The sequence below is a fragment of the Streptomyces sp. NPDC059452 genome (assembly GCF_042750035.1).
Classification (GTDB): domain Bacteria; phylum Actinomycetota; class Actinomycetes; order Streptomycetales; family Streptomycetaceae; genus Streptomyces.
In genome coordinates this window covers 1-56,506 of the sequence record NZ_JBHYVE010000007.1, presented here as the reverse complement: position 1 = coordinate 56,506, position 56,506 = coordinate 1, and the positions used below count along the sequence as shown (strand labels likewise).

Annotated in this window: 53 protein-coding genes and 1 pseudogene (1 of these 54 cut by a window edge); 22 read left to right on the top strand and 32 right to left on the bottom strand. The window is 70.6% G+C overall.

What is annotated here, in order from left to right; translation table 11 throughout:
- The 3 genes from ACFW9Z_RS12285 to ACFW9Z_RS12275 all read left to right on the top strand — a co-directional run.
- On the top strand, positions 1-434 hold the 3' portion of the coding sequence (locus tag ACFW9Z_RS12285; protein ID WP_384638405.1) for an AAA domain-containing protein. 3,334 nt of this gene lie to the left of the window's left edge; the window shows 434 of its 3,768 coding nt (coding positions 3,335-3,768); the start codon falls outside the window, past its left edge; it ends in the stop codon at positions 432-434.
- A gap of 45 nt (positions 435-479) precedes the next feature.
- Positions 480-632, top strand: coding sequence for an SEC-C metal-binding domain-containing protein (locus ACFW9Z_RS12280; RefSeq protein WP_079277050.1), 153 nt, complete (start codon positions 480-482; stop codon positions 630-632).
- 474 nt (positions 633-1,106) lie between these two features.
- A complete protein-coding gene (locus tag ACFW9Z_RS12275) occupies positions 1,107-2,516 on the top strand; it encodes a DNA-binding protein (protein WP_384638401.1) in 1,410 nt (469 codons plus the stop codon).
- Positions 2,517-2,559: 43 nt separating this feature from the next.
- Here ACFW9Z_RS12275 and metG read toward each other — a convergent pair whose 3' ends face one another.
- The 7 genes from metG to ACFW9Z_RS12240 form a co-directional block, all read right to left on the bottom strand.
- Positions 2,560-4,284, bottom strand: a complete 1,725-nt coding sequence (gene metG, locus ACFW9Z_RS12270) for a methionine--tRNA ligase (protein ID WP_384638399.1) — start codon at positions 4,282-4,284, stop codon at positions 2,560-2,562.
- 243 nt (positions 4,285-4,527) lie between these two features.
- Positions 4,528-5,271, bottom strand: coding sequence for a type I-E CRISPR-associated protein Cas6/Cse3/CasE (gene cas6e / locus ACFW9Z_RS12265; protein ID WP_384638397.1), 744 nt, complete (start codon positions 5,269-5,271; stop codon positions 4,528-4,530).
- Complete coding sequence (gene cas5e / locus ACFW9Z_RS12260) at positions 5,268-6,251, bottom strand: type I-E CRISPR-associated protein Cas5/CasD (protein WP_384638394.1); 984 nt, start codon at positions 6,249-6,251, stop codon at positions 5,268-5,270. Before cas5e ends, cas6e begins: the two co-directional genes overlap by 4 nt.
- Complete coding sequence (locus tag ACFW9Z_RS12255; protein ID WP_384638391.1) at positions 6,248-7,606, bottom strand: type I-E CRISPR-associated protein Cas7/Cse4/CasC; 1,359 nt, start codon at positions 7,604-7,606, stop codon at positions 6,248-6,250. Before ACFW9Z_RS12255 ends, cas5e begins: the two co-directional genes overlap by 4 nt.
- Positions 7,603-8,187: a type I-E CRISPR-associated protein Cse2/CasB gene (casB, locus tag ACFW9Z_RS12250; RefSeq protein ID WP_384638388.1), complete on the bottom strand. Its 585-nt coding sequence runs from the start codon at positions 8,185-8,187 to the stop codon at positions 7,603-7,605. The genes ACFW9Z_RS12255 and casB overlap by 4 nt, the downstream gene beginning before the upstream one ends.
- A 46-nt stretch (positions 8,188-8,233) precedes the next feature.
- Positions 8,234-9,838: a type I-E CRISPR-associated protein Cse1/CasA gene (locus ACFW9Z_RS12245; RefSeq protein ID WP_384638385.1), complete on the bottom strand. Its 1,605-nt coding sequence runs from the start codon at positions 9,836-9,838 to the stop codon at positions 8,234-8,236.
- 413 nt (positions 9,839-10,251) lie between these two features.
- The gene (locus ACFW9Z_RS12240; protein WP_384638382.1) at positions 10,252-10,698 is read right to left on the bottom strand and encodes an anthrone oxygenase family protein; all 447 of its coding nucleotides are present in this window, start codon (positions 10,696-10,698) and stop codon (positions 10,252-10,254) included.
- Between the two features lie 90 nt (positions 10,699-10,788).
- Here ACFW9Z_RS12240 and ACFW9Z_RS12235 point away from each other — a divergent pair, with 90 nt between their 5' ends.
- Complete coding sequence (locus tag ACFW9Z_RS12235) at positions 10,789-11,367, top strand: TetR/AcrR family transcriptional regulator (protein ID WP_384638379.1); 579 nt, start codon at positions 10,789-10,791, stop codon at positions 11,365-11,367.
- Positions 11,368-11,979: 612 nt separating this feature from the next.
- Here ACFW9Z_RS12235 and ACFW9Z_RS12230 read toward each other — a convergent pair.
- A complete protein-coding gene (locus ACFW9Z_RS12230; RefSeq protein ID WP_384638376.1) occupies positions 11,980-12,159 on the bottom strand; it encodes a hypothetical protein in 180 nt (59 codons plus the stop codon).
- Between the two features lie 192 nt (positions 12,160-12,351).
- On the opposite strand from ACFW9Z_RS12230, the gene ACFW9Z_RS12225 reads away from it, so the two are divergent.
- Together ACFW9Z_RS12225 and ACFW9Z_RS12220 are read left to right on the top strand one after the other, a co-directional pair.
- Entirely contained in the window at positions 12,352-16,419 is a 4,068-nt protein-coding gene (locus tag ACFW9Z_RS12225) for a hypothetical protein (protein WP_384638373.1), read from the top strand.
- Positions 16,420-16,762: 343 nt separating this feature from the next.
- The gene (locus tag ACFW9Z_RS12220) at positions 16,763-17,575 is read left to right on the top strand and encodes an SGNH/GDSL hydrolase family protein (RefSeq protein WP_384638370.1); all 813 of its coding nucleotides are present in this window, start codon (positions 16,763-16,765) and stop codon (positions 17,573-17,575) included.
- A 120-nt stretch (positions 17,576-17,695) separates the two neighbouring features.
- Here ACFW9Z_RS12220 and ACFW9Z_RS12215 read toward each other — a convergent pair whose 3' ends face one another.
- The 5 genes from ACFW9Z_RS12215 to ACFW9Z_RS12195 form a co-directional block, all read right to left on the bottom strand.
- Positions 17,696-18,106, bottom strand: a complete 411-nt coding sequence (locus ACFW9Z_RS12215) for a nuclear transport factor 2 family protein (protein WP_384638367.1) — start codon at positions 18,104-18,106, stop codon at positions 17,696-17,698.
- 85 nt (positions 18,107-18,191) lie between these two features.
- Positions 18,192-19,028, bottom strand: a complete 837-nt coding sequence (locus tag ACFW9Z_RS12210) for a class I SAM-dependent methyltransferase (RefSeq protein WP_384638364.1) — start codon at positions 19,026-19,028, stop codon at positions 18,192-18,194.
- A gap of 132 nt (positions 19,029-19,160) precedes the next feature.
- Positions 19,161-20,018, bottom strand: coding sequence for an ATP-binding cassette domain-containing protein (locus ACFW9Z_RS12205; protein WP_384638362.1), 858 nt, complete (start codon positions 20,016-20,018; stop codon positions 19,161-19,163).
- Positions 20,015-20,668, bottom strand: a complete 654-nt coding sequence (locus ACFW9Z_RS12200) for a hypothetical protein (RefSeq protein ID WP_384638359.1) — start codon at positions 20,666-20,668, stop codon at positions 20,015-20,017. The genes ACFW9Z_RS12205 and ACFW9Z_RS12200 overlap by 4 nt, the downstream gene beginning before the upstream one ends.
- 2 nt (positions 20,669-20,670) lie before the next feature.
- Entirely contained in the window at positions 20,671-21,954 is a 1,284-nt protein-coding gene (locus tag ACFW9Z_RS12195) for a magnesium transporter (RefSeq protein ID WP_384638356.1), read from the bottom strand.
- A gap of 375 nt (positions 21,955-22,329) precedes the next feature.
- Between ACFW9Z_RS12195 and ACFW9Z_RS12190 the strand changes: the two genes are divergently transcribed.
- Positions 22,330-24,147, top strand: a complete 1,818-nt coding sequence (locus ACFW9Z_RS12190; RefSeq protein WP_384638353.1) for a S9 family peptidase — start codon at positions 22,330-22,332, stop codon at positions 24,145-24,147.
- Positions 24,148-24,229: 82 nt separating this feature from the next.
- Entirely contained in the window at positions 24,230-25,288 is a 1,059-nt protein-coding gene (locus tag ACFW9Z_RS12185) for an SURF1 family protein (protein ID WP_384638350.1), read from the top strand.
- 262 nt (positions 25,289-25,550) lie between these two features.
- Here ACFW9Z_RS12185 and ACFW9Z_RS12180 read toward each other — a convergent pair whose 3' ends face one another.
- The 5 genes from ACFW9Z_RS12180 to ACFW9Z_RS12160 form a co-directional block, all read right to left on the bottom strand.
- On the bottom strand, positions 25,551-26,882 hold the full coding sequence (locus ACFW9Z_RS12180; RefSeq protein WP_384638838.1) for a hypothetical protein: 1,332 nt from the start codon (positions 26,880-26,882) through the stop codon (positions 25,551-25,553).
- Positions 26,883-26,941: 59 nt separating this feature from the next.
- Positions 26,942-27,517 carry a SigE family RNA polymerase sigma factor gene (locus ACFW9Z_RS12175; RefSeq protein ID WP_164614678.1) on the bottom strand — a complete coding sequence of 192 codons (576 nt, stop codon included), beginning with the start codon at positions 27,515-27,517 and terminating at the stop codon, positions 26,942-26,944.
- Positions 27,518-28,061: 544 nt separating this feature from the next.
- Positions 28,062-29,147: an aspartate-semialdehyde dehydrogenase gene (locus tag ACFW9Z_RS12170; RefSeq protein WP_384638347.1), complete on the bottom strand. Its 1,086-nt coding sequence runs from the start codon at positions 29,145-29,147 to the stop codon at positions 28,062-28,064.
- A complete protein-coding gene (locus tag ACFW9Z_RS12165) occupies positions 29,144-30,415 on the bottom strand; it encodes an aspartate kinase (protein ID WP_384638343.1) in 1,272 nt (423 codons plus the stop codon). Before ACFW9Z_RS12165 ends, ACFW9Z_RS12170 begins: the two co-directional genes overlap by 4 nt.
- A 272-nt stretch (positions 30,416-30,687) precedes the next feature.
- The gene (locus ACFW9Z_RS12160) at positions 30,688-31,224 is read right to left on the bottom strand and encodes an SgcJ/EcaC family oxidoreductase (protein ID WP_384638340.1); all 537 of its coding nucleotides are present in this window, start codon (positions 31,222-31,224) and stop codon (positions 30,688-30,690) included.
- Positions 31,225-31,408: 184 nt separating this feature from the next.
- Here ACFW9Z_RS12160 and ACFW9Z_RS12155 point away from each other — a divergent pair, with 184 nt between their 5' ends.
- Entirely contained in the window at positions 31,409-32,251 is an 843-nt protein-coding gene (locus ACFW9Z_RS12155; RefSeq protein ID WP_384638337.1) for an NAD(P)H-binding protein, read from the top strand.
- A 125-nt stretch (positions 32,252-32,376) separates the two neighbouring features.
- Here ACFW9Z_RS12155 and ACFW9Z_RS12150 read toward each other — a convergent pair whose 3' ends face one another.
- From ACFW9Z_RS12150 to ACFW9Z_RS12140, 3 genes are all read right to left on the bottom strand, one after another.
- Entirely contained in the window at positions 32,377-33,036 is a 660-nt protein-coding gene (locus ACFW9Z_RS12150) for a DUF5063 domain-containing protein (RefSeq protein ID WP_384638334.1), read from the bottom strand.
- 83 nt (positions 33,037-33,119) lie between these two features.
- Complete coding sequence (gene recR / locus ACFW9Z_RS12145; RefSeq protein WP_384638331.1) at positions 33,120-33,719, bottom strand: recombination mediator RecR; 600 nt, start codon at positions 33,717-33,719, stop codon at positions 33,120-33,122.
- 93 nt (positions 33,720-33,812) lie between these two features.
- Positions 33,813-34,154: a YbaB/EbfC family nucleoid-associated protein gene (locus ACFW9Z_RS12140; protein WP_084747249.1), complete on the bottom strand. Its 342-nt coding sequence runs from the start codon at positions 34,152-34,154 to the stop codon at positions 33,813-33,815.
- Positions 34,155-34,548: 394 nt separating this feature from the next.
- On the opposite strand from ACFW9Z_RS12140, the gene ACFW9Z_RS12135 reads away from it, so the two are divergent.
- On the top strand, positions 34,549-35,400 hold the full coding sequence (locus ACFW9Z_RS12135) for an SLATT domain-containing protein (protein WP_384638328.1): 852 nt from the start codon (positions 34,549-34,551) through the stop codon (positions 35,398-35,400).
- Positions 35,401-36,328: 928 nt separating this feature from the next.
- The gene (locus ACFW9Z_RS12130; protein ID WP_384638325.1) at positions 36,329-37,279 is read left to right on the top strand and encodes a hypothetical protein; all 951 of its coding nucleotides are present in this window, start codon (positions 36,329-36,331) and stop codon (positions 37,277-37,279) included.
- A 60-nt stretch (positions 37,280-37,339) separates the two neighbouring features.
- On the opposite strand, the gene ACFW9Z_RS12125 is transcribed toward ACFW9Z_RS12130, so the two are convergent.
- The 3 genes from ACFW9Z_RS12125 to ACFW9Z_RS12115 all read right to left on the bottom strand — a co-directional run bounded on the left by ACFW9Z_RS12125 (position 37,340) and on the right by ACFW9Z_RS12115 (position 40,453).
- The gene (locus ACFW9Z_RS12125; RefSeq protein ID WP_384638323.1) at positions 37,340-37,990 is read right to left on the bottom strand and encodes a hypothetical protein; all 651 of its coding nucleotides are present in this window, start codon (positions 37,988-37,990) and stop codon (positions 37,340-37,342) included.
- 189 nt (positions 37,991-38,179) lie between these two features.
- Positions 38,180-38,872, bottom strand: a complete 693-nt coding sequence (locus tag ACFW9Z_RS12120; protein ID WP_384638320.1) for a GntR family transcriptional regulator — start codon at positions 38,870-38,872, stop codon at positions 38,180-38,182.
- Between the two features lie 207 nt (positions 38,873-39,079).
- The gene (locus ACFW9Z_RS12115) at positions 39,080-40,453 is read right to left on the bottom strand and encodes an aspartate aminotransferase family protein (protein WP_384638317.1); all 1,374 of its coding nucleotides are present in this window, start codon (positions 40,451-40,453) and stop codon (positions 39,080-39,082) included.
- A 164-nt stretch (positions 40,454-40,617) separates the two neighbouring features.
- On the opposite strand from ACFW9Z_RS12115, the gene ACFW9Z_RS12110 reads away from it, so the two are divergent.
- The 3 genes from ACFW9Z_RS12110 to ACFW9Z_RS12100 all read left to right on the top strand — a co-directional run bounded on the left by ACFW9Z_RS12110 (position 40,618) and on the right by ACFW9Z_RS12100 (position 44,024).
- Positions 40,618-41,247 carry a type 1 glutamine amidotransferase family protein gene (locus tag ACFW9Z_RS12110; RefSeq protein WP_384638314.1) on the top strand — a complete coding sequence of 210 codons (630 nt, stop codon included), beginning with the start codon at positions 40,618-40,620 and terminating at the stop codon, positions 41,245-41,247.
- Positions 41,244-41,771 carry a MarR family winged helix-turn-helix transcriptional regulator gene (locus tag ACFW9Z_RS12105; RefSeq protein ID WP_384638311.1) on the top strand — a complete coding sequence of 176 codons (528 nt, stop codon included), beginning with the start codon at positions 41,244-41,246 and terminating at the stop codon, positions 41,769-41,771. The genes ACFW9Z_RS12110 and ACFW9Z_RS12105 overlap by 4 nt, the downstream gene beginning before the upstream one ends.
- A gap of 273 nt (positions 41,772-42,044) precedes the next feature.
- Positions 42,045-44,024, top strand: coding sequence for a serine/threonine-protein kinase (locus ACFW9Z_RS12100; RefSeq protein ID WP_384638308.1), 1,980 nt, complete (start codon positions 42,045-42,047; stop codon positions 44,022-44,024).
- Here the strand turns inward: ACFW9Z_RS12100 and ACFW9Z_RS12095 are convergent.
- A complete protein-coding gene (locus tag ACFW9Z_RS12095) occupies positions 44,006-45,367 on the bottom strand; it encodes an MFS transporter (protein ID WP_384638306.1) in 1,362 nt (453 codons plus the stop codon). The two genes, ACFW9Z_RS12100 and ACFW9Z_RS12095, sit on opposite strands and share 19 nt — an antisense overlap.
- A gap of 113 nt (positions 45,368-45,480) precedes the next feature.
- On the opposite strand from ACFW9Z_RS12095, the gene ACFW9Z_RS12090 reads away from it, so the two are divergent.
- On the top strand, positions 45,481-46,074 hold the full coding sequence (locus ACFW9Z_RS12090) for a CGNR zinc finger domain-containing protein (protein ID WP_384638303.1): 594 nt from the start codon (positions 45,481-45,483) through the stop codon (positions 46,072-46,074).
- 82 nt (positions 46,075-46,156) lie between these two features.
- Here ACFW9Z_RS12090 and ACFW9Z_RS12085 read toward each other — a convergent pair whose 3' ends face one another.
- The 5 genes from ACFW9Z_RS12085 to ACFW9Z_RS12065 form a co-directional block, all read right to left on the bottom strand.
- A complete protein-coding gene (locus ACFW9Z_RS12085) occupies positions 46,157-47,146 on the bottom strand; it encodes a hypothetical protein (RefSeq protein ID WP_384638300.1) in 990 nt (329 codons plus the stop codon).
- Positions 47,143-47,652 carry an NUDIX domain-containing protein gene (locus ACFW9Z_RS12080; protein ID WP_384638298.1) on the bottom strand — a complete coding sequence of 170 codons (510 nt, stop codon included), beginning with the start codon at positions 47,650-47,652 and terminating at the stop codon, positions 47,143-47,145. The genes ACFW9Z_RS12085 and ACFW9Z_RS12080 overlap by 4 nt, the downstream gene beginning before the upstream one ends.
- A gap of 131 nt (positions 47,653-47,783) precedes the next feature.
- Entirely contained in the window at positions 47,784-48,626 is an 843-nt protein-coding gene (locus ACFW9Z_RS12075; protein ID WP_384638295.1) for a Scr1 family TA system antitoxin-like transcriptional regulator, read from the bottom strand.
- On the bottom strand, positions 48,616-49,140 hold the full coding sequence (locus ACFW9Z_RS12070) for a DUF6879 family protein (protein ID WP_384638292.1): 525 nt from the start codon (positions 49,138-49,140) through the stop codon (positions 48,616-48,618). Before ACFW9Z_RS12070 ends, ACFW9Z_RS12075 begins: the two co-directional genes overlap by 11 nt.
- Entirely contained in the window at positions 49,124-49,357 is a 234-nt protein-coding gene (locus ACFW9Z_RS12065) for a hypothetical protein (protein WP_384638289.1), read from the bottom strand. Before ACFW9Z_RS12065 ends, ACFW9Z_RS12070 begins: the two co-directional genes overlap by 17 nt.
- 59 nt (positions 49,358-49,416) lie before the next feature.
- Between ACFW9Z_RS12065 and ACFW9Z_RS12060 the strand changes: the two are divergent.
- The 3 genes and pseudogenes from ACFW9Z_RS12060 to ACFW9Z_RS12050 all read left to right on the top strand — a co-directional run.
- Positions 49,417-49,599 (top strand): annotated as a pseudogene (locus ACFW9Z_RS12060) (hypothetical protein); the annotation flags it as partial.
- An 86-nt stretch (positions 49,600-49,685) separates the two neighbouring features.
- Positions 49,686-50,177 (top strand): hypothetical protein, encoded by a 492-nt coding sequence (locus ACFW9Z_RS12055; RefSeq protein WP_384638286.1) that lies wholly within the window; start codon positions 49,686-49,688, stop codon positions 50,175-50,177.
- A complete protein-coding gene (locus ACFW9Z_RS12050; RefSeq protein ID WP_384638283.1) occupies positions 50,174-50,521 on the top strand; it encodes a transcriptional regulator in 348 nt (115 codons plus the stop codon). Before ACFW9Z_RS12055 ends, ACFW9Z_RS12050 begins: the two co-directional genes overlap by 4 nt.
- A 48-nt stretch (positions 50,522-50,569) precedes the next feature.
- On the opposite strand, the gene ACFW9Z_RS12045 is transcribed toward ACFW9Z_RS12050, so the two are convergent.
- Positions 50,570-51,040, bottom strand: coding sequence for a hemerythrin domain-containing protein (locus ACFW9Z_RS12045; RefSeq protein ID WP_384638280.1), 471 nt, complete (start codon positions 51,038-51,040; stop codon positions 50,570-50,572).
- Between the two features lie 350 nt (positions 51,041-51,390).
- Here ACFW9Z_RS12045 and ACFW9Z_RS12040 point away from each other — a divergent pair, with 350 nt between their 5' ends.
- Positions 51,391-52,539 carry a methyltransferase domain-containing protein gene (locus tag ACFW9Z_RS12040; RefSeq protein WP_384638277.1) on the top strand — a complete coding sequence of 383 codons (1,149 nt, stop codon included), beginning with the start codon at positions 51,391-51,393 and terminating at the stop codon, positions 52,537-52,539.
- A 46-nt stretch (positions 52,540-52,585) separates the two neighbouring features.
- Here ACFW9Z_RS12040 and ACFW9Z_RS12035 read toward each other — a convergent pair whose 3' ends face one another.
- Positions 52,586-52,921, bottom strand: a complete 336-nt coding sequence (locus ACFW9Z_RS12035; protein WP_384638834.1) for a hypothetical protein — start codon at positions 52,919-52,921, stop codon at positions 52,586-52,588.
- 228 nt (positions 52,922-53,149) lie between these two features.
- On the opposite strand from ACFW9Z_RS12035, the gene ACFW9Z_RS12030 reads away from it, so the two are divergent.
- From ACFW9Z_RS12030 to ACFW9Z_RS12020, 3 genes are all read left to right on the top strand, one after another.
- Positions 53,150-53,986: a DUF5753 domain-containing protein gene (locus ACFW9Z_RS12030; protein WP_384638274.1), complete on the top strand. Its 837-nt coding sequence runs from the start codon at positions 53,150-53,152 to the stop codon at positions 53,984-53,986.
- Positions 53,983-54,219 (top strand): DUF397 domain-containing protein, encoded by a 237-nt coding sequence (locus tag ACFW9Z_RS12025; RefSeq protein ID WP_384638271.1) that lies wholly within the window; start codon positions 53,983-53,985, stop codon positions 54,217-54,219. Before ACFW9Z_RS12030 ends, ACFW9Z_RS12025 begins: the two co-directional genes overlap by 4 nt.
- A gap of 180 nt (positions 54,220-54,399) precedes the next feature.
- Positions 54,400-56,409 carry a YncE family protein gene (locus tag ACFW9Z_RS12020; protein ID WP_384638268.1) on the top strand — a complete coding sequence of 670 codons (2,010 nt, stop codon included), beginning with the start codon at positions 54,400-54,402 and terminating at the stop codon, positions 56,407-56,409.
- The last annotated feature ends 97 nt before the right edge of the window (positions 56,410-56,506 follow it).

Below are 56,506 nucleotides of genomic sequence, written 5' to 3'. Positions count from 1 at the left end.
TGTGGAACGTCGCCATCACCCGGGCCCGCAGTCACCTGGTCGTGGTCGGGGACAAGAAGCTCTGGCGGAAGCGGGGAGGCGTGGGCGGCGCGCTGCTTGAGGCTGTGGAGCGGGACGGCCTACCCCTGGGAGGCGAAGGCGAGGACGTACTGCTCAAACGCTTGTACCAGACCCTCTCCCTCGCGGAAGGAGCCACTGTCACGCTCGGCGAGACCATTCACGGGTATCCCACGGATGCCGTCGTGCGCGACATCGGCGGAGCTGCCCCCCAACCCGTGCTTCTCGATCGAGGAGTGGAAGAGGACGGCGACGCGGCACGCCACCTCCGGCTCATGCTGCACCGCCGAAATCTGCTGGGCGATGGTGACGGTGAAGCCGAAGCGGCGCGGTGGCCGGCCTGGCGGCTGTACGACACCGACGAGCAGCGGGGGTGACCTTCGGGCGTTCCAACCAGTCGACGAAGTGCCGCGTCTGACGTCGTGCCCCGCCAGGAGCCGCAGGTGTCCGGGCGCACGATTCCCAAGCAAAGGCCCGTCGGGCCGGGCCGCAGCGTTGGGAACACGCCCTGCCCATGCGGGTCAGGACGCAAAGCCCGTCGGTGCCACCCTGCAGGAGTACCCGGGCCCCTCTAAGCAGCGTGCAAACTCGCCTATGTGAAGCGGTCGACAAGGGCAGCACGCCTTCACGAGGCGGTCACAACATCAGGACTTGGGAGAATTCTGGGAGATGATCTTCCTCCGGAGCCCGACCGAGCCCCCGCCGCACCAACCCAAAACTTGGCCCTGACCTGCACCGTTAGCAAGGCGACCAGGTGCCGATCTTGCCCGACCCTCATTCGGGACGAAGAGGTCGTGGGTTCAAATCCCGCCACCCCGACAGCTGAAACACCAGGTCAGGGGCCTGATCCGCAAAAGCGGATCAGGCCCCTGACTCGTTCCTGGGGTCATCTTGGGTGCCGTTTGGGTGCCGAGGGCGGGAGGCGACTCCCAGGGCGGCCCCCATCAGCGCCGGGGCGGTTCGATGATCCGACGAGATGGCTCTCGTACGGATACCCCACGTACGCTCTGGTCGTCCGACGCACCCTGCCGGACGCACGAGAGGGCACCGTGGATCATCTCTTCACCGTAGACGGCCGGACGGCCACACCGATATCGCGCACCCGGCTCGCCGCCGAGGGCCTGCTGGAGCGGGAACACCTCCAGGAGTGGGTGATCGCCCATCCCCAGGTGCTCGGGGAGTCGGTACTCGTGATCACCGCGGAGTACGACCGGTGGGCCGACATGGACGGGGTGCCGGCGCGCGACCGGCTGGATGTTCTGGGGCTGGACGCGACCGGGCGTCTCGTCGTGGTCGAGCTGAAGCGAAAGACGGCCGACCGGGACGTGCACCTCCAGGCGATCACCTATGCCGCCCTGGTGTCCCGCTTCGACCTCGACACCCTCGCCCAGGCACACAGTGACTTCCTGTCGCGCCGAGGGCAGGCCCTCGGCATCGACACGTGCAAGCAGCGGCTGCTCGACCACGTGGACGGGGAGTGGAGTCCGGAACTGCTCCAGCGGCCCCGGCAGGTGATCATCGCCGCCGATTTCCCCAAGCAGGTCACCCACTCCGTCGTCTGGCTGTCGGAGATGGGCCTCGACATCGACCTCGTCCAGGTCGGCCTGTGGCGGGTGGGAGAACACCTCGTCGCCGGGTTCACCAAGGTCTATCCGACCCCGGAGGTCGAGGAGTTCACGCTCGCACCGGCCCGGGTCGAAGGCGAGGCGGCGGCCGAAAAGCTGCGGGAGCGCTCGCAATCAAGGAGGGCCGTCCACACACTCGTCGGTGCGGGCCTGCTGCCCGACGGGACCAGGCTGCTGCTGACACCGCGCCACCGCGTGCCGGAGGCCATCCGCGCCGCGATCCGGTCCTGGGCGGCGCAGAACACCGCCCGGGCGGCTGCCACCTGGAACAACGATGCGGAGAGTCCTCTGACTTGGGATGCGGACGGAGCCTCTTACACCCCCACCGGGCTGGCCAAACACATCTTCATGAACGTGACTGGCCGTTCCCTGGACTCCGTCCAGGGAACGACGTGGTGGGATGTGGACACCACCCACGTGCCTGTCGGCGTCGACCCCGAAGCCTGGGCCACACTGGCAGGGACAGGCCTCACCGGACTGGTCGGGCAGCTCAACGGAACCCGCAAGGACTGGGCCGGGCTGCACACCCTGCTGAGTGCCGTCCCAGCCGGACGGTGGGCCTCCTACAGCGACCTGGCGGCAGTGCTCGGGAGCCATGTCGTCCTCACCAGCCAGCACCTCGTCACCTGCGGCCAATGCCCCAACGCCTGGCGGGTTCTCACAGCCACCGGGAAGGTCAGCACCAGTTTCACGTGGCCCGACCCCTCGCGCACGGACACTGCCAGAGACGTCCTGATCGGCGAAAGCATCCGTTTCAGGGGAGACAGGGGAGATACAGCCGACCCGGACCAGCGCCTGCGCGAGAACGAGCTCCGGCACCTTCTCGACGGCTGAGAGCCCCTTCGAGGCCCTCAGCCCATCGTGATCTGCCCCTGGCTCAGACGGCCGCGCCGCCGAAGCGTTCGCGGTAGGACTCCAGGTCGTCTTCCGTGATCTTCGCGAAGAGGACCGGCGGGACGGTGAACGGGGTTCCGGCCGGGACTGCGTCCAGGGACGTGGCATGCTCGGCGGTCACCCAGGTCGCGGTGTCGGCGGTCGGCAGGGCGAAGGACCTGCGCATCGCGGCGGCCGAGGACGGGATGAAGGGTTCGGAGACGATCGCGTACAGGTGGATGAGGTTCATCGCCGTACGCAGGGTCAGGGCCGCGCCCTCCGGGTCGGTCTTGATCTCCAGCCAGGGGGCCTTCTCCTCCAGGTAGGAGTTGCCCGCCGACCACAGGGCCCGCAGTGCCGCGCCCGCCTTGCGGTACTGGAGGGTGTCCATGTGCTCTTCGTACTCGGCCAGGAGGCGGGCGATCTCCTCGCCGAGTCGCGTCTCCGCCTCGCCTGCCGCCGCGCCCGCGGGGACCTCGTCGCCGAAGCGCTTGCGGGAGAAGGAGAGCACGCGGTTGACGAAGTTGCCGAGGGTGTCGGCCAGGTCCTTGTTGACCGTGGCCGCGAAGTGCTCCCAGGTGAAGGAGGAGTCGTCGGACTCGGGGGCGTTGGCGATCAGGAAGTAGCGCCAGTAGTCGGCGGGGAGCGTCTCCAGGGCGGCGTCGGTGAAGATGCCGCGCTTCTGGGAGGTGGAGAACTTTCCGCCGTAGTACGTCAGCCAGTTGAAGCCCTTGACGACGTCGACCTTCTTCCACGGCTCGCGGACACCGAGCTCCGTGGCCGGGAACATCACCGTGTGGAACGGGACGTTGTCCTTGGCCATGAACTGCGTGTAGCGGACGGTGTCGTCGGCCTCGTACCACCACGACTTCCAGTCCCGCACCTCACCGTCCGGGGCGGCGTCCGACCACTCCTTCGTCGCGCCGATGTACTCGATCGGGGCGTCGAACCAGACGTAGAAGACCTTCCCCTCGGCCGCCAACTCCGGCCAGGTGTCCGCCGGAACCGGCACACCCCAGTCCAGGTCGCGGGTGATCGCCCGGTCGTGGAGGCCCTCGGTCAGCCACTTGCGGGCGATGGAGGACGACAGTTGCGGCCAGTCGGCCTCGTGCCGGGCCACCCACTCCTCGACCTCGTGCTGCAACTTCGACTGGAGGAGGAACAGGTGCTTGGTCTCGCGGACCTCCAGCTCCGTGGAGCCGCTGATCGCCGAACGCGGCTCCAGCAGGTCGGTGGGGTCCAGGACGCGGGTGCAGTTCTCGCACTGGTCGCCGCGCGCCTTGTCGTAACCGCAGTGCGGGCAGGTCCCCTCGACGTAACGGTCGGGGAGGAAACGGCCGTCGACCGGCGAGTAGACCTGCCGGATCGCCCGCTCCTCAATGAAGCCGTTCTCCTTGAGCCTGCGCGCGAAGTGCTGGGTGATCTCGACGTTCTGCTGCGAGGAGCTGCGCCCGAAGTAGTCGAAGGCCAGCTCGAAACCGTCGTACACGGCCTTCTGGTCGTCGTGCGCCTGCGCACAGAACTCCGCCACCGACACCCCGGCCGCCTTGGCAGCCAGCTCGGCGGGCGTGCCGTGTTCGTCGGTCGCGCAGATGTACAGGACGTCGTGACCGCGCTGGCGGAGGTACCGGGAGTACACATCCGCCGGAAGCATCGACCCGACCATGTTGCCCAGGTGCTTGATCCCGTTGATGTAGGGAAGCGCGCTGGTTACCAGGTGTCGAGCCATCCTTGGATGCTCCATTTCGTACGTACGGCGCCGGTGGCCGTGCCACGGCGGGCCCAGGCAGGGAGGAAAAGCGCAGCGGGTGGCGACCGCGTGAGAGCGGGCAGCTGCGAACCGCCGCAATCGTATGGCAACCGGGGGCCTGCCCGGCGAGGCGTTTATCCCTCGGACGCCCGGCCGGTTCCGTACAGCCCAGGCCGTCCGTCCCGTATCGCTCCCGGCCGGTTCGCCCCGGTTCCGTAGCCCTCACCGCACCAGGATCAGTCCGCAGCTGTACGCGCGGGCGTGGCCGATGCCCTGCGTCAGGGCGGCGACGAACACCTGCGGGTCCGTGACGGTGAGGGTGCCCTTGATCTCCGCGCGGGCGATCCGGAGCCCCTTGTGAGGGGCCGGGCTGGAGACCTTCGGGAGCATGCGGAGGGCCAGCCGGTCGGTGTCGGCGTCCGCTCCGATACGGGTCACGCCGTCGGGGGCCACGGCGGGCTCGCCGGTGGGCTGGAGGCGGCGGGCGAACCAGGTCTTCACATGCTCGGGGCGGGTGTGCGCGACCCGGGTGCCCCGGGTCTTCTCGGGGGAGCCCGGCGCGGGCGGACGGCTGTACACCGGGTTGACGACCGTACGGAAATCGACCCGGTCACCCACACGGAAGGTGCGGTCGACGGTGAGGGAGTGGGGTTCCTCCGCGAGCGCGGCCCGGGGGACGCGGCCCCAGTCACCGGGGACGGAGGACTGCACCACCAGGGAGAGCAGGGCCTGCCGGAGGTCGATCGTCCAGGTCGACAGGATGCCCATCTGGGAGCGGGCGTCGCGGCTGCCGTCGTCCACCCACCCCTGGAAGCCGCTCATGACGGTGCGGTGCATGTCCTGGGCGTCGATCAGGGACTTGGCGGCGTAGGGGTGCCGGGCGTCCAGGGCGAGCAGGGTGTGCGTGGAGACGAACCTGGCCGTGGTGTGCGGGGTGCTGGGGACCGTGGTGGGTGTGGTGTTCACGGGATGATGTCCCATTCGCTGGCGTGCGGGGCGATGGTGATGCGGTGGCGGGTCTCCCACCGGGGGCCGTGGACCGGGCCGTCCGCGTCGAACCGTACGGGCTGGTCGTGGACGGGGCCGGCGCTCGGGAGGGGGTTCTTGCTCTTGCCCTCGTTCTTGCCCTCGCCCTCACTCTTGCTCTTGCTCTCGCTCCAGACGTACTCGATCCAGGCGTGGGGCCGGTTGTCCACCGCCTGGGCCGTCGCTCGCGCCACCTCTCGTACGTTGGCGGGCAGCAGCGCCTTCGTCTCGAACACCTCCAGCAGCGTGCCCGGCTCGATGCCCAGGGCCAACTGCCCCGACGGCGGGCAGGACTTGCGGCCGAGCCAGAGGAGACGCTTCGGGTGTTCCAGGGCGTGAGCGACCCGTTCCAGGAGTACGGGGTCGGGGTGCTGGAGGCCGACGAGGAAGGCTGCGTCGGCGAGGTACCAGCGTTCGGTGAGCATGGCGTTGCGGCGGACCTCGCCCGAGACGAGGGCGCCGGAGACCGGGTCCGCGGCGATCCGCTTCGGCGCCCCGTACCAGGCGTTCAGGGTGGGGCGGCCGAACGGTCCGGGGGCCTCGTCCCCCGTGCGCGCGCTCGCGGAAGCGTAGACGGAAGCACTCGGGTCCGCCGCCTCCGCCGCTGCCGCCCGGCGGTGGTCCGTGGCCAGGTCGCGGGGGCGGAGCGGGTAGGAGCCTCCCCCCACGGTGTGGAAATCGCGCAGCGGGGCGCCGGGGTGGTCCGCGCGGACGCCGAAGCGGACCTCGGCGAGCTCGCCGAGAGGCTGCTCCCGGTCGAGGCCGAGGGCCGCGGCGCACAGCCCGATCACCCCGGACTTGGTGGGCCGGGGGTGGGTGTCGCGGTGCGCGAACCGGCTCGCCACCCCCCAGGACTGCAAGGGCCCGGCCAGCCGGATGAGCAGCACGTGCTCCTGGGGCATCACGTGCTCCCGGGTCATGGCGTGAGGTCCTCGATCCTCTCCACGACCGTCGCGGACGCCACCAGGCCCGGCTCTCCCAGGAGTTCGTCGATCCCGGGGTCGTAGGTGAGGACCCTCGCCGACCGCAGGTCCTCGCGGCGCCGGCTCACGAAGGTGTGGTGGCGCAGCAGCCTGCGCACCGCCGCGGGGCCCGCCGGACCGTCGCCCCCCGCGCTCTCGGGGGACTCGTCGACGGGGAGCTGGAAGGCGGCGGCGTAGTTGTACGGGCGTTCGCCCTCGAACGCCAGGACCAGGGCGGGCAGCGAACCGGTGGAGGCGGTGGAGTTCTTCTTGGCCTCCGGGAACGCCTCCACGAACGCCTTCACGAACTCCCGCTCGGCGTCGGCGGCGGCCTCTTCCGCCTCGTCCTCCGTCATCCCCGCCACCCTCAGGTTGGTACGGAGCTGGATCCGGTCGAGGACGGTGTGCCGGTAGAAGGTGCCGGAGATCAGGGACTGGTAGCCGGTCATGCCCGCGCCCGCGTCGTCCGCCGCGTCGAGGAAGCTGAGGGCGTTCCGCTTGCGGTCGAGTTTCGCGTCGTCGGCTGCCGCGTAGAAGTCGTCGATCTGTTCCGCTTCGTGCACGGTGAAGGCGTGGCTGCTCTGCACGGCGCCGTCGACGTTCGGTGAGTCCGCGATCTCGGCGAGGAAACGCCCGTAGAGCGCGATGTCCACGGCGTCGCGCGGGGCGATGGCCAGCAGGACGGCGTCCCGGGTGGCCTTGGCGAGGGGCGGGAGCTTCGGGGCGGCGGCGGGCTCCGCGGCGCTCTCCTCCTCCGGGACCGGCGGTGACGCCTCGGACTTCTTCCTGGCCCCCCGGCGGGACTTCTTCGCCGCCTCCGTCCGTTCCTGCGCCGCGAGGTAGCTGTCGCGCCACTCCCTGACCTCGTCGGCGTGCTCGGCGATGTGGGCGGCGATTCTCGCCCCGGCGTCGGCGGGCGCGAAGATCAGGACCTTCGTCAGGTTGGCCACGGTCTTCTTGGCCGGGTCGCCGAACTTCAGACCGCTCGCCTCGATGACCGCACGTGCCGTGACGACGCCCTCCTCCCGCTCCCAGCCGTACGCGGACTCCAGCTCCCGCGCCGCCAGCAGCGCCCACTCGCGGGTACGGATCCCCATGCTGCGGCCCTTGAGGGCGCCGAGGCCCGCGTTGGCGCGGTTGCGGGCGTAGACGCGCTCGGCACGCCTGCGGGCCTGGCTGGTGATCATGTGCCGCTCGGCCCCTCCGTAGACGAGGCTCTTGGGCTGGCCGTTCTCGTCCCGTACGGGAAGGACCGCGACAAGGGTCTCCAGGAGGTGCAGGGAGAGGAACTGGCTCTGCGGGGCCTCGGTCACGTGGTCGCGTCCTTCCGCGTCGTCTGCTTGTCCGGTGCCGGACGGCTCCGCGCCGGCGGGGTGTGGAAATCGACGGACCACCCGTAGGAGATGCGCGCCGTACGGTCGTTCCACCGGATCAGGTCCTCGGTGAGCTGCGCCCAGGAGGGCGGGGCCTGGTCGCAGGACCGGAGCCGGGTGACCGTGTGCTGGAGGTGACGCCACGGGATGCGGCGGCTGGCGACGATCCGGTCCAGGAGGCGTTGCGCGCCCGGGTTCTCGGGGCCGACCGCCTTGCCGCTGCCGATCCGGCGGGCGGCGGTGCCGAGGCTGCCATGGCCGTACGAGGGCACCGGCCGGCCCCGGTGGTAGACCGCGAAGAGGAACGCCACCTGCTCGAACAGCTCCCGGTGGTCGTCGCCCCCGTACCAGCCGGCCCGGATGTGGGCGTTGGTCGGGGTCCGGGCGCGGCGCAGGCTGGCGAGGGTGCCGTACTCGCGGTTGCGGACGAGGGAGGTGAGCCAGTTGGTGAGGCCCGCGCTGTCGTGCGGGTAGCTCTGGCCGGTGGAGGTGAGGGCGTCGGGGCGGCCGTGCTCAGGCACGCGCGGTCCGTCTTCGGCTTCGATCCTACGGGGTCCGTCCAGGGCCTCAGTCATGCGCGATCTCTCCTCGGATTTCGGCCGGGGCCTTGGCGCTCTCCATGTCGTCCTCGAAGCGCTGCTGGGCGCGGGCCCGGGCGCGGTGGCCCCGGTCGTTGGGCGGGAGGGAGTCGAGACGGTGGGTGAGGTGGGTGCGGGCCGCGGTGACCAGCGTCCGGGCGTAGCCGACCAGGGGGGCCGACACCGGGTCGTCGTCATCCTCCTCCCCCTCCTCGATCACCTTGTCGAGCAGGTTGCTGAAGGGCTGGGCGGCCACGGGCCAGAATTTCCACCGCCCGTCGAAGCGCGCCACGGTGGCGGCGGTATCGGCGGCGTACGCGGCCGGATAGGCGGTCTCCGAGGCCACGACGGCCGCCCGCTTCAGGCTATCCGCCAGGTACTCGGCGATCTTCGAGCCACGGTAGGAGGCGTGGTGCAGATGCCTGGCCATGCCTGGGGCGTACGGGTAGGAGCCCTGGGTCCAGGCGACCGGCAGAGCCTTGTTGGCGAGCAGGCCCACGGCCCAGAGGTGGTAGGGAGCGCCCGGCCCTTTCTTCTCGTACGTGAGGGAACGGAGCCGTTCGTAGAGGCCGGGCTGCGCGTCCTTCACCGCCCCGTACAGCGCGTGGGCATCCAGCCAGAGCGCCCGGGTGGGCGACGGCCACAAGGGCTTGTCCAAGCCGTTCATGGTGGTGCGGAGCACCGCGTCCTGGAGATGGCGCTCCAGGTCCAGTTCGAGGACTTCACCCGCGCCGATCAGGACCCGGTCGACCATCGCCTGCCCACGCGGGCCGCGGTGCGGGCGCAGGAGGATGGAGCGCCCCAGGGCGCTGTGAAGATCGGCGGAACTCCTCGGAGCCCTGGGCCTGGCTTTCGCGTCGAACTCCCGGCGCTTGATGGTGCCGCTCGTCCAGGAGGTGTTGAGGGGCTGGCCGGGGCCTTCGGGCGGGTAGAGGTTGAGACGCAGTGTCTCGCCGAGCGTGCGCCCGAGGGCGATGATCCGGATACGCCCGGTGAGCCGGCCGGCGGCCAGATTGGTGACGGCGGGCCCGAGCCCCTCGCCGGACATGCGGGCGCGGCCGTACGGGGCGTACACGTGCTGGGTGAGCATGGCCCGGAACGCTTCGGCGGCAGGCAGGGGGTCGTCGCGCTCCAGGTGGTGGTGGTCGAAGTGCTGGTTGTAGTCCCCGGTGTGCTCGATGACGAGCTGTGCCGTCCCCGTACCGCTCTTCCGCATGCAGGGCTCAAGCATCGAGTTCTGGCCGAGCGGCACTTCGGGGTCGAACAGGTCCCAGGACGCGTCCGGTTGGGCCGCCAGCCACGTGGCCGCCCGGCGGAGGTCGTGCCCCTCGGTGATCCAGGTGCGCCACTCCTCGGGGGAGGTGGGGCAGGTGCCCGAGGCGAAGCAGATCGCCAGGAGGTACTCGATGACGGCAACGGTCTCGCCCGGGGTCGCGCAGTGGACGGTACTCAGCCGGTCGGCCTCGGCGAGGACGGCCCGCAGGGAGTGGTGAGCGGTGGCGCCGTCGAGCGTCACGGTGGGGATGCAGGGCTGAGTCCTGGGGTCCCAGCTGAGACGCGGCTCGGCCGAACCGGGAGGGCGCGCTTCGGGCAATGCCTGGCTACCGCTTTCTGGATCATGTCGGGCGGGCGGGAGATGGCGGCGAAGTCGACGTAACGGGCGGGCATTTCGACGAAAAGAACGCTAACAGCTGTTGATCGGTGGGGTGGTGGGGTTCGGTGGATCCGCCCGCTGCCCGCCGCCCGCCGCCCTCGGGCGGGAGGGCGGCGGGCGGAAAGAATCCCCGCTCGCGCGGGGGAAGCCCCAGCACGGCATCCGCACCTGTCGACGGACCATTCCCGCTGAGTACGGGAGTAACGCTTGCCTGCCACCGGGATACCAGTATCCCGGTATCCCGGGAAGCCATCCAGCACACCCTCTTCACCCCAGGCGCGGGCCTATCGGGCGCGGGCTCATCGGGCGCGGACCCATCGGGCTCAGGCCCATCGGGCGCGGGCCCATCGGGCTCAGGCGAGGGCGGCGACCAGCAGGGTGAAGGCGGCGATGACGACGGCGACGCGGACGTAGTGGAAGCGGTCCCAGCGGTTCATCTGCTCCTTCCAGTCCTCGGGCCGGTTCTCGGGGGTCCACGTCTTCCCGCGGTTGTTGATCGGGACGAGCAGCAGGAGCGACATGATCACGCTCAGGATCAGCAGCGCGGCGGCGGTGACGACGAGGCCGGCGCCGTCGTGATGCCACCCGGCGATGGCCCAGGCCCCGCTGAGGACGAGCGAACCGATGTACCAGAACGGCATCACGGCACCGAGCATCCGGCCCCCGTGGGCGCGGCCGCGCAGGCCGCTGTCGCCGGGGAGTGCGTTGAGGATCGGGTTGATGACGAAGGCGACGGAGAACTCCACCCCCACCATCAGGCCGACGACCACGGTGGTGAAGACCTCAAGTGCGGTGAGCATGCTGACCCTCTCGGAATCTAGTGTTGCTAGATGATGGATCAACGCTAGATCTGCCAACGCTCGATTGTCTAGCAATGCTAGAGTCGGGTCATGCCGGTACAGGAACGCAAGCAGCGCGAGCGGGCGGACCGCGAACGCCTCATCGTGGCAACGGCCCGCGAACTCGCCGAGCAGCAGGGCTGGGACGCGGTCACCACCCGCCGCCTCGCCGAGCGCATCGAGTACAGCCAGCCCGTCCTCTACAGCCATTTCCGCGGCAAGCGCGAGATCATCGGCGCCGTCGCCCTTGAGGGCGCCGCCGAGATGGCCGCGGCGCTGCGGGCCGCGACCTCCGCCACGGACGGCCCCCGCCCCCGGGTCACCGCCCTCGCCCGCACCTACCTCGACTTCGCGGAGCGCAATCCGGCGGTCTACGACGCCATGTTCCAGCTCGACGGCGGCCTGGCCTTCGCGAAGGAGGACACACCAGAACCCCTCAAGGACGCCTTCGCCGCCCTGCTGGAAAGCCTCGGCGAGGTCGCCGGGGACGGTGTCCACCCGGCGCTGTTCACAGAGGTGTTCTGGGCGTCCCTGCACGGGCTGGCCACCCTGACCCGGGCCGGACGGCTGCCACCGGAGGACACCGGACGCAGGGTGGAGCTGCTGGTGGACCGGCTCGCCGCCCTCTGACGAACCGTCCGCCGGGCGCACACAGCCGGGCCCTCGACCCTCGACCCTCGGGCCTCGACCTTCGGGCCCCACGCCTCGGACAGGGACACCCGGCCAGCAGGTGAGGGCTTCCGGAGCCGGCCGCCGAAGAGGCCGCATACACTGGGAGATTGCCGATTCAGTCGGCATCTCGGCGGGCTGCGCCCTGATGGACAGCCTCTGTCCCGGGTCCCGCCCCGCATACGCGGAGCGAGACCCGACAGCAACGGCCGAGGCGGCCGTTCTCGGCGCGTTACGGGCGTCGAGAACGGCCGTTCCTCACAGGAAGAGGTGGCTCACCCCGGCGGCCGCCAGCGCGGATGCGACTGCCGCGATACAGATGAGCAACAGATCGCTTCTGTGACGCCGCAGCCAACTCGCCACTGAGTTCTCCGACATGAAGATCCTTTCGTTCCGGTAACCCCCTCCTCGGCCGCAGGTGCCGAAGAGGACGATGCCGGAGCGGAAGGGCGGCGAGCTCCGCACACCCACATTCTGCCTGAACTCCTGGGAAAAAGTTGCACAGTTGGAAACAGAGAGGCCATCGGGAGCTGTAGTGCCCTAGCAGTGCATCGGCACCTGTCGAGTTGACCATCACCCCGACCGCCGTCGCCTGACGAGGATCGTGAGCGTCGAGCGGGCGTCGCGGCGGCGCTCCGGGGTGCGGGCCAGGACCGAGGTGAGGGCGACAACGGCCAGGACGCCGCCGTAGAGCAGGCCGGCGGCGGCTGTCAGGGTTGCGGTGTCCCGGAGCAGTTCGGGCAGCATGGACATGGAGGAACCCTTCGGTCGGAAGGCCGGTGACGACCTTTCGGTTGATGGCTCCAGCCTCTGGCAATGGGCAGACGGGCCGCCAGCAGCCGTTTCGACCTGTACCCGGGCAGGGCGATTTCCGCAGGCCAGCCCACCTTTTATTTACGTGCGCGCAAGGTCTTCCCTGTCGGAGGATCGGGAGAGGGGACAGCGATGCCGGACCGGACTGGGGAGTCGGCCCGCGCACACCTCGGCTCGATGTTGAGGGACCTGAAGCAGGCGTCGGGTCTCGGCCCGAACCAGATCGTCAAGGCCTGCGCGGAGCACAGCCTGAGCAGGTCGACCCTCCGGAACTGGCTCAGTGGCACCTCGGCCCCTGCCGCCACCCCGGAGAAAGAGGACGTCTTCTGGTGCTTGGTCAGGGAGTTGCAGGCGGCCGCCGGGCTCCCGCGTCTCCGCAGCGACGACGAGTGGAAGTCGGCCCTGCATGCCGCCCAACGCGAGGGGGCCCGGAACGGGGGCCGGAACGCCTTCCCACAGCACCAGAAACCGGGGCTCCGCCCCTTTGTCCGGGCCCACCTCCCTGAGTTGCGCGCCCAGGAAGGCCTGGTCGGCCGACGCGGTGAACGGACCGCGATGCACGCCTTCGTGCGCGCCTCCGGCCCGAAGGCGCCCTCATACCTGTGCTGGCGTGCGGAGTCGGCCGTCGGCAAGACGGCCCTGCTCGCCGACTATGTGAAGCGGCCTCCGCCGAACACCGATGTCCTCAGCTTCTTCGTCTCCGAGGCGCACGGAACTCATACCCGTGCCGCCTTCACCGTGGAGATGGGCGAGCAGATCCGCGCCTTCCTGGGCCCGAACAAGCCCGCCGGGTCGGCCCCTGGTACCCCGCAGGGGTGGGCGAAGCTCTTCGGCAAGGCCGCCGCGAAGAGTGCCGGGCACGGGCGGAAGCTCCTCCTCGTCGTCGACGGCATCGACGAGGACATGGTCTGGGCGGGCCCAGGACCACGCGCCGCCGGCCGGAGCGAGGAGGGCAGGGCGCACGGCACCGGCCGGGGCGGGAGCATCGCGGCACTGCTCCCCTCCCGTCCTGGTCTCCATGTGCGGGTCATCGTCTCCACCCGGCACGACCGCGTTCCCGACGATGTTCCCGCCGGGCACCCACTGCGTCTACGGACGTGCTTCCGCGAGCTGAAGCCCCTCACGCAGTCGACCGAGGATGGGCAGGCTCCCCGGACGGGGGCTGATCGACTACGCGCGAGCGACCCGGGCAGAACCGTTGTGGACCTGCTCGCAGTGACGGGCGAGAGCCTGCGCGCGGTGGACCTGGCCGAGCTGGCCCAGGTGCACGTCGAGCAGATCGACCACCTCGTCCACAGCAAGGACGCACGAGGCGTCCTCGTGGACGACCCGGTGACCAGGACGTACGCGCTGGGCTCCGCCGACCTCGTACGGTCGGTACGGCAGGGGCTCGGCCCGGCAGGAGTCGCCCACCGCGCCGCCCTGCTGCACGCCTGGGCCGACACCTGGCGTGCCGCCGGCTGGCCCGAGGGAACGCCTCCCTACCTGTTGACGGGCTACCTCCAGCTGCTGGAAATCCCCATGCACCGTGAGGAGTACGTCCTCGACGCCCGGCGGCAGGCGAGGCTCGCGGCCATGGCCGGCCACGATGTGGCTCTGGCTCAGTTGGATGCGTACGAGGTCGAACTCGGCACGGGTGGGGTGAGCCCGGAACGTCTCGGGGCAGTCGTAGTGAGCCCTGGGCGTTCCGGGACCGCCGTCACGAACCCGGCGCCCCTCGGGGCCGCCGTCGCGAGCCCCGCGAGCCTCGGAGTCGCCGTGCGGCTCGCTGCCTCGCGTGCCCTTCTGGTGGGTCGCGCGCGCCGGGTGCCGCCCGGAGCGTCGGTGCTCTTCGCCCGGCTCGGTGACGTGGCGCGCGCCCGTGCGCTGGCCCGCTTGGCACCGGGCCCGCTGCTCAGAGCCGTAGCACTGGCACAGGTCGCGGTGGAGGTGGGCCGCGCGGGGCTGGAGGGGGCGGAGGGGGCGGACCCGATCGCGGAGGAGGCGGCGGGGTGGGCCTCCCGCGTCGACCGGGTCTTCCCCCGTCCGGCGCAGGACACCGACGCGTACGCGCAGATCGCCGAGGCCGCCCACGGACTCCGCGCCCTGGGCAGGACCGGCCCCGCACGCGCTCTGCTCCGGGTCGTGGTCCTCAGCGGAGCGGCCGACCTCAAGACGGTCGTCGGGGCGGCGGCGGCCGTCCTGGCCGAGGACGCCGACCCGCGATGGGTGGAGGCCGTGGAGGCGCGGGCGGACGACCTGAGCGCGGGCGGCCCCCGCGCGCAGGCCGCAGCCGTGGAGACCTGGGGATCGGTTGCCCACCGGCTGCCTTCCCGGCACGCCGCCATGAGGGAACGCATCCTCGCCCTCTGCGAGGAGCTGGACCCCTCGGACGGCCTGGCGACCGTGGATGTCCTCGCCCTCGCCGCCTCCGCACTGGCGGAACGCACGAAGGTGGCACCGAAGCTGGCGCGAACCGCGCTGAAACGGCTGTCCGCCGCCCTCGACGACCACGACAGCCTCTCCCCCGCCGACCAGGCCCACCTGCAGCGTGAGGTCTCCAGCACGCTGCCCCGGCTGAGCAGGGCCGTGGACATCTCACCCTTCCGCGACGACCTCGTCGAGCTCAAGGAGTTGGTGACAGCCCATCGCGACCGGCTGCGTATCGGCGTGCTCGGCGACGACCTCGCGGAGCGCGGCCAGGCGGAGATCGCCGCAGGCGAGGAGCGCAGGGATGCGGAGGATGCCGCGAACAGGGAGAAGGAGGAGCAGCGACGGAAGGCGGCGAGGAGGGAGAAGGACGCGGAGAACCGGGCGAGGGCAGCGGAGAACGAGAGAGTGCGGCGGACGTTCCGTGGGCTGCCCGCCGCGCCCTCGAAGCCCATCGCCAAACGGAAGCCTTCGCGGGGCCGGACGCGGACGGCGGATCGCCCGGACGTTCGCGGCGATCAGCCCGAGTACGAGGACCGGCTACCGGAACACGTCACTCTTCTCCGGCAAGCTGAGAGGTGGTTCGGAGGCGGGAACACTCAACTCGCCCGTGAGCTGCTGGAGGAGGCCCTCCGCTGCTCGCCGCTCCCTCCGGAGGAACCGGCCGGACTCGGCGCCGACTGGACTCCGTCACTGGCCCAAGCACTCGGCGAAGTAGGGAAGTTCGAGCAGGCCGAGCGGCTGGCCGGTGCTGTCCTGGATCCGGAAGGCAGGGTCCGGCACCTGGCCGACCTCGCGCTCGGGTGTTCCCAGGGTGGGTACGGCGTCGAGGCGCGCCGGTATGCGGGCGAGGCGGCCCGGCTGGGCGGCAACGCCCACGACCCCGTGGTGCGGGGCCTCGTCGCGCAGGCGCTCGCCCATGCCGGGGAGGCCGCCGATGCCGTGGAGACGGCCGAGCGGCGGAGGCCCCAAGGCGAGGAGTCCGAGGGTGAGGAGTCCGTGGTCCCCGCCGCCCGTACACAGATCCGCCAGGCAGTGACCGCCGTCGCCGCCGGGCTGGCCCGCCGGGACCCCGGGGCCGCCGCCCGGCTCGTCGAGCCCGAGGTCGCGAAGCTGAGGCAGCGCATCGGCAACGGGAGTCCGCTCAATCCGCTCCCCCAACTGGCCGGGCTCCTGCTCGCCTTCCCCGATGTACGGCGGCCGAGCCCCCACCTCCGGGAGGCGATCCGGCTCGCCTCCGCCTTCGTGGACGAACCCCGTCAGCAATGGCGCCCGCAGCCCGTGGTGGTCCGCGCTCTGCTGGAGGTGCTCGGCTGCTGCCCGGGACCGGAGCCGTACCGCCTCATCGGGGCAATCGACGCGTGGCAGCGCGCGCTCCCGCCGGATCAGGTCCCCCACGCCGAACTGGCCCTCCTCAAGGCCGTGCAGGGTGATGTCGCCGCAGCTCGGCGCGTCGCCGAGGAGGCGCCGACGGCCGGTGGCCGGGCCGTCGCCCTGGCCGCCGTCGCCCGCCACCTCGCAGGCGTCCCGGCCGTCCTCTCCGTCGACCGTGCGGCGGAGGACTCCACGCTCCGCCTCTGCCGGACGCTCGCCCACGCCGCAGGCGACGGCACCGCACCCGACAAGGCGGCGGCCCGGCTGCTCGTACACGAGATGCTGGCGAGCGAGGAGGCCTGGACACACGCGATCCCGCTGCTTCCCCGGCTGGCCCCCGAGGCCCTCGTACCCCTCGCCGAGTTGGCGCGGGCCCACGGCCCGGAGAGCGCGGGCGGCGGGCGCCGGTCGGCCTGAGCCGTTCAACCAGCCTGAGCCGTTCAACCGGGCTGAGCCGTTCGGCCGGGCTGAGCCGTTCGGTTGAACCTGGCTCCGGGGCGGGGGCTCCCGTCGGCCTTCGCGGGGGCGGAATCACCGCCGGATCAAGGACGCCCGGACGCACAACATTTCCTTGAACTTGCCTGTTCCGCCACGGAGTTGGGTGTCTATCTACGCGCGGAGCTTCCGCCTCCGAGCGATCATCCGGGCATATCAGACGACTTCTTACGCGGGCATTACCGGCGGGTACCACGAGCTGCTAGACACTGCATCGCTCCCTTCACCCCCCACCCACCCCCCACACTTCGAAGGATCGGCAACCATGTCCGTACGTAGAATCTGGGCATCCCTCTCCACCCTCGCCCTCGCCGCCGTGGCCGCTCTCGGTGTCGCCGGGACCGCCGTCGCGGCGGACTCCTCCTCGGCCTCGGCGGGCGGCTATGTCGCGCTCGGCGACTCCTACTCCTCCGGTGTCGGCGCCGGGAACTACCTCCCCGACAGCGGCGACTGCCGACGCAGCGCCAACGCCTATCCGCAGCTGTGGGCGGCGGCGAACTCCCCCACCTCGTTCGCCTTCGTCGCCTGCTCGGGCGCCACCACCTCCTCCGTCGCCCGTGGCCAGCTCGGGGCGCTGAACGCCGCCACCTCGCTGGTCAGCGTTACGGCCGGAGGCAACGATGTCGGGTTCGCCGCCGTCATGCAGGACTGCGTACTGGGCAGCGAGGCCACCTGCCTCAACAGCGTGAACGCCGCGATCGCCAAGATGAACAACTCCCTTCCCGGCAGCCTCGATTCGCTGTACGGGAGCATCCGTGCCGGGGCCCCCGCCGCCCAGGTCGTCGTCCTCGGCTACCCCCGCTTCTACCAGCTCTCGGGAAGCTGCGTCGCGGGGCTGACGGAGACCGAGCGGGCCGCGATCAACGACGCGTCGGACGTGCTGAACGGGGTCCTCGCCAAGCGGGCCGCCGATGCCGGGTTCACCTTCTCCAGCGTCGTCGACGAGTTCACCGGACATGAGCTGTGCTCCGGCGCCCCCTGGCTCCACAGCGTGACCGTGCCGGTCCAGAACTCCTACCACCCCACGGCCGCCGGGCAGTCGGGCGGCTATCTGCCCGCCTTCCGGTCGGCGGTGTAGCCGGGACCGCTCGTACGCATCGCATACAGGGCGGCTCATCGAGGGATCGGTGGGCCGCCCTCACACGTCCCCCCGCGCGTCCCGGGGGGGGGCGGCCGGGATCGGTACCGCCAGTACCTCTCAGTACCGTTCCACCAAGTGCTCACGGCCCGCCGGGGGTTCGTACGACTCCGGCCAGAAGTCCGTGACCCCGGTGATCAGGCCCCGGTCGTCGAAGGTGAAGAAGTGGATCGCGTGCATCTCCTCCGGGCCGACCGTGAACTCGGTCCGTGCGGCGGCCTGCCGGCCCTCCGCGTCGGCGACGATCCGCTCGATCCGGACGTGCCAGTCGCCCGGGTACTCCTGGTTGAACCGGAGGTAGCGCTCCTTGCCGTGGATCCGCTCCCGGGTCTGCGGCAGCTCGTACACCACGTCGTCGGCGAGGGTCGCCGCGAAGGCGTCCCAGTCCCGGATGTCGGCCGTCGCCCAGTACGCCTCCACCGCCGCGCGCAGTGCACGCGTGCCGATGGTCCTGCCCGTCGTCTCGGTCATGGGAACAAGTCTGGTGCCCACCACTGACAATCGCCCGTTCAGACCGGTGCAACCCGCTCTGGCCCGCTCCGACCTGCTGCGATGCCTAACGTGCCGTCGGGCGGGACGCCTTGACCGAGTACATCAGCGGGATGCGCGGGCGGTCCGCCGGGAAGCGGTAGTGGCCGTCCGCATGGCGCTCCAGCGTGCCGAAGCGCGGGAAGAGCGACGTGTCGTGCTCGTGCAGGAACTCGATCCGCAGACCGGCCGCCGCGAGCGCCGTCACCACCTCGCCCACCGGGTGCTGCCACTCGACGCTGCGGTTGTGCACGGTCGGGGCGTCGAAGTCGGCGTACGTCCCCGGCGTCTCGTCCACCCAGGCCTCGCGGCTGAAGTAGTCGTGGGTGACGACCGAGCCGGTCGCGTCGTCCAGCGTGTCGGTCAGGGGGTGGAACTCCGCCAGATAGAGGAAGCCGCCGGGCGCGACCAGCGAAGCCGCCGTCTCGGCCCAGCGCTCCACGTCGGGCAGCCAGTTCAGCGCGCCGACGCCCGTGTAGACGATGTCGTACGCGGAGTCGGGCACGGCCGTCGGGGCGTCGTACACATCGGCCGTCACGAACGCCGCGCGCTCCGGGCCCAGGCCCAGCGATTCGGCGAGGCCGCGGGCGGTCTCCACGGCGGGATCGGAGAAGTCCAGGCCCACGACCTGTGCGGCCCCGTGCCGCGCCCAGGACAGGGTGTCGAGGCCGATGTGGCACTGGAGGTGGAGCAGGGTCTTCCCCGTGACATCGCCGACCTCCGCGAGCTCGAAGGCCCGCAGCGCGTCCTGGCCCGCCCGGAACGCCTCCAGGTCGTAGAAGTCGCTCGCCACGTGGATCGGGACGCGCTCGTCCCAGCGTGCGCGGTTGGCGTCCTGCCAGTCGTCCGGGGTCGGCGAGTACATATCCGAGAAGCTACCCACAGGGTGGGAGGGGCGCGAGTGGATATCCACAGGCGGCCCCGGACCTGGACCTAGACCTGGACCTGGACCTGGACCCGGACCTGGACCCGGAGGAGGTACCGCCGGACGGGCCGGTCAGCCCGTGCCGTCGTCGCGACCCATGGCCCCGTCGTCGAGGCCCATGAGGACGGCGTACGCGGACTCCGCCTGCCGGCCCGGAGCGGCATCGGGTTTCGCGTGGTCCAGGAAGCTCCCGGTTCCGCCGTGGTGGAGGATCCGGCCACGGTCCATGAGGGAGACGGTCTTCGCCTCGTCGGCCAGGTCGGCTATGTCGTGGGTGGACATCAGCACCGGAACCCGGGCCGCGACCTTCCGCAGCACATCCCGGAAGACCGTGCGCTGGTACGGGTCGAGCCCGGCCGTGGGCTCGTCGAGGAGGATCACCCGCGCGTCGTGGGCCAGGGCGCAGGCGATACCGACCCGGCGGAGCTGGCCCCCGGAGAGCCTGGCCGTCTTCTGGCCGCTCCGGTCGGCGAGGCCCACCTGGTCGAGGGCCGCTCCGGCGCGTTCCCACGCCGTGGAACGGTCCTCGCCCTTCAGCCAGGCCACGTACGCCACGTACTCGCGCGCGGTCAGCTGCCGTGACGTCGGCACCTTCTGGGGCAGCCAGGCCACATGGCGACGGTACTCACGGGCGGCGGAGGTCAGGACGGAGTCGGCGGAGGTCGGGGCGGAGTCCGGCGAGGTCAGGGCGAGGCCTGCGGAAGTCGGGGCGGAGTCGGCCGAGGTCGGGGCGGAGTGCCTGAGCAGGACTCTGCCTGCCAGCGGTTCCACCGTGCCGGCCAGGAGGGACATCGTGGTCGACTTCCCCGCTCCGTTGGGGCCGAGCAGGATCGTCAGGCCCTCGGCGGGGACTTCGTAACTGAGGCCGGAGAGGACGGGGCGCTCCCAGCGGCGGTAGCGGAAGGTGACGCGGTCGAGCAGCACAGTCATCGGTCGGTCCTTGGTACGAAGCAGGTTACGCAGCAGGTGAGGGAGAGGACCCCGGCCAGGAAGACGGCGGCGGCGCCCACGGCGGCATGGGTGACGTGGGCCGCCTCGGTGACGAGCACCCAGGGGTAGGGATCGCCGGGGCTCCGGCCGCCGAGAAACATGGACTGGATCATCCAGAAGACGGGGACCAGCGTCGCCCGGTGGCCGATCAGTGGCCAGACACCCAGGGCGAGTCCGCAGAAGAACAGGCTGTTCCGCGCGGCGACCAGCATGGCCTCCGACCCCGACCCCGATCCCAGCCCCGATCCCCATCCCCATCCCGGTCCCGGTCCCGGTCCCAGGAGGGACATTCCCGCGGCCACGGCTGTCGCGAGGAGCGCGAAGCCGGAAACGAGGACGACGTCTCGCGCGTCGAGCCGGCGGACCGCGGAGCGTTCCACCAGAGGCATCCGCCTCTCCAGGCAGGCGATCAGCGCGACGCCGGGAAGGATGGCGACGAAGTTGCTGAGCTCCGTCGCCATCGCGTAGTGCCCCAGGAACGAGGGGAAGACGACCGACGCACCGCTCGTCACACCGACACCCAGGACGAAAGCGAGCAGTGCACCGGGCAGCAGCCCGAGAGCGCCCCTCTGGCGCAGCCACCAGATCATGGTCAGCGACCGTCCCGGCAGGCGGCTCGGAGCTGCTGGGAATACCAGGCCTTCTGCTGCCGCAGGGGCAGCTCGGCCACCCTGGCCGTCTCGGAGAGAAGGCGTTCCTCGGTCCGGCCTTGGCTGAACTCCTCGTCCTCCCGTGAAAGCCAGGCCAGGTAATGCTGCTCGACCCCTATGGTCCGGGCCGTCCAGAGGGTGGGGCCATGCAGCACGTTCCAGTCCGGTTCCTCGCAGGGCATGCCGACCACGGAGATGGCGATGTTCTCCTGGAGGGCTTGGCGTGCCGTGCCCGGTGTGAGGTCGATGGTCCAGTCTTCTCCGTCGGTATCGGTCCGTCGGACGTCGGCCACGGAGATATCCGTAATACGCCGGGGTTTCCGGTCGATGATTCCCTGCGCCTCCAACTGTCCCGTCATCTGCCGAAGTCCTATCTGGATTTCAACGATGTGATCGGCCCCGGCTTCCGGCAGGCAGACCTCGGGCGCACTCCCCTCGCAGACGACCGGAGCCAGCCCCTTCGACGTGGGAGGAACCGCACGCCAGTCCACAGTGATGCCGTACGCGCCGATCAGGCCGCCGACCGCGACGACGAGGGACAGCGCGGCCATGCGGATGGGGTCGCGGCGCAGGGCTGTCAGCGCGACGCAGGCAAGTGCCAGACAGACGGTGGGCAGTATCGCGGCCGCTGTCATGGCCGGTGAGTAGGCCTCACCGAACCCCACCCAATGGATCGACCCGGTGACATGGTGTGCCCAGAAGTGGTCCGTGCCCAGCGGAAAGCTGATGCCGACGAAGACCGCCACCGATACGAGCGGTGCGGAGTACAGCGCATGAAGCCGGCGGCCGACGACGAACCCGATGACGGCATGGGCGGCGATCAGCACCACCACGATGCCCATGAGGTGCAGTACGTACAGATCGGGAAGGACTCCGACCACCCACAGGCCACCCGCCATGACTCCGGCGGTCAGCGTCGAGAGGCACACCACGGTGACCAGGACGGGTCGCAGCGCGATGCGCCACGCGGGCTGCGCGGCGCCCAACTGCCAGGCGCCCAGAGCCTTGAGCCGGGTCGCCTCCATGGCGGTCAGCCCCGCGGCGGCCGCGGCGGCCATCGGGACGGGGGCGTGCAACGCGTAGGACGCCGCCTGCGCCGCCCAGGGCAGGTCGACGAGCTGCTCGATGGCCCGGGTGCTCGTCAGGAAGATATGAACGAAGAAAGCGCCGATGAAAGGCGTGGCCAGTACGGCAGGATGCGTACGGAAAGAAGTCGAGAATCGCATGAGGCCCCGTAAGGGAGCCCGAATCCGGGCCTCCCTCGACTCTCCGATCGCCGAGGCCCCCGCTCGAACTGAAAACCGCAAAGTCGGGCGACTTTAGCACTGAATCATCGGGCGGAGGAACCCGGAGCGGCGGACGAGTGCCCGGATTATCCATTCTTGACCCGATCGATCACCACCTGCATACACTATTCCCTCCCCCAGCTTGCGGGACAGGAGACCGGCGACAGGGAATTCCAGGGCGAAGCTTTTCCCGCTGAAAGGGGTTGTCGGGAAACCTGTTTACGGAAAAGGGCTCGCGCCCACCACTCTCGAATCCCGTTACGGGCAGGCCGCGCGATCAGGTTGGATGGGGACATGACGACTGATGCTGGGGACATGACGACTGACGCTGCTGCAGCAGACCTGCCCGACTGGGAGATGCGGTTCCGTGCCCCTCGCGTCTCGCTGCCCGGCTGGGCCGAAGACGCCCCCGACCGTGCGCTGTTCGTGTCGAACGCGACCGGTACGTACGAGCTGTACGCCTGGGACCGGGAGACCGGACACCAGCGCCAGGTGACCGACCGGCCCAACGGGACCACCGACGGCGTGCTGACGCCCGACGGGGAGGCCGTCTGGTGGTTCAGCGACACCGACGGCGACGAGTTCGGCGTGTGGATGCGCCAGCCCTTCGGCGGCGGGGAGGACGAGCCCGCCGCCCCGGGGCTCGCGCCCTCCTACCCGGCCGGGCTCGCCATCGGGCGGGACGGTTCGGCGGTGATCGGCCGTTCCACCGACGAGGACGGGACGACCATCCACCTGGTGCGCCCCTCGGACAGCGGCGAATCCGTGGAGATCTACCGGCACCGGGAGTCCGCGGGCGTCGGGGACCTCTCCCACGACGGGACCCTGATCGCGCTGGAGCACACCGAGCACGGCGACGCCATGCACTCGGCGTTGCGCGTGGTGCGCCGGGACGGCTCCACGGTGGCCGAGCTGGACGACACCGAGGGCGGCACCAAGGAGCTGGGACTCGCCGTGCTGGGCTTCGCGCCGGTGGCCGGTGACACCCGGCTGCTCGTCGGGCACCAGCGCCGGGGCCGCTGGGAGCCGATGATCTGGGACCCGGTCGCGGGTACGGAGACCGCGCTCCCCGTCGACCTGCCCGGTGACGTGGGCGCCGAGTGGTATCCGGACGGCTCCGCGCTGCTCATCGAGCACAGCTTCGAGGCCCGCAGCGAGCTGTGGCGGTACGAGCCGGGGGCCGCGGCCCCCGTCCGCGTCGAGACCCCCGCCGGTACGGTCTCCGGTGCCACGGCCCGCCCGGACGGCACCGTGGAGTACCTCTGGTCCTCGGCCGCCCACCCGCCCGTCGTACGTTCCACGAGCGGCGCGGTGGTCCTGGACCCGCCCGGCGCCAAGGCCCCGCCGTCGGTGGCCGTGGAGGACGTGTGGGTGGAAGGGCCCGGCGGCCGTATCCACGCCCTCGTACAGAAGCCGGCCACCGGGGACGGGCCCTTCCCCACCGTCTTCGACATCCACGGCGGCCCGACCTGGCACGACAGCGACGCCTTCGCCTCCGGTCCGGCGGCCTGGGTGGACCACGGTTTCGCCGTCGTACGGGTCAACTACCGCGGCTCCACCGGTTACGGCCGTGCCTGGACGGACGCGCTCAAGCACCGGGTCGGCCTGATCGAGCTGGAGGACATCGCGGCCGTACGGGAGTGGTCGGTGGCCTCCGGGCTCGCGGACCCGGAGCGCCTGGTCCTGGCCGGGGGCTCCTGGGGCGGCTACCTGACCCTGCTCGGCCTCGGCACCCAGCCCGAGGCCTGGGCGCTGGGGCTGGCCGCCGTGCCCGTCGCGGACTACGTCACGGCGTACCACGACGAGATGGAGGCCCTGAAGTCGATGGACCGCACGCTGCTGGGCGGCACGCCGGAGGAGGTGCCGGAGCGGTTCGAGGCCTCGTCCCCGCTGACGTACGTCGACGCGGTGCGCGCGCCCGTCTACATCTCGGCGGGCGTCAACGATCCGCGCTGCCCCATCCGTCAGGTGGAGAACTACGTGGACCGGCTGGCGGCGCGCGGCGCGGTGCACGAGGTCTACCGCTACGACGCCGGGCACGGCTCGCTCGTGGTGGAGGAGCGCATCAAGCAGGTACGGCTGGAGCTGGAGTTCGCCCTGAAGCACCTGGGGGGCGACGACCTGGGGGCGTGAGCGCCCCCTCGGGGGCGTAAGAGGCGGATAAAGGGTCGACCCCGCTCCGGAGGGCCGGAGCGGGGAACCGTACCTTGGAGGGGTGTACCGGTTCCTGCTGACCCCGCGATGGTGGGGGATCAACCTCTTCGTCGTGCTGGCCATCCCGTTCTGCGTGTTCATGGGCACCTGGCAGCTCGGCCGCTTCGAGGACCGTGTGCAGTCGCACGAACAGGCGGCGAAGCAGCCCGATCCGAGCACCCGGACCGCCGAACCGCTGGACGAGCTGCTGCCCGTCGACAAGGTCACCTCCGGCCGCCCGGCCATCGCGACCGGGACGTACGCCGACCAGTTCCTGGTCCCCGGCCGTGAACTGGACGACCGCGCGGGCTTCTACGTCCTGAACCTGCTGCGGACCGATGGCGGCAAGGCCCTGCCGGTCGTACGCGGGTGGCTCCCCGGCACCGCGGGCAGCGTCCCGGTCCCGGCCGCGCCGGAGGGCGAGGTCACGGTGACCGGGGACCTCCAGGCCTCCGAGAACGTGAACAGCAAGGGCGTCAACTCCCGGGGCGGGCTCCCCGAGGGCCAGCTCGGCATGATCAGCGCCGCGACCCTCGTGAACCTGGTCGACTACGACGTGTACGACGCCTGGGTGACGCTTCCCGGGACGGAGGCGGGCGGCGCGAGCAGTGCGGCGGGCGACGCAGCGGGCGACGCGATGAAGCCGGTGCCCGCCGCCGCGCCGCAGGGCAGCGGCCTGGACCTCAAGGCCTTCCAGAACCTGGGGTACACGGGCGAGTGGTTCGTCTTCGCGGGCTTCGTGCTCTTCATGTGGTTCCGCCTGGTCCGCCGCGAGGCCGAGGCCGTTCGCGATGTGGCCCTCGGGCTGGTCCCGGAGGGCGGGGACGCGGCGGCGGGCGGGGGCCCGTCGGAGGGCGGAGGCCCGTCGGAGGGCGGAGGCCCGTCGGAGGGCGGAGGCCCGTCGGAGGGCGGAGGCCCGTCGGAGGGCCGGGAAGCCTCGGCGGGCGCGGAGGTGTCGGCGGGCGCGGAGGCATCGGAAGCCTCGGAGGGCCCGACGGCCCCGGCGGATACCTCGAAGCCGGTGGAGACCGTCCCGGCCGCCTCGGTGCCGAAGGCCCCGGAGACCGAGAAAGGCCCGTAGCCGGGGAGCCAGGGGCCCGGAACACGGTTGGCCGAGGGGCCCCGGGGGGGGGCCGGAACGCGATTGGCCGAAGGGGCCGGGGGCCGGAACGCGATTGGCCGAGGAGCCCCGGGGGCCGGGGGCCGGAACGCGGTTGACCGAAAAGCCCAGGAACGCAGGCAGCCGGAACCTGTCGTGGTCTCGGCAGCCTGTCGGTGGTCTCCGGGCCCCGGCCTCCCCTCCCCCTAGCCGGGCTACCGCCGCCTCCCCTCCCCCTACCGGGCTACGAGGTGGCGAGGAGGCCCGTCCGGTAGATCGTGCCCGAGCAGGCGTTGCTGATCTTCGCCTCGGCGGTGGGCGCGCCCGTCTCCGGCGTGTGGGTCACCGCGATACTGCCGTCCGCCGTGCCCCCGCCGTCCTGTTGCAGCGACTGCGTGTCGGTGCCGGACTGGCCGGAGCCCTCGCCCGTCGTCCCCCCGGTGCCGTCCGGCGACGGGGTCGGGCTGGGTGAGGGGGCCACGGTCGGACAGGTGTCGGCCGGCACCCAGGCGAACTGCACCTCGTACGCCATCGACGGCTTCAGCAGCACCGTGCCCGGCTCCTCCGAGGGGTCGGGCAGGCCGGGGGCGGCGTCGCCCGCCGTGTGCTGCACCACGGTGATCTTGAGCGGGTCGGCCGCGCCGAGGGCGGTGAAGCCGACGGTGCCGTTGCTGCTGACCGTGCACTCCGTACCGGACACGTTGGCGATCTTGAAGCTGCCGTACACCGTGCCGTCGGCGCCCGGTGTGCCCGCCCCCGCGGAGGCGACGCCGAGCTGGCCCGGGTCGCAGACCGGCAGGGCGGCGAGCTCCTCGGGCGGGGGCGTGGAGGCCCCGCCGCCCGTCGTGGCACCCTCCGGGTCCTTGTCGGTGCTCGACGACGGGCTCCGGGAGGGGTCCGGTGCGCCGGAGCCGCCCCGGGTCTCCCGGTCGGTGGGCTTCACGGGCCGGTCGCCGGGCGCTTCGGGGCTGGACTCGTCGCCGTTGCCGCCCTGGGCCTGCTCGCCGTGTCCGGCGATGGCGGGGGCCGCGGCGGAGGAGCCGTCCGAGTTCGCCACGTGGACGAAGGCCGGGACCGCGGTGCCCATCAGGAGGGCCGCGGCCGCCGCGCCGACGGCGGCCTGCCGTCGTCGGGCGCGCCGGGCGGGCACGGCGCGTTGCAGATGTTCGAGGGTCCTGTCCGAGGGTTCGAGGTCCCCCACGGCCCCGTGCAGCATCCGGCGCAGGACGACCTCGTCCAGCTCCCCGCCGCTGTCACCGCCGAAGCCGGGCCGGTCGCCCAAGCCGCCGGAACCGCCACCGGAGCCCTCACCGGGACCACGGCCCCCCGCGAAGAGGTCCGTCAGCGTCCCGGTGAGATCGTCACGGCCCTCGCCACCATGAGCACCACCGCCACCACGGCCGCCACGGCCGCCACCGCCATCAGCACGGCCGTCACCACCACCGCCGCCATCCGCACGCGCAGGTGACGGCCCGGGTTCCGGGCTCTCGCCCTGCTCGGGTTGTGCGCTGTCGTCGTGCGGACCGTCCGGTCGGTCCGGATCGGTGTGCGGAGTCTTCTCCGGCCCGTGGTTCACAATTCCGTTTCCCGTCGGGTCGTTCTCGTGCCTGTGCTCGTGGCGGTGCTCGGACCCGCTCATGCCTGGGCCTCCATCACGACGCGGAGCGCCGCGATACCGCGCGAACCGTACGCCTTCACCGAGCCCAGCGAAATTCCCAGCGTCTCCGCGACCTGGGCCTCCGTCATGTCCGCGAAGTAGCGCAGCACCAGCACCTCGCGCTGGCGCCGCTGGAGCCCCTTCATGGCCTTGATCAGCGCGTCCCGCTCCAGTTGGTCGTACGCGCCCTCCTCCGCGCTCGCCATGTCCGGCATCGGCTTGGAGAGCAGCTTCAGCCCGAGGATGCGGCGGCGGAGCGCCGAGCGCGAGAGGTTGACGACGGTCTGGCGGAGGTACGCGAGGGTCTTCTCGGGCTCACGGACGCGGTTGCGCGCGGAGTGCACGCGGATGAACGCCTCCTGCACCACGTCCTCGCAGGACGCGGTGTCGTCCAGCAGCAGGGCCGCGAGGCCGAGCAGCGAACGGTAGTGGGCGCGATAGGTCTCGGTGAGGTGGTCGACCGTGGTTCCTGCTGCCACCGTCTCTTCAGCACCCCCGCGTTGCGAGGGCAGCTGAGCCGGGCGCGCAGCGGGCATGGGCGCGATCACCGGCATGCCGCCGGGCGCGCGGGGCCGCCGGAGCGGACGCACGGTCGCGCCTCGCAACGGGCCCACCACTGTGATGTCGAGAACCTCTGCCACGCCTGTTGGACACGCTGCCCCCCGTCAGGGTTGTACGCGTACGGCGCCACGTTCGACGCTGTGCGACATGCCCTCATACGTACCTGCTCTTCCCCAAATGCCCCGTAAACGCGTCCCGTCACGCAAGAAGTCACGGCGTAGACGCTGCCCGGCCGACGTGCGGTTGCAGAAGGCCGGGAGATCATCGTCGGATATGACAACGCCCCAGCTCAAGAGGTTCAGACCAGGTAATTGCTCATAGGGCGTTCACAGATCCTACAAAACAGGTTCGATCAATCCGAAGGCGATCGAACCTGATCGGGAGCCGATCGGGAGCTGATCGGGGGCCGATCCCGACGAGAACAGGCCGGACTCAGGCACAGGCTCAGGCGCGGGCTCGGGCACAGGATCAGGCACGGGATCAGGCACGGGATCAGGCACAGGCTCGGACCGAGGTCGGACCGAGATCAGCCCGAGATCACGCCGGGGTAATTTCCGCAGCCACGGATTCAGCGATCTGCGCCACGTTCAAAGCCGCCCCTTTGCGAAGATTATCCCCGCAAATGAACATTTCCAGGGCGCGCGGATCGTCCATCGAACGCCGGACCCGGCCGACCCAGGTGGGATCGGTGCCCACGACATCGGACGGTGTCGGGAAATCGCCGGACGCCGGACTGTCGAAGAGGACGACGCCGGGTGCGGTGGCCAGGATCTCGTGGGCCCGGTCGACGGCGACCTCGTTCTCGAAGCGCGCGTGGACGGACATGGAGTGGGCCGCGATGACGGGAACGTACACACAGGTCGCGGTGGCCCGCAGCTCCGGCAGCCCCAGCACCTTGCGGCACTCCTCGCGGATCGCGATCTCCTCGGACGACCAGCCGTCCCCGGCATCGGCCCCGGCCCACGGCACGACGTTCAGGGCGACGGGAGCGGCGAACGGGCTGCTGCCGCTGCCTCCCGCCGGACCGGCTCCGTCACCCAGGGCCCGGCGTACGTCACCGGGGTGGGTGCCCAGCTCCGTACCGGCCACCAGCGACAGCTGTTCGCGCAGGGCCGTGACGCCGTCGCGGCCCGCGGCGCTGACCGCCTGGTAGGAGGAGACGATCAGCTCACGCAGCCCGAACTCCGCGTGCAGCGCGCCGACCGCGACGATCAGCGACAGCGTGGTGCAGTTCGGGGAGGCGACGATGGAGCGCGGTCTGAGCCGGGCGGCGTGCGGGTTGATCTCCGGGACGACCAGCGGTACGTCGTCGTCGAGCCGGAAGGCCGCCGAGTCGTCGATGACGACCGCGCCCTTGGCGGCGGCGATCGGGGCCCAGTGGGCGGACACGTCGTCCGGGACCAGGAAGAGGGCCACGTCGACGCCGTCGAACACGTCCTCGGCGAGCGCGAGCACCTCGCTCTCCTCACCGCGCACGACCAGCTTGCGGCCGGCCGAGCGCGGTGAGGCGATGAGTCTGACCTCGCCCCAGACGTCCGCGTGCTGCGAGAGGATCCGGAGCATGACGCCGCCGATCGCACCGGTCGCACCGACGACCGCGAGCGAAGGGCGGCGGGCGGTCATCGGCCGGTGCCCCCGTAGACGACGGCCTCGTCGGAGTCGCTGTCGAGTCCGAAGGCGGTGTGCACGGCGCGCACGGCCTCGGTGACGTCGTCGGCACGGGTGACCACCGAGATGCGGATCTCGGATGTCGAGATCAGCTCGATGTTCACGCCCGCGTCGGAGAGCGCCTCGAAGAAACCGGCGGTGACGCCCGGGTTGGTCTTCATGCCCGCGCCGACCAGGGAGATCTTGGCGATCTGGTCGTCGTAGCGGAGCGACTCGAAGCCGATGGAGCCCTTGGTCCGCTCCAGGGCGTCGATGGCCTTGCGGCCCTCGGCCTTGGGGAGGGTGAAGGAGATGTCCGTCAGGCCGGTCGAAGCGGCGGAGACGTTCTGCACCACCATGTCGATGTTGACCTCGGCGTCCGCGATGGCGCGGAAGATCGCGGCCGCCTCGCCCGGCTTGTCCGGAACGCCGACGACGGTGACCTTGGCCTCCGAGACGTCGTGGGCGACTCCGGAGATGATCGCGTGCTCCACCTTCTGGTCCCCTTGCGGCTCGTTGCTGACCCAGGTTCCGCGCAGTCCGGAGAAGGACGAGCGGACGTGGATCGGGATGTTGTAACGGCGTGCGTACTCGACGCAGCGGTGCAGCAGCACCTTGGAGCCGGACGCGGCCAGCTCCAGCATGTCCTCGAAGGAGATCCAGTCGATCTTCTTCGCCTTCTTCACGACCCGGGGGTCCGCGGTGAAGACGCCGTCGACGTCGGTGTAGATCTCACAGACCTCGGCGTCCAGCGCGGCGGCCAGCGCGACGGCGGTCGTGTCCGACCCGCCGCGGCCGAGGGTGGTGATGTTCTTGCCCTCCTGGCTCACGCCCTGGAACCCGGCGACGATGGCGATGTTGCCCTCGTCGATCGAGGTCCGGATGCGGCCGGGCGTGACGTCGATGATGCGCGCTTTGTTGTGGACCGAGTCGGTGATGACACCGGCCTGGCTGCCCGTGAACGACTGGGCCTCGTGGCCCAGGTTTTTGATCGCCATCGCCAGCAGGGCCATGGAGATCCGCTCACCGGCGGTCAGCAGCATGTCGAATTCACGGCCGGCAGGGATCGGCGAAACCTGCTCGGCGAGGTCTATCAACTCGTCCGTCGTGTCGCCCATCGCGGACACCACGACAACCACCTGGTTGCCGTTCCTCTTGGCGTCGACGACTCGCTTGGCAACCCGCTTGATGCCCTCGGCATCGGCTACGGAGGAGCCTCCGTACTTCTGCACGACAAGGCCCACGTGCGCTCCTCGCTCAGTCATTACTGCGGTCGGCTCAGTTTAACGAGCAGCCCGGAATCGACCCGTCCTTACCAGATGGTGAGATGTCCCGCCCACTACCCGGTACGGCGTGTCGACCCGAACTGCTCGTACGAGGTTGCTGCCCATCCAGGAGGAGCGCACTCCCGTTTGTGTCCCAGCCCACACCTTCGGGCCGGAATGCGCGAGCCGGGGGCGTCCGTCCGCGTACCCTTCACACCCCGCGCCCGCCGGCCCGCGTGAACCGGGGCCGGTCAGATCGCCGCCAGCGACTCCGCGTCGACGACCGGGGTGTTCTGCGCGGCCGCGACACGCCACACCCCGTCGTCCTTCGCCAGGACGTAGGTCGGGGTGCCGGGGACCGCCTCCGGGTGGGCGGCGATGAGCTCGGAGGGGTCCTCCCGGCCCCGGAAGATCTCGTCCAGGAACTTCCCGTCGAGGTCGACCGGGCGCTGACGGATCTTGACCGCGGCCACGTCGGGGCGGACGAAGAGGATGAGGTCGACGGTGTACGTGGCCTTCACCGGGGAGTCCGCCTGCGGAGGGAGCACCTTGCGGGTGAAGGCGCCGATCTCCGGCAGGCCGGTGAGCCGCTTGCCGTGGGCCGTCGTCCAGATGGCGTCCTCGCGGAAGCCGCTGAGGAACGCCTCGGGCAGCGCCTTCCGCTGGGCGTCCTGCACGGCCGCCACGAACGCGAGGATGGCGTCGACCTCCTCCTGCGGGGCGGGTACGCCGAGAACGGTGGGGGCGGGAGCGGCGGGGGCGGCGGGGCCAGGGGCACTGGTGCTCATACGGATCTCCTTGTGCCGAGCGTGGCCGGTCGGTCCGGCCAGACCGACCCTCACCCCTCAACCGCGGTTGAGGTCAAGAGCGCCTTCCCCGGATCGACCGGCTCACCCAACCGCCTTGATCTCAAGCCTGGTTGAGGTTCTAGCGTCATCTTCATCAAGTGACGAGCAAGAGGAGTGCGCGACGATGATCCTGGTGACCGGTGCGACCGGAAACATCGGCAGGGAGCTGGTCCGGCGACTCCACGCGGACGGCCGTGGCCCCGGCGTACGGGCACTGACCCGCGACGCGGCGCGGTCCGCAGGCGTGGTGCCCGACGGGGTCGAGGTGGCGGAAGGCGATCTGGGTCGCGCCAAGACGCTGAAGCCCGCGCTGGACGGGGTGCGTTCGCTGTTCCTGATCGCGGGGGTCGGCGCTGACGCCGGTGTTCTGGAGGCCGCCCGGGACGCGGGGGTGGAGCACGTGGTGCTGGTCTCCTCCATCACCGTCGCGACCCACCCCCACCTGGGCCCGGCGCAGGCCAATCTCGCCGTCGAGCGCCGGCTGCGGGAGAGCGGGATGGGGTGGACGGTGCTGCGGCCGACGCAGTTCGCCTCCAACACCCTGTGGTGGGCGGAGTCCGTACGGGACGAGTCCGCGGTGCACGTGCCGTACGCGGACACCGGGCTGCCCACGGTCCACCCGGCCGACATCGCCTCGGTGGCCCGCGCCGCGCTGACGGAACCGGGGCACCGGGGGCGTACGTACCCCCTCACCGGCCCGGAGCGCATCACCCCGCGGCAGCAGGTCGCCGAGCTGGGGCGGGTGCTGGGCCGGGAGGTGGCGTGCGTCGGGATCGGGCGGGAGGAGGCGTACGGGCCGATGGCCGCGGCGATGGGGGCCGAGACCGCGGACAGCGTCCTCGACCTGATGGGCGGCGATGTCAACGACGAACTGCTGACCGTGCACGACACCGTCCACCGCGTCACCGGTTCACCGGCCCGCCCGTACCGCCACTGGGCCAAGGAAAACGCCAACGCCTTCCGATGAGGCCGCCGCCTCGGGTGAGCCAACGTCCTCCGGTGAGGCCGCCGCCTCCGGTGAGCCGGTGCCTTCGGTGAGGCCGACGCCGAGCCGTTACGGGGCCGGAGCCATGGGCCCCGTCCCCGTACCCCCTACTTCACCGGCCGCAGCCCCAGCGGCCCCGCGATCTCCTCCAGCATCACGCGCCCCGCCTCCTCCGCCAGGTTGTCCTCGCCCGGGTCCTGGTCGGTGTCGAGGCCGTCCAGCTCCTCCAGGGGCTGGCCGAGGCGGATGTGGGCGATCAGGGACTGGAGGGCGCGCAGGGTGGCGGAGGCGGTGGAGCCCCAGTTGGAGAAGTACGAGAACTGCCACCACCACAGCGCCTCGGCCGTGCGGTCCGCCTCGTAGTGGGCGAGGCCGTGGCCCAGGTCGGTGACCAGGTCGGCCAGGTCGTCGGAGATGCGGTGCGGGACCGGGGCCTTGCGGGGCTCGTACGGGTCGAAGACCTCGGAGTAGACGTCGATCGGCTCCAGCAGGGCCGCGAACCGCTCGCGCAGCCCGTCCGCGTCCGGCTCGGCGCCGAGGTCCGGCTCGTACCGCTCGTCGGGGAGGACGTCCTCGTACGCGCCGAGGCGGCCGCCCGCGAGCAGGAGCTGCGATACCTGGAGGAGCAGGACCGGAACGGCCTCTTCCGGCTCGTCGACCTTGGACACCTCGGTGACCGCGACGATGAACGTCTTGATCTGGTCCGCGATCTGGACGGCGAAGTCGCCCGGGTCCTGCGTGACGGAGTTCAGCGTGGCGTCAGACATCGAGGGGACCTCCCGTGGGCGCGGTCACAGACGGTGAAGCGGACGGCAGTACGTGAGAGGGCCGGGGGTGCGCGGCCGTGGCGTCAGACATCCAGCAGGCGCCTCCCCTCGAACGCGCGGCCCAGGGTGACCTCGTCGGCGTACTCCAGGTCGCCGCCGACCGGCAGGCCGCTGGCCAGCCGGGTCACCCTGAGGCCCATCGGCTTGACCATCCGCGCCAGGTACGTCGCGGTGGCCTCGCCCTCCAGATTGGGATCGGTCGCCAGGATCAGCTCCGTGATGGAGCCGTCCGCGAGCCGGGCCAGCAGCTCGCGGATGCGCAGATCGTCCGGGCCGACGCCCTCGATGGGGCTGATCGCCCCGCCCAGGACGTGGTAACGGCCCCGGAACTCGCGCGTCCGCTCGATCGCCACGACATCCTTGGGCTCCTCGACCACACAGATGACGCTCTGGTCGCGGCGCGGATCACGGCAGATCCCGCACTGCTCCTGCTGGGCGACATTGCCGCACACCGCGCAGAACCGGACCTTGTCCTTGACCTCCAGGAGGGCATGGGCGAGACGGCGTACGTCGGTGGGCTCGGCCTGCAGGACGTGGAAGGCGATCCGCTGCGCGCTCTTGGGACCGACGCCGGGCAGCCTGCCCAGTTCGTCGATGAGGTCCTGAACAACGCCTTCGTACAACGGAACGCCTTTCTTTGCTTCCTGCTCCGTACCGTAGTGGGTACGGGTCGGTACCAGTAGGCCCCCGGCGTCAGCTTCCGGCGGCCCGCCGGATCAGAACGGCAGGCCCGGGATCGAGCCGCCGCCCAGGCCCTGCGCCAGCGGGCCGAGCTTCTCCTGCTGGAGCGTCTGCGCGTTCTCGTTGGCCGCCTGGACGGCCGCCACCACGAGGTCGGCGAGCGTCTCGGTGTCCTCCGGGTCCACGGCCTTCGGGTCGATCACAAGGCCCCGCAGCTCGCCGGAGCCGGTGACGGTGGCCTTCACGAGGCCTCCGCCCGCCTGCCCGTCGACCTCGGTCCTCGCCAGCTCCTCCTGGGCCGCGGCGAGGTCCTGCTGCATCTTCTGAGCCTGCTGGAGCAACTGCTGCATATTGGGCTGGCCACCACCGGGAATCACGGTCACTCCTGGCATTTCGACGACAAATGTTTCGGTAAGCCGAGCCTACGTGCTCCCCGGTCACCGCGCTCCACCCACCGGGGAGCAACTCTTTCGGGTGAGATTCGGAAACCGTCGTGAGGGCTCCTATACCTGACCAGCGGCCCCGTCCAGGCGGGAATCCCGCGATTTCGACTCCGCGGCCCACCATTCGGCGGTAGGAAGAGCGTGCACAGCGATACGCATGCGCGCATGCATGGTGACGCAGAGTAACGTGTGGGGTCGTCGTCGGTCGCGCGGACCGGCCGTTCCGCCCCGCACCGAGGCCACCGAGGCCGTCCCCGGGCGAGAGAGCGGCTCCGGGAGAAGCCCTGCGCCGTCCGTCCCGTCCGTCAGAGTGCAGAGGAGTGCCCCGGTGAGTCAGCCGGAGATGCAGCCCGAGGGGCCGCCCCGCAAGGAGTCCGACGCGGGTTCCGGTGAGAGCGGAGTGGACAGTTCCGCTTCTGGCTCCCGGCCCGGTGCGGCGGCCGGTTTCTTTGGGGGGGCCGGAGGGTTCGGGGGCTCCGGGGGCGCCGGGACCGGCGGGCGCGATCTGACCGGGCGGCCCTTCCCCCTCGGCGACTGGGGCGACCCCGCCGAACGGCTCGACGAGCTGTACCGCTGGGTCGAGTCCGGCGCCCTCGCCACCGCGGACTGGTATCTCAACGACCGCTCGTGGAAGCGCCGGGGGGCCAGGGCCCTGCGGCTGGGCACCGCCGCCGGGGTCGTCGCCGGGGCCGCACTGCCACTGCTCGACCTGACCGGCACGCTGAGCGGGTCGGCGGGCTGGGGCTATCTGTCGCTGCTGCTGGGTGCCGCCTGCATGGCCTGCGACCGGTACTTCGGGCTCACCTCCGGCTGGATAAGGAACCTCGCCACGGCCCAGGCCGTGCAGCGGCGGCTCCAGGTGCTCCAGTTCGACTGGGCCTCGGAGTGCGTACGGGAGACGCTCGGGCCGGCCGAGGGCACGGCGAGCGAGGCGGCCGAGCGGTGCCTGGGGGTGCTGCGGCGGTTCTCGGAGGACGTCACGGAGCTGGTGCGGTCGGAGACGGCGGACTGGATGGTGGAGTTCCGGGCGGGGCCCGCGCCGATGGGGACGCAGGCGCTGGTCTCCGGGAGCGCGGGCGGACGGGCCGAGCCGGGGGCGCTGCCGGGGCGGTTCGCGATGCCGTCGGTGGCCACCCGGCCGAACATGCCCCGGCAGCGGCCGCCGGAGGCGCCGAGGTAGTCGCCGCAGTGGAAAGGGGGAGGGCGCGGGTCGGTCGCGCCGCGCCCTCCCGGAACCGGTCGGCCGGTGGGCGGGTCGGCCTGCAAAAGTGGGTCGGCCTGCGAGTGGGGCGGTCGATGGGTAGGTCGGCCTGCAAGTGGGACAGTCAGCGAGTGGGGCGGTCAGCTAGTGGGGCGGTCAGCCGGTCAGCTGCGGACCCAGCAGGCCGTTCAGCACGTGTCAACTGGCCTCAAATACAGTAGACATGTCGAACGCACATGCCATTTACTGTGCCTCGCCCCCACGTTGATCACCTTTCCTTCACCTAGGGAGACTTTGTCATGCCCAGATCCACTTTCTCCTTCTCCCCGCGCCGCCTGGCCACCATCGCCGTGGCCGTCACGGCCGCCGCCGGTCTGACGCTGGCCGCAGCCGGTACCGCGACGGCGGCCGGCAAGAACGGCAAGCTGGAATCCGGCGAGTTCGGCCTCTACTACAACTCGGGCCAGGGGGCTGTGTCTTCGACCTCTACAACTACGACGCCAACTTCACCAACGACAAGTTCAAGGCGTTCAGCGGCACGTGCAGCGGCCAGGGGTCCACGACCAACGACAACACGGCCTCGTACAACAACCGGGACATCCTGGAGTGGTTCGTCTACACGGACAAGGAAGCCGGCGGGATCCGGGGCTCGCTGCCGTCGGGCTACAAGGGCGACGCGTCCTCCAACTTCAAGAACAAGATCTCCTCGGCCTACCCCTTCGAGGTCTGATTCCCTTCGAGGTCCGGCCACTCCAAGATCCGGCCCCTTCGATGTCCGGCCCCTTCAAGGCCTGATCACTTCGAGATCCGGCCTCCCCACGTTCCGCCCTCGGCCGCCGCCCCCCGGACCCACACCCGGTGGGGCGGCGCCCGGCCCTCACCCCAGCGAACGGACCGTACGCCCGCCATGCGCCCATCCCCCGGAGCCCGCCGCCTCGTCCCGGCGCTCATCACGCTGCTGGCCGCCTGCCAGCTCACCGCCTGTGCGGCAGATCCGGACCCCGGGGACACCGAGGCGTCGGAGCCCGTGGTGGCCTCGACCCCGAGGATGCTGGAGACCGCCGGTCTGACGCTCCCCCTCGACGTCTACGAGACCACGGCCGAACAGCGGGCCACCCTCACCCGGGCCCAGGACGTCCTCATCGGCAGGTGCATGGCCCGGTACGGATTCACCTTCAACCCGCCCGACCGCCGCGCCGCCTCCAAGGCCCGCCCGAACAGCCGCGTCTTCGGCCTGGTCTCCGCGACCGACGCCGCCCGCTACGGCTACCGCAATCCCGCGGCGGCGGACCGGGCCCCCGCCGGGGCCGCCACGGCTCCGCTGACCAAGGCGGAGGAGATCGCACTCCACGGCGACCCCGATCTGGACCCGGCCACGATGCCGATGAGCCAGGAGGAGGCCGAGAAGAAGGGAGCTGGGGGCCAGGACGTGCCGGTCGGGGGATGCGTCCGGGAGTCGTTCCTGAAGCTGTACGCGCCCCGCCCCGACAGCGTCGACCAGCTCTTCGTCTTCAACCTGCGGGGCGAGGCGGAGTCCAGGGCCCGCGCGGACTCCCGTATCAAGGCCGTCGACGAGCGGTGGTCGCAGTGCATGGCGAAGGCCGGCTTCCGCGCCACCGACCCGATGGACGCGGCGGACCAACTGGGCTTCACCGGGGAGACCAACGCCTCACCGGCGGCCATCACCGCCGCCAAGGCGGATGTCGGCTGCAAGAAGGACGTCAACCTCGTCGGCGTCCACTTCGCCGTCACCTCCGCCTACCACCAGCGGCTGATCGACAAGAAGGCGGAGACGCTGGCGCTGGTGGAACGGCAGTCGGCCGAAAGACTGCGACTGGCCGCGTCCCTGACCTCTTGACCTCCCAGTCTCCTGACCTCTCAGCCCCCTGGCCTCCCAGCCTCCTGGCGGACGGCCGCCTCAGCTAAAAATGATCATCGACCCTTGAGCCAGGCTCCTGGTCGCCGCCGCGTGCAGGCCCAGCCAGACGTGGCGTTCCCGGGCGAACGGACTGTCGTCGTACGGGATCGGGGTCGCCGGTTCCTCCAGGGCCGTGGGGCCCGGGGGCGGCTGGGGCGCGGCCGGAGGGTTGGCCGGGTCGATGCCGATGGACGGGGCCACGTACTCCAGCTCCCGCAGCAGCCCGTGTGCGGAGCCCAGCGGGCCGCCGCCCGCCAGCAGCGCCTCGTTCGAGAGCGGGGCCGGGAAGTCGACCGGGACGTACGCACCGGCGTGGTCGTAGTGCCAGACCAGGTGCGACTGCTGCGCGGTCTGCTCGAACATCTCCAGCAACTGCTCGTAGTCGCCGCCGAGGCCCTCGACCGGGGTGACGGCGAGGCCGCTCAGCTGGAGCAGATAGGCGCGGCGCAGGAAGTGCAGCGCGTCGTAGTCGAAACCCGCCACCGGGGCCACGTCTCCGTTGAGGCCCGGCATGTAGGCGAAGACGGGGACGGGCGGCAGCCCCGCGTCGTTCAGCGCACTGTCGTAGACGGCGATCTCTTCGGCGAACGGATTGTCGGGGCTGTGGCACAGCACATCGACGAGGGGGACCAGCCACAGGTCACAGGCCACGAAGTCTCGCTCTCCAACGGGTTCGGCGATCGTCGGAACAGCGTAATGCGAGGCGAACGCCACGGACAGTGCCCCGGCACCGCGAAGGCCCCGGCCCCGGTCAGACCTCCCGGTCCCCTGGGCCCCCTACGCGCCCTGGGCCCCCTACGCGCCCTGTGTCCCCTGTGTCCCCTGTGTCCCCTGGGCTCCCTACGCTCCCTGCGCCCCCCGGACCTCCTGTGCCTCCAGGTGGTCCGCCCAGGCGAGGGCGTGGGCGTAGTACGCCTGCATCACCGCGAGCACCTGGCCCCGGTCGCCGGCCGCGATCGCCTCGACCAGCTCCTCGTGCCCGAACCACAGCACATGCTCGTCGGCGTGCTCGCCGCGCAGCCGGTGCACGGTGAACACCCAGGCCTGGACGCGGAGTTTGGCGAGGAAGGCGGTGATGTACGGGTTGAGGACGAAGGCCCCGAGCTCCCGCCAGAAGCGGAGGTCGTACCCGATCAGTACGTCGAGATCGCCGCCCTTCGCCGCCCGGACCGCCTCCGCGGCACGGCGCCGGATCGGGACGAGCGCCTCGGGCCGGACGGCCACCTGGTCGGCCGGGCTGCGGAAGATCCCCTCGACGACGAGGGAGCGGGCCTCGACCATCGCCCGGTAGTCCGCGATCGTGAATTCGTGGACCTGGAAGCCGCGGTGCTGGTCGGAGGAGAGCAGCCCCTGCGCGGAGAGGTCGAAGAGCGCCTCGCGGACGGGCGTCGCGGAGACGCCGTACTGTTCCGCGATCTGCTTGACGGTGAACTCCCGGCCCGGGCGAAGACGCCCGGCCAGCACTTCGTCGCGCAGCGCGTCGGCGATCTGCTGGCGCAGCGTACTGCGGGTCACACCTCCGCTCGCACCCATGGGCGGCCCTTCCCGTTCGTCTGCCGTATTTCGGCTCGGGTCACCATAAGCCAGGGCCCCACCGTGCCCGATTTCGGGCAGGATGGGGCCCTGGAATGTGCGGGAGAGTACCCGGACGCTCACAACGCGTGCTCGTGGGCGACTGTTACGCGACGGCGACTGTTACGCGACTACGCCACGCGCTCATGGGCGACGACCGCTACGCCACTACACCGTGTGCTCGTCCGCGACTGCGAGCGCGATGTCCAGCGCTGCCAGCCCTTCCTTGGCCTCGGCCTCGGTGACGTTGCACGCGGGGACGGCGTGGGTGCGGTTCATGTTGATGAACGGCCACAGCCCCTGCTTCTTCGCCGCCGCCCCGAAGGCCGCCATCGGCGCGTTCGCCTCGCCCGAGGCGTTGTACGGGACGAGCGGTTCGCGGGTCTCGCGGTTACGGACCAGCTCCAGCGCCCAGAACGTGCCGAGGCCGCGCACCTCGCCCACCGACGGGTGGCGTTCGGCGAGTTCGCGCAGGCCGGGGCCGAGAACGGTCTCGCCGATCCGGGCCGCGTTCTCGACGACCTTCTCGTCCTCCATGACGCCGATGGTGGCGACGGCGGCCGCGCAGGCGAGCGGGTGGCCGGAGTAGGTGAGGCCGCCGGGGTAGGGGCGGGTCTCGAAGGTCGCGGCGATCTCGGCGCTGATGGCGACGCCGCCGAGGGGCACGTAACCGGAGTTGACGCCCTTCGCGAAGGTCAGCAGGTCCGGCACGACGTCGAAGTGGTCGGCGGCGAACCAGGCGCCGGTACGCCCGAACCCCGCCATCACCTCGTCGAGCACGAAGACGATCCCGTACCGGTCGCAGATCTCGCGCACGCCCGCGAGGTAGCCGGGCGGCGGGGTCATGATCCCGGCCGTGCCCGGGATGGTCTCCAGGATGATCGCGGCGACGGTGGCCGGGCCCTCGAAGGCGAGGGTGTCCTCCAGGTGCTGGAGCGCGCGGGCGCACTCCTCGGCCTCGGTCTCGGCGTAGAACGGCGAGCGGTAGAGGAACGGCGCCCAGAAACGTACGACACCGGCCGAACCGTTGTCGGAGGGCCAGCGGCGCGGGTCGCCGGTGAGGTTGATCGCGGTGGAGGTGGCGCCGTGGTACGAGCGGTAGGCGGAGAGCACCTTCGTACGGCCGGTGTGCAGCCGGGCCATCCGGATGGCGTTCTCGACGGCCTCGGCCCCGCCGTTGGTGAAGAAGATCTTGTCCAGGTCGCCCGGGGTGCGCTCGGCGATGAGGCGTGCGGCCTCGGAGCGGGCCTCGACGGCGAACGCGGGCGCGAACGTGGCGAGTTTGCCCGCCTGCTCCTGGATCGCGGCGACCACGGTGGGGTGCTGGTAGCCGATGTTCGTGTAGACGAGGCCGCTGGTGAAGTCGAGGTAGCGGTTGCCTTCGTAGTCCCAGAAGTAGGACCCCTCGGCGCCGGCCACGGCGAGCGGGTCGATGAGGCCCTGGGCGGACCAGGAGTGGAACACGTGCGCGCGGTCCGCGGCCTTCACGGCCGCACCGGCCGCGGGGTCGGCGTACGGGGCATGCGGGGCATGAGGGGTCATGCGGCGAGCGTAGGCGCTGGTGGGGGGCCGTCTCCATGGCCATGTTGTACGGCGTGGAGCGCGGGGTTCGGCAGGGTGTCGGGTCCCGGGCGAGGGCCCGGCCACATTGACAGCAGGCTGTCGTTATGACAGTATTCTGTCATCTACTTCAGGAGGAGGCCGCCATGACCGGCACCGGGACCCGAACCGTCGTTCATCTCGCCGTGTACGACACGCTCGCCGACTGGGAGACCGGGTACACCACGGCCTTCCTCGCCCAGAACGGCTACACCGTGCGGACCGTGGGACCGGGGAAGGAGCCGGTCACCACCATGGGCGGACTGCGCATCGAGCCCGATCTGGCGCTGAAGGAGCTGCGGCCCGAGGAGAGCGCGCTGCTCGTCCTGCCGGGTGCGGGGCTCTGGGACGCGGGGGACGACCTGGCCCCGTTCGCCCGGACCGCGCGCACCTTCCTCGACGCGGAGGTGCCGGTCGCGGCGATCTGCGGGGCGACGGCCGGACTGGCCCGCGAGGGGCTCCTCGACGACCGGGCGCACACGAGCGCGGTCTCCTTCTACCTGGCTGCCACGGGGTACGAGGGTGGCGAGCGGTACGTGGAGGCCGACGCGGTGACGGACGGCGGGCTGATCACGGCCGGGCCGACGGAGCCGGTGGCGCTGGCGCGGGAGGTCTTCGGACTGCTGGGGGTGTACGGGCCGGAGAAGCTGGGGGCGTGGTACCGGCTGTTCCACGACTCGGACGCGAGTGCGTACGAGGTGCTGGAGGGTACGGAGGAGGGGGAGGGGAAGGCATGAGCGCCGGGGCCGGACATCCCTCGGAGCAGGAGCTGTTCAGCCGGGCCGCGCTGACGGTGTTCCGGCTGAACGGGCAGTTCCTGGGCGTCGCCGACGAGCTGGCCAGGCCGGGCGGGCTGACGGCCGCGTGGTGGCAGGTGCTGGGGGCGGTGCTGCCCGAACCGTTGCCGGTGGCGGGGGTCGCGCGGTCGATGGGGATCACCCGGCAGAGCGTGCAGCGGATCGCGGACCTGCTGGTCGGGAAGGGGCTCGCGGAGTACGTCGAGAACCCGGCCCACCGCCGGGCGAAGCTGTTGCGGGTGACGGCTGCGGGGCGGGACGCGGTGTCACGGATAGACCCACCGCACGCGGAGTTCGCGGCGCGGCTGGCGGGGGAGCTGGGGGGCGAGGAGTTCGTGGAGACGGTACGGGTGCTGGAGCGGTTGGCGGGGGCGCTGGAGGCGGTGGAGGAGGGGGCCTCTTCCGGCGGGGCCGGGGTCCACTCCGGCGTGGGCGGCGCCCATTCCAGCCTGCCCGGCGTTTGAGGGCGGAACCTTGGCGGTGGTGGGGCCGCGCCTCAATTCCTGGCTCCTCCGGAGCACCGCCCACTCCTGTGCGCCGCCCCCGCGCTCCCGGGTTCCGTCCTCAAACGCCGGACGGGCTGGGTGGGGCCTCCCGGGCCGAAAGCTGAGCCCGCCCGGCGTTTGAGGGCGGAACCGGAGCCCCGGGGGGCCGTGTCGTAGACGGGGAGCCCGCACCGCCGCACCCGCTCCACCCGGCGGCGCTATCCTCGTGCGGGCCGCAGGGGGAGGAAACACATGGACGAGCTCGGGCCCGACGACCCGCACCGCATCGGCGCGTACCGCCTCCTCGGCCGCCTGGGCGAAGGCGGCATGGGCCAGGTCTTCCTCGCCCGCTCCGAAAGAGGCCGCACCGTCGCCCTCAAGCTCGTCCGCCCCGAGCTCGCCGAGCAGCCCGAGTTCCGCGCCCGCTTCCGCCAGGAAGTCCGCGCCGCGCACCGGGTCGGCGGCGCCTGGACCGCCCCGGTCCTGGACTCCGACACCGAGGCCCCGATCCCCTGGGTCGCCACCGGCTACGTCGCCGGGCCCTCCCTCCACCGCATCGTCTCCGGCCGCCCCGGCGCCCCGGTCGCGGAATCGGGGGCGTACGGGCCACTGCCGATACGTTCCGTCCAGCTCCTCGGCTCCGGCCTCGCCCACGCCCTCCAGCACATCCACGGCGCCGGGCTCATCCACCGGGACCTGAAGCCGTCCAACGTCCTGCTCACCATCGACGGCCCCCGGGTCATCGACTTCGGCATCGCCCGCGCCCTGGAGCCTCTGCCCGACGGCGACCTGACCCGCACCGGCTCGATGATCGGCTCGCCCGGGTTCATGGCCCCGGAGCAGGTGCGCGGCGAGCGCGTGACGACGGCGTGCGATGTGTTCTGCCTCGGCTCCGTCCTCGCGTACGCGGCATCCGGCCGCCTCCCCTTCGGTACGGCCGACAGCGGCGGGGTGCACTCGCTGATGTTCCGGATCACCCAGGGGGACCCGGACCTGACCGGCGTCCCGGCGGAGCTGGCCGAGGTCGTACGGGACTGCCTGGCCAAGGACCCGGCCGCCCGGCCCTCCACCGACGAGATCCTGTCCCGGCTGGGCGAGCCGCAGGCCGACGAACCCTGGCTCCCCGCCACCCTCATCGCCCAACTGGGCCGCCACGCGGTGGGATTGCTGGACGCGGAGGACCCGGACGCCCCGCACTCCCAAAGCGGGCCGATAGCCGAGAACGGACCGCAGGCCACAGGCGGCCCAGAACCCCGGGACCGGCGACCGGAACCCGAGCACGGCCCCGAAGCCAAGGACCGCCCGGTGGACCCGCGACTTCCGGAAGCCCCCCGGCGCCCGGCCACACCCCCCGCACAGCCCTCCACCGCACCCACCACACCCACTCCCCCCTGCGTCCACGCCCTCCCCACCCAGGCAGCCCCCGGCCCCACCACCCCGGCTCCGCCCGCCACTCCCCCGGCGACCCCGACCCCACCCCCGTACCCCCAACAGCCATACCCCCAGCACCAGCACCACCAGCACCAGCACCAGCACCAGCAGCCCCAACACCAGGCCCACCACCCCCACCCCACGTACGCCCCCGCCCCCGTCTACACCACCCCGCTCCCGCCCTCGTACTTCGCCCCGGCCCCCGCGCCCTCGCCCACCCCGGAGCGCCGCTCCGCCGGGGCGACCATCGCTCTGGTGGCCGTCGCCGTGGTCGTCGCGATAGGGGCGGGCGGGTCCGTGTACGCGTTCATGAACAACGAGGGCAGCGGCACACCGACCACCCCGGGCCCGTCCGCCTCCGCCTCCACATCCGCCTCAACCGCCCCCTCGGCCTCCCCCTCCCCCTCGGCCTCCGCGAACGGGGCAGGGACGGACGACGAGGGTGCCGTCCCCGGCGACTTCCTCGGCACCTGGTCCGCCACCATCCCCGGCGACCGGGGCGCGTCCTCCAGGGAGCTGACCATCCGCCAGGGGGACGCCGGTGACCCGGTCCTCTCCCTCGTCGCCAAGGGCCCCCTGGCTCTGGGAGCCACGTACCACTGCGAGTTCACCGCTCCCCTGGCCACCCGCCCCGCCCCCGGCGAACCGGTCCGGATCGGCCCCTCCACCGTCTCCATGGGCAGACCGGCCTCCTCCTGCGCCCCCGGAAAGGCCACCGAACTGACCCTCCTCCCGGACGGCACCCTGCGCCGGGCGACGATCGGCTCGGGCGAGGTCCTGATCTACACCAGATCCGACTGAACCGACCGCACTCCGACAGGGGAAGGCGGGGCAGGACGCGTCTCCGCATCGCGGAGCCCCTGGGTGGTGACCCGGGAGGCGAGCGGGATCGCGGCGAGGGTGAGCCCGACCGCCGCGGCGACGAAGGCGGCGCGGATCCCGAAGCCGCGCCCGAGCAGGCCGCCGCCGAGGGCTCCGAGAGGGACGACACCCAGGACGATGAGGCGGTAGGCGGCGGTGACGCGGCCGAGGAGTTCGTCGGGGACCGCCGCCTGACGCAGGGTGCTGACGACGATCTGGTTCAGCGAGGTGGCGAGAGCGGCGCCGAACATGGCCGCCAGGGCCAGGGGCGTGCTGTGGCCCAGCCCGAGGACGGCGTAACCGGCGGCCGGGGTGAGGGCGGCGAGCCAGGTGGTGGGGCCGCCTCCGATACGAGGCACGATGTGTTCGGCGAGCAGGGAACCGGCGATGGCTCCGGCCGCGGGAACGGCGATGAACAAACCGTAGCTCGACATGGGCAGTTGGTACGGGCCGGTGATCAACAGGACGAGGAGCCCCCCGGTGGCCGCGCCGAAGAAGTTGATCGCCGCCGAGATGAACGCGACGCGGCGCAGCAGGTCGTGACGCCAGAAGTGGGCCCATCCGGAGCGGATATCCTGGGCAATGGTGGTCGGGTGGGAGCGGCGGGTCTCGTGCTCCCCGCCGGTCTCGTGCTCCCCGCCGGTCTCGTACTTCTTGCCGGTGGAGCGCAGCGCGGGCAGCAGCAGGGCTGCCAGAGCGGCGAGGGCGAACGCAGCCGCGCCGGTGAAGAAGGCCGCCGATGCCGCCACCGCGAACAGCGCCGCACCGGCAGGCGGCCCGACGAACGTGTTGATGACGGACTGGGTGGCGAACAACCTGCCGTTGGCGCGCTCCAGCTTCTCGCGGGGCAGGATGCGGGGCGGGACGGCCAGGGCCGCGTTGTCGACCATCGTTTCGGCGCAGCCCGCGATGAACACGGCGGCGTAGAGAAGTGCGACGTGGCGCCACCCATCGGCCAGGGCGAGGGCGAGCAGCGCGAACCCCACCGCCCGCAGCACGTTGCCGAGAACGAGTATCCGGCGTCTGTCCATACGGTCGGCCATCGCGCCGCTGGGCAGGGTCGCGAGCAGCCAGGGCAGGAACTGCACCACCGTCATGCCCGCCACGATCAGCGGGTCACGGGTCAGCGTGGCGACGAGCAGCGGTGCGGCTGCCTGCACCACCCCGTCGGCGAGGTTCGAGGACGCCTGGGACGCCCACAGTGCGGTGAACGGTCGGGGGGCGGCGACGGGCATGCTGGTTCTCCCCGTGGTGATCTCATGGGTGTTTTGCTGATTGGGCATGATGACAGGAGAATCACCTCACGTGCAACAATGGTTTTACCCATGAGATCGATCGACCTCACGGGCATGACAGACACGACGGACATGAACGCCTTCGCCGACGGGAGGAGCCGATGGTGAAGTTCGGCCACATCGCGGGTGACCGCATGCTCGACCTGGTGAACACCGTCGCCTGGCGGCTCGGCGGGCCCGAACGCATCGAGGCCCTGAAGACCTACTCCGACGTCGTCGAGTGGTGCCTCGAATCCGGCCTGATCAGTACGGATGAGGCCACGGCCCTGCACGACCTCGCCGACCGGGACGGCGCCCGGGCCGAGCGCGAGCGGACGCAGGTCGTCGAAGCGCGCGAGAAGGCCTACGCAGCCCTCTTCGCCGACGACCCCGAAGCCGCTGCGGACCTCGCGAGCATGTACCGTACGGCGATCGCCGCGGCCGACCTGGTCCGCGTGGGCGACCGCTGGCAGTGGCAGGACCGGGACACCGACCTCCGCCTGCCCCGCGACCGCATCGCCCGCGGGCTCCTGGCCCTCACCCAGCGCGACGACCTCGACCGCCTCCACCAGTGCGAGGACGCCAAGTGCGGCTGGGTCTACCTCGACACCTCACCGCGCCGGAACCGCCGCTGGTGCAACACGAAGGACTGCGGCGACCGCAACCGGGCCCGCACCTACTACGCCCGCCAGAAGGCGAAGGGGCACCAGCCCTGATGCGTCCACGGGTGCGTCACGGATTCATCCACACGCTCGTCCACCACCTCTCCAACGGCAACCAGCGCGAGCTGATCCTCACCTACGCGGTCAAGGCCGGTTCGAAGTAGCCCGGCGTGCGGAACAGGCCCATGAACGTTCCCGGGCCGTGGCGTTCGTCCAGCCAAGCCTCCAGCCCCGCCACGTCGCCGGTGATGATGGCCGCGAGCAACCGCGTGTGGCAGTCGCTCTCTTCGCCTGGGGTGAACTCCGCGAGGAAGTGGGCGTATCGGCGGTTCACCCTCTTCTCGTAGCCGCTGAGAGCTGCCGCGTACCGCGTCTGCTCCTCACTGCCCGGCACCTCCACCACGCGCTCGGCGTCTTCCTTCGTAAGCGTTCCCGTCACGTCCCGGAAGGCAAGCGCGTCAAGAATCCCTGAGGGCTCCGTGACACCGAACCGTGCAGCTGTCTGCCGGGTGATGGAACGCGCCTCCCTGTCGCACGCGCCCTCCATGACGATCCCGAGATTCCGCGTGTGGCGGCTTCCGCTCCGATCGGCAGCCGAGTAGGACTGCCCTGATGCGCGGCGGTAGTTGATGCCGTACTGCGTGCGTACGGGCATGCCTGCCACGTCCACGTACCGTCGACGCGATCCGTAGTGAAGGCAGTCATGGGCGTACGCACGCAGCAGGTCGAGGAGGGCTGATGCGGGGCGTTCGGGGTTCCGGCCCTCCATGGGCCCGTACATGGTGATGACGGCTGCCATCTGCACATGCCGGTATCCCTGGTCCGGATGATGGAACCCACCGAAGGCGCCGACGCGCGAGGATTCGCAGCCGACCAGCACGCGGTCGAAGGGCAGCATCTTCGTCAGCCCGTACCCGGCGTACCGGCGCTCGGCCGTTTCGAAGCCTGCGTGGAAAGGCGTGGTGTCGATACCATCGGCCGCCCACCGGCTGAGCGTTTCCGAGAGGGGCCGGAACACGTACGCGGGGTGTTTTCCCGTCAACGGGGAAGTGTCGGCACGCATGGCCGCCAGCCTCGCCATTGCCCTCGCACCCGTGACGGATTCGTTCGGGGCGAGTTCGGTCACATCATCGGCCCCATCGGTCCCGTCTGCCCTGTCTCCCCTGTCTGCCCCGTCTGCCCCGTCGATCCCGCTTTGACGAGTTGGACGTGGGACTCCTGCACCCCTTCCGGGAGCGCGTCCGGGCTGAACCATTTCGCCTCCAGAATCTCGAATTTGTCGATCTTGAGAGTTCCCCCCACGTGCAACGCCTCGTAGGCGATTTCCACGCGGAGCTTGTAGCCACTGGTTACCTGAACCAACCGACCTGGGACGACTTCGAGTCCGGTCTCCTCCTGGACCTCTCGCACGATGGTCTTCGGGAGCTCCTCGCTCTTGACCGCGTAACCGGTGGGAAGTCCCCATGGCCGGTCAGCGGGCCACATACGGTGCTTGAGGAGCAGAATTTCCCCCTCCTCGTTGCGCACCACACCCGTCACACCAATCATGAATTTTGCGTGCGCGAACCACAGGACACGCCATTGCAAAGGGCCTCGAATGAGCTTCCACACTCGGGCAATGATTCGCTTCACGGGCACCCCTTCGACAGGGCAAGCAGGGACGCGCTTGCGGTACTTGCTCAACCTGGGCCGTGGGATGCGGGTAACGGCCGGGCTCGTGAGCACATGGAAATGATGCCTCTGCCTGACCCCGGTCAGGCACCTTATTGGCGCTGTCGGGTAAAAATTCTGGACCATTCGGACAGCAACGCCCGGCATTCCTCACCCCACACCGCATGCTCTTCGTACCTGCCGAAGTCAGCGCGGTAGGCGTTCACGTCCCGGTGGTCCCGAAGCATCAACACCCCCGTCCCGGTTTCCACCGTGGCCAGGCGCCGATCGTAGACCGTGAAGGTGCTCAGCGGCCGTTCGGGGATATGGCCGGCGAGAGGGAGAACGCCCAGCCTGACGTTGGGCAGGCGGGAAACCGATGCCAATCGATCCAATTGCATGGCCATGGCCAGGGGCGGGAGAATGGGCCACCGGGCAGCCTGCTCGGTCAAGATGAAAGTGAACGACTTCTCGGAGTCGAGCAGGACCCTTTGCCGCTCAAGCTTCTTGACGATGGTCCTGGACTGGTCGCCGGAAACATCGGCGATGCTCGCCCGCACGTAGTCGGCTGTGGCGAGCAGGCCGGTGACCATGGAAAGCAGAAAGAAGCGGAACTCTTTGGTCGCCGCCTCCAGACGGGCCAATTCGTTCTGCTTCTTGTCCAGCCCCCTGCGGCGGGACGCCCAGTGATCCTGCCACTCCGTGTTGGCGGAGCGGGCGAGCGACAGGATCTGAGCAGCGGGCGCCCCTTCGGCCCCCAGGGCTTCAAGGATCAGCTCGACATCGACCATGGCGGGAGTCAGCTTCCCGCTTTCGATGTTGCTCACCTTGGTCTGGCTCATGTTGCAGCGCCTCGCAAGCCGGACTTGGGTCCATCCGGCCTTGCCGCGCTCCGCCTTCAGTGCTGCCGCCAGGTCCGACCTGGAGTGACCTAGGGATGCGGGATCAAAGGTCAATGCCCTTCACATACTCCTCGAAAGCAACCGACGCATCGACTGCGATCCGCTGGTATTCGAGGAACGGAGCAACGTCACCTTCGAACACTTCTCGGCTGATCTGACGACCGTCGGGGTGGTAATTCATGAGGACCACTTCGGAACGGTCGAACATCCAGAAATCCTGTATGCCCTCAAGGGGGTTGGACCGGTTCGTCACGTCGAGAATGCGAATCCGCTCACCGGCCAGCGAGTGCGCTTTGTAGTAGTGGTGGAACTCGAACCGGAGGTACTCGGAGAGCGGTCGGGTCAGCACATGGACCCGGCCCTGCTCCCGACCCTGCACGACTTGTCGGCGCAGACGGTCGGTGTACTCGTTCGACACGGTCGCCGGATCGATACGAGTACCGCCCCTGAACTCCTGGAACTCCTCAGCCTCCTGGGGCATGAGGTATTGGGGCAGAGTCTCCAGACGCCAGGCTTCCCGCTGGAACCCTTCGAAGCGGGCAGCCCACTCCTCACCAGCCAAGAGCACGAACGGCCTCCCTCAACGTCTCCTCCGGAATCTCCACAAGCCCTTCCCCGTCGGGCGCCTTGAAAGCATCTGACACGTCACCCTGAATCACGAACGATCCCGATACGGTCCGGTAGACGTTCGGGCAGTCGTCCTTACCGCACGGACCGCTGCCGCTGCCGTTGCCGTTGTTGCCGTTCCCGCTGCCGGTGAGCCGGGTCAGTTCCTCACGAGCCATGGCCGCGAACCCCCTCGGACGACCCCCTGCGGGCCGGTTCCACGACGGTACGAGCGGGGGCCCGGGCCGTCCATGCGGGAGCCCCAATATTCGCGTCATCGCATAAACGCGCCCTGGAGACCGAGCCCCACGACCGCGCCCTGACCGCCGAGGCGATCGCCCGGATCACGGCGGCGCCGCGGGGCGACTCGGGATCGGCGCAGGGCGGCGCATCGGGAGCGGCGGAGAACTCCCGGGCCTGAGGGGCCCCACAGGCCCGGACCAGCCACTTTCCGTACCGGAAACTCACCCCTTTCCACACCGGAAACCATCCACTACTCTTTCCGTCATGGAAACCAACGGGGTACGACCGACACCGGAGCAGGCCCGCTCCGCCCTAGCCGACACCGAGCAGGTCCGGGCCTCCGCCGCAGCGCTGTCGGCCACGCCGTGGCCGAACTGGTTCTTCGTCACGCTCACGCTCTACATCGCCGCGCTCCCGATCACGTACGGCGGCGCCCTGGCCGACACGGACTGGCTGCTGCCGGGCCCGGCCTGGACGGGCATCATGCTGGCGAGCACGGCGGTGTTCATGGCGCTCTTCGCCCTCGCGGCCAGGGCCTGGCGCGACAGGACCGGGGTGGCGCTCCGGCTGGACGTGCTGCCGAAGCGGGTGACCGTGCCGCTCATGGTGGGGCTGCCCGTGGTGCTGGTGGGGGCGGCGTTCGCGTTCCGCGCCACGGAGTGGGCGGGGTGGCTGATCGCGGCCTCGCTGATCGGTGCCGCCGTCTCCGTCGGCTTCCACCTCGCCTTCGTCCGGCTGCACAGGAAGACCGCGTGAGCACGGAAGACCGCATGCGCGCCGAAGACCGCGTGAGCGCCGAAGCCCCCGACCCGCTGACGGGCTTCGACGCCACGGTCCACGCCCCGAACCGGCTACGTATCTGCGCCCTGCTGGACACCGCAGGCGAGGCGGAGTTCGGCCTGGTGCAGCGACAGCTCGGGCTCTCCGCCTCCGTACTGAGCAAGCACGTCAGCGTGCTGATGGACGCCGGTTACGTCGAACAGCGCAAGGCCGTCCGCAACACCCGCCAGCGCGTGTGGCTCCGCCTGACCCAGCGGGGCCAGGATGCCTACCAGGGGCACCTCGCGGCACTGCGGGCGATCGTGGGCCCGCCGCAGTAAGACCTGTTCCCACACCCGTTCCCGTTCGCGTTTCCGTTCCCGTTCGCGTCACAGCGGTCCCAGCACCTCCCGGGGCTCGGCCGGCAGTTCCAGGGCTTCGAGCACGGTGAGCAGTTGCCGCTCCTCGTACCGGAAGTGGTTCTCCATGATCGCCGCGATGCCTTCGAGGTGCTGGTCGAGTTCCTCGGGCGGCGCCGCCCGCTCGACCGCCGCGCTGAGGCCGCTCAGCAGGTGGTCGATCATCGAGTGGTCCTGTTCGAGCGCACGCAGCACCGGACGCAACTCCGGATGTGCCGCCGCGATGGCCGGGAACAGGGTGCGGTCCTCGCCCCGGTGGTGGCCGTCGAGGGCCGTACAGAAACCGTGGCAGTACAACAGCAGTTCACGGGCGGCCGACTCCCCGGGAGTGCCGTCGGCGAGGGATTCACGAGTCAGGTGCAGCGCTTCACGCAGTCGTTGGTGCACCTGACGGAGTTCTTGGCTCCAGGCGACAAGCCTGGTCGTCTCGCGCTCAGTCACGCGAGGACGAAGGGTGCGACGAGTGCATCGTCGGGCTCCTTCGATCCGGCGCCTCCATGCCTGACACGGTCTGCCACCGGCACGCGACGCGGCTCACAGAGTAGCGCGCCCGTCGCCCCGACAACACCCCCTTCCCTTTCCGGCCAATCTCACCAACTTCCGGCAGAAGGGCACGAGCCGCACGGGATGCTGAGGTGTCCGCCGCTCACTCATCCGGCCAGGAGGTCATGATGGGCACACACGGCAAGCCGGCCCCGGACCCGTCGCAGGGCAAGCCGCCGCCCGGCAACTCGGACGGCCAGGTCCCGCCGTCTCCGCCGCCGACCGGCACCCGCCGGAAGTAGCCACCCGTGCTGGAGAACCACCGCCTGAACCTTCTGTCCGCGATGACCGAAGGGAATCTGTGGCCGACGGACTCGCCCTGGGTCCGCCGGGCCATGGAGTCGGTGCCCCGGGACCGTTTCGCCCCCGAGACCGTCTGGGTCTGGACGGGCGAGCGGTACGAGGCGGTCCACCGGGCAGAAGCACCGGAGGCGTGGGCCGCCGAGGTCCACCCCGGCCCGTACGGCTCGACCGTCACCCAGGTCACCGACGACATGCCGACCTCCAGCATCTCTTGCGCGGCCGTCGTGGCGACCATGCTGGACTCACTCGCCCTGGAGCCCGGACACCGCGTGCTCGAACTGGGCACCGGCTCCGGCTGGAACGCCGCCCTGCTCGCCGAGCGCGCCACACAGGTGACCAGCATCGAAATCGACGCCGAACTCGCCGCCCACGCCCGGCAGCGCATCGAGGCAGCCGGGCCCGGGGGTCGCGTACACGTCATCACCGGGGACGGAGACGGGGACGGCGGACCGCCAGGCGATGCGGTCTTCGACCGGGTCATCTCCACCTACGCCGTGGAGCACGTGCCGTGGGCCTGGGTGAAGCGCACGCGACCGGGCGGCCGCATCGTCACACCCTGGGGCCACACCGGGTGCGTTGCGCTCACCGTGGCGCAGGACGGCGCCTCGGCAACCGGCTGGGTACAGGCGCCCGCCCGCTTCATGCCCACCCGCCGCACAGAACGCCCGCCCTTACCGTTCGAACGCGTACGGGGCCGGGGCCGGGACATCGGCGGCGTACCGCCCGCGTTCCCCAGGCCCGTACAGGAGTTGTCCCACCCCGATGTGCTGTTCGCGCTACGTGTGCTGCTGCCGGACGTACAGATCGACACCAGGACCGACACCGGGACCGGGACCGATACACAGGCGGCCGCCTGGATCAGTGACGGTCGCTCCTCCTGGGCCGTCCTCGAACAGGCGAGTACCACGGCGAACGCACACCACGGCGGGAAACGGGACCTGGTCGACGAGGTGACCCGGGCCTGGTGCGTGTGGGAAGAGCGCGGGGCACCCGGGATGTACGACTTCGGGCTGCACATCACCGCCGACGCGCACCACGTCTTCACCGGCGACGACCCACACGGCCCGGGACCGGGCTGGAAACCTCTGGCCTGAGAAGGCCACAGCCGTGGACACCCGGGCCGCCCAGGCGTCACCGCTCTCAACAAAACAGCTGGTACGCCGCGTTGAACAGGATCAACGTGTGCACGAACCGCTCCGAGGACGTCGGCGGGTTCCGCCACGCGAGCGGCCAGGTCCGGCCCGACAGCGCCGGGACGGGTACGTAACTGATGCGGCCGGTCGCCGAGTTGAACGTCGTGACCTCGCGCGGCCAGGGACGGTACGCCGTCGAGCCCGGCGGCACCAGGAAGTACACCCCGCGCCGTCCGTTCGCCTCCGTGACCATCGGGCCGGGTTCGCCCTCGATGATCTCCTCCATCCGGGCTGCCAGCCGCCTCCCGTCGTCGCCGTCGACACGGACGGCGTCGAATTGCACGCCCGCCTTGCGGAGTTGGAATCCCGAATCCGGAACCCACTCGATTTTCAGCTCGCTATTTGATGCGTTCACAGGGCGAGTGTGACCCCGATCACCTAGCGTTATCCATAGCTGGCGAGGCTCGTCGTACACCCGTTGACCTGGGCGAACTTCGCTGTGAAGCAGTTGAGTTCGACGGTAGCGAGTAGTGACCGGTTGAGTTCGGTTGAGTCGAAAAGAGATCGCGTTATGGCAAGTGCGGAGAACAAGGAATCGGCCAGCCCGGCGGCGAAGCTGGTCGCCAAAGTGACGCGGATGCTGCGCGTCCAGCGGGAGTGGTCGCAGGACCGGCTGGGGGACGAGCTCGGCTATTCGGCGGCTGCCGTCAGCGCGATGGAGACCTGCGCGCAGCCCGCCAGTGACGCGATGCTGGTGGCGCTGAAGCGGGTCCTGAGCGAGGGCAGCGACGTCTTCGAGACGGCCCGGCTGTACATGCGGATGGAGCGGCTGCCCGAGCAGTTCCAGGACTACTCGCTGCTGGAACAGGCCGCGATCAGCCTCCAGCTCTTCGCCACCAACGTCATCCACGGGCTCTTCCAGACGGAGGCGTACGCTCGGGCGCTCATCGGGGGCGGATACCCGCCGCTCTCCGACGAGCGCGTGGAGGAGCTGGTGCAGCTGCGGATGGCACGCGCGCTTCTCTTCGACCGCAACCCGCTGCCCATGATCGAGATCATCATCGACGAGGCCGTCCTCCGTCGCGTCATCGGCAGTGAGGAGATCATGCGGGAGCAGCTGCTCCATCTCGTGGAGTGTGCGCGTCGGCGCAATGTCACGCTGCTCGTGCTGCCGCTGGACGCCGGAAAGCACGGCGAGTACGCGGCCGGTCATGGCGAAATGGACCTGATGGAGACTTCGGAGCATGAGCATCTCGTCTATCTGGAAGCGCAGGACGAGAGCCTGCTGATCACTGACCCCGCAAAGGTGAGCACGTACTCCCGGCGCTATGCGATGATCCGGGCACAGGCCCTGGGTCCTCGTGAATCGCTGGACCTCATCATGCGGTTGGCAGGAGTGAAGGAATGAGCAGCACCCTCCGGTGGTTCACATCGAGCTACAGCAACGCCAGCGGCGGCAACTGCATCGAAGTCGCCTTCGACTGGCGTACGTCCTCTTATAGCAGCGAGAGCGGCGGCGAGTGCGTCGAGGTCGCCGCCTGCCCCCACTCCGTCCACGTCCGTGACTCCAAGGTCCCCGACAGCCCCGTCTTCGCCGTCGCCCCCGACGCCTGGTCCACGTTCGTCACCTGGGCTGACTGAGCCACCCCCGTACGCTCCCGGCCCCGCCCCGGGCCGCGGGGCGTCGGAGCCGTAACGGGACCTAAATGGGACCGTGAGTGTCGCTGGCATGTCATACCCTGCGATTCGGGCCGCGCCCCAAACGCTTCTCTCATCTCGGGTGACGCGCGGCCCCTTCATACCGTGGGGGTATCAGCAACTGTGCGTACGCGCAGAATTCCGACCGCGACCGCGACGGCGTTCGCGGTCCTCTTCAGTTCCGTGGTGCTGGTCGGCGGGGCGGCGAGCCCGGCCGCCGCCGACAGCAGCAGAATCCTTCCTGCCGCCTCCGTGGGCGACATCGTCACCGACGGTCTGCACCAGCGGGTGTTCGTCAGTGACCCGGCGTCCGGCAAGGTCGTCGCCACCGACTACTCCGGCAAGGTCGTCGCCACGTTCGCCGCGCTGCCGGGCGTGCGGGGTCTTGAGCTCTCGCCCGACTCCACCACCCTGTACGCGGCCGTCCCCGGCGCCGACGCCATCGTCGCGATCGACACCGCCACGCTGAAGGAGTCCGCGCGGTACGACATCGGCGCGGACACCCGGCCGACGCACCCGGCCCTCGCGGGCGGCAAGCTCTGGTTCGGGTACGGCGGCTACGGCAGCGCCACCGGGGGCAACATCGGCTCGCTGGACCTGTCGGGCGAGGAGCCCGTGGTCACGCTGGACCAGGTCCCGGACCCGGACGGCTTCTGGCTCACCGCTCCGATCCTGGCCTCGACGCCTGGTGCGCCGACGACGCTGGCCGCCGGATCGGGGGAGCAGATCACGACGCGCGTGGCCGTGTACGACGTCGCCTCGGGAACAGCCTCGCAGACCGCGATCCAGCCGACCGGCACGAACCAGCTCCAGGACCTCGCGCTCACCCCGGACGGCAAGCAGCTCGTGGTCGCGAGCGGCAGCCGGGGGGAGCACCAGGTGTTCCGGACCTCCGACCTCGCCGCCCAGAAGAGCTACCCGACCAACTACGGCCCCAACGCCGTCGAGATCGCGCCGAACGGTACGGTCGCGGCGGGCATCAACGGCTGGTACGACCCGGACGTGTACATCTTCCCGAAGGGCGCCGCCAAGGCGGTACGCACGTACGACTTCCCCAACACCGGCACGCACAGCGGCTCCGACACCCTGGAGTCGGCGGCCCTGTCCTGGGCGCCCGACGGAAGCCGGCTCTTCGCCGTCACGGTGAACAGCCAGAACGTCCGCTCGCTGCGGGTCCTCACCAACACCAACAAGTCCGTCACCTCGCTGAAGGTCAACGCCCCGGCCAAGGCCACCCGCGCCAAGAAGCTGACCGTCAGCGGGAAGGTCACGGCCACCTCGGCGTTCCCGGCCGGCTCCAAGGTCACCGTGGTGCGGACGGACCTCGATTCGCCCAAGGGCAAGTCGCTCGGTACGAAGCCGCTGAACGCCAACGGCACGTTCTCCTTCACCGACACCCCGCCCGCGGGCGGCAAGGTGACCTACCGGGCCACCTACGCGGCCAGCGCCACGCACACCGCGTCGACCGGTATCGACGCCGTCACCGTCTCGCGCGCCGCGACCTCGCTGAAGCTGAACCGGAACAAGTCGGTCCACGCGTACAACAAGAACGTCACCTTCACCGCGACCCTCGGCAAGACGCACAAGAACCGCGTCGTCGAGCTGTGGGCCGACCCCTTCGGCGCCGACAAGCCGAAGAAGCTGGTCAAGAAGGGCAAGGTCAACTCCAAGGGCCTGCTCTCCGTCAAGGTCAACCTGAAGCGCGACACGACGGTGACCGCCGTGTTCGCGGGGGACAGCCGGTACGCGCCGAAGACCGTGAAGTCGACGGCGTACGCCAAGGTCAAGGCCTCGTTGAAGCTGTCGAAGCAGTACAAGACGGCGAAGATCGGGAAGACCTCGTACGCGTACTACAAAAAGAAGAAGAACCCCGACTTCACCACGACGATGACCTACTACAAGGGTCGCTACCAGCGGCTGAGCCTTCAGCTCAACTACCAGGGCAAGTGGTACGACGCGGGCCAGGAGTACTTCCCGCTCGGCACCAACGGCAAGTCGGTCGTGACGCTCGGAGGCCCCCACGACGTCGGCTACAAGATGCGCGTGCGTGCCTCGTACATCGACCGCGTTTCCGGTGACAACGTCAACTCCACGACGCACACCGGCTGGAAGTACTTCATCTTCACGAAGTAGGCCGTCGGGCCTTCGAACCGTCGAGCCGTCGTTACTGATCGACAGGGCGGGGGGGGGGGGGACAGAAGGGGCCGCCCCCCCCGGGGAGAGGGGACTC

Coding starts and splice junctions, on each gene's coding strand:
- metG (WP_384638399.1), bottom strand. CDS start 4,284: ATGGCTCGACACCTGGTAACCAGCGCGCTTCCCTACATCAACGGGATC.
- cas5e (WP_384638394.1), bottom strand. CDS start 6,251: ATGACCCGGGAGCACGTGATGCCCCAGGAGCACGTGCTGCTCATCCGG.
- ACFW9Z_RS12240 (WP_384638382.1), bottom strand. CDS start 10,698: ATGCTCACCGCACTTGAGGTCTTCACCACCGTGGTCGTCGGCCTGATG.
- ACFW9Z_RS12235 (WP_384638379.1), top strand. CDS start 10,789: ATGCCGGTACAGGAACGCAAGCAGCGCGAGCGGGCGGACCGCGAACGC.
- ACFW9Z_RS12230 (WP_384638376.1), bottom strand. CDS start 12,159: ATGTCCATGCTGCCCGAACTGCTCCGGGACACCGCAACCCTGACAGCC.
- ACFW9Z_RS12225 (WP_384638373.1), top strand. CDS start 12,352: ATGCCGGACCGGACTGGGGAGTCGGCCCGCGCACACCTCGGCTCGATG.
- ACFW9Z_RS12220 (WP_384638370.1), top strand. CDS start 16,763: ATGTCCGTACGTAGAATCTGGGCATCCCTCTCCACCCTCGCCCTCGCC.
- ACFW9Z_RS12215 (WP_384638367.1), bottom strand. CDS start 18,106: ATGACCGAGACGACGGGCAGGACCATCGGCACGCGTGCACTGCGCGCG.
- ACFW9Z_RS12210 (WP_384638364.1), bottom strand. CDS start 19,028: ATGTACTCGCCGACCCCGGACGACTGGCAGGACGCCAACCGCGCACGC.
- ACFW9Z_RS12205 (WP_384638362.1), bottom strand. CDS start 20,018: ATGACTGTGCTGCTCGACCGCGTCACCTTCCGCTACCGCCGCTGGGAG.
- ACFW9Z_RS12200 (WP_384638359.1), bottom strand. CDS start 20,668: ATGATCTGGTGGCTGCGCCAGAGGGGCGCTCTCGGGCTGCTGCCCGGT.
- ACFW9Z_RS12195 (WP_384638356.1), bottom strand. CDS start 21,954: ATGCGATTCTCGACTTCTTTCCGTACGCATCCTGCCGTACTGGCCACG.
- ACFW9Z_RS12190 (WP_384638353.1), top strand. CDS start 22,330: ATGACGACTGACGCTGCTGCAGCAGACCTGCCCGACTGGGAGATGCGG.
- ACFW9Z_RS12175 (WP_164614678.1), bottom strand. CDS start 27,517: ATGCCGGTGATCGCGCCCATGCCCGCTGCGCGCCCGGCTCAGCTGCCC.
- ACFW9Z_RS12170 (WP_384638347.1), bottom strand. CDS start 29,147: ATGACCGCCCGCCGCCCTTCGCTCGCGGTCGTCGGTGCGACCGGTGCG.
- ACFW9Z_RS12160 (WP_384638340.1), bottom strand. CDS start 31,224: ATGAGCACCAGTGCCCCTGGCCCCGCCGCCCCCGCCGCTCCCGCCCCC.
- ACFW9Z_RS12155 (WP_384638337.1), top strand. CDS start 31,409: ATGATCCTGGTGACCGGTGCGACCGGAAACATCGGCAGGGAGCTGGTC.
- ACFW9Z_RS12150 (WP_384638334.1), bottom strand. CDS start 33,036: ATGTCTGACGCCACGCTGAACTCCGTCACGCAGGACCCGGGCGACTTC.
- ACFW9Z_RS12130 (WP_384638325.1), top strand. CDS start 36,329: ATGCGCCCATCCCCCGGAGCCCGCCGCCTCGTCCCGGCGCTCATCACG.
- ACFW9Z_RS12120 (WP_384638320.1), bottom strand. CDS start 38,872: ATGGGTGCGAGCGGAGGTGTGACCCGCAGTACGCTGCGCCAGCAGATC.
- ACFW9Z_RS12115 (WP_384638317.1), bottom strand. CDS start 40,453: ATGACCCCTCATGCCCCGCATGCCCCGTACGCCGACCCCGCGGCCGGT.
- ACFW9Z_RS12110 (WP_384638314.1), top strand. CDS start 40,618: ATGACCGGCACCGGGACCCGAACCGTCGTTCATCTCGCCGTGTACGAC.
- ACFW9Z_RS12105 (WP_384638311.1), top strand. CDS start 41,244: ATGAGCGCCGGGGCCGGACATCCCTCGGAGCAGGAGCTGTTCAGCCGG.
- ACFW9Z_RS12100 (WP_384638308.1), top strand. CDS start 42,045: ATGGACGAGCTCGGGCCCGACGACCCGCACCGCATCGGCGCGTACCGC.
- ACFW9Z_RS12095 (WP_384638306.1), bottom strand. CDS start 45,367: ATGCCCAATCAGCAAAACACCCATGAGATCACCACGGGGAGAACCAGC.
- ACFW9Z_RS12090 (WP_384638303.1), top strand. CDS start 45,481: ATGGTGAAGTTCGGCCACATCGCGGGTGACCGCATGCTCGACCTGGTG.
- ACFW9Z_RS12065 (WP_384638289.1), bottom strand. CDS start 49,357: ATGGCTCGTGAGGAACTGACCCGGCTCACCGGCAGCGGGAACGGCAAC.
- ACFW9Z_RS12055 (WP_384638286.1), top strand. CDS start 49,686: ATGGAAACCAACGGGGTACGACCGACACCGGAGCAGGCCCGCTCCGCC.
- ACFW9Z_RS12030 (WP_384638274.1), top strand. CDS start 53,150: ATGGCAAGTGCGGAGAACAAGGAATCGGCCAGCCCGGCGGCGAAGCTG.
- ACFW9Z_RS12025 (WP_384638271.1), top strand. CDS start 53,983: ATGAGCAGCACCCTCCGGTGGTTCACATCGAGCTACAGCAACGCCAGC.